Origin of the sequence: Salinimicrobium flavum, from assembly GCF_042684505.1 — a bacterium.
GTDB lineage: Bacteria > Bacteroidota > Bacteroidia > Flavobacteriales > Flavobacteriaceae > Salinimicrobium > Salinimicrobium flavum.
On the sequence record NZ_JBHULT010000009.1, the window covers coordinates 57672 to 115342 of the forward strand.

Genomic DNA, 57671 nt, shown 5'->3' on the forward strand with positions numbered 1-57671 from the left:
AAGATTAGATCCCATGGGATTTTTGCCACCCCGGTTGGGGCTTCCGGGCCCGCTCCGCTTACGCCGGGAGAAGAGTATGAATTTACCATTACTGCCAAGCATAAGGATTACCTGAATTTTGTTACCATGTATGTGCAGTCCAATGATGTTTTTATAGCTCCAATGCCTCAGGGAATTTCACTTTTTAATGATATTAGGGAACCTATCGAGGGGGACATCACAGGTTATCTCTACTATTGGGATGCCGGGACAGAGGTTAACCAGGAGCCGGGAGTAGGTTCCTATCAGGCACCGCGCCAACCTGCACCGGATACCGGAACGCCCGAAAATGGAGTTGTTCATTTATTAGATGACGGATATTATTATCCTCCTCTTGAATCAATCATCAGGGTAACTATATCTCTTGTGGAGTAATTTCAGACTTCAGCTAAAACAAATTAAAAATGGTAAGTTCTCTGGTGCTTACCATTTTTCCTTTTAATCATCATCAGTTCCTATTTTCCCAACTTCAGAAATTATCTTCTCAAGAAATAAATTAAGAAATGCTTTATATAACCTATCTATGGGGCTTCACAAATTCAGGTTTTTCCACTTTATGTCATTGCGATCTTTATGACTTATATAGGTTTCCAGGGAATACTTGATCCAGCTGGCCCTTGTTAATCAAGATACTGATTCCCTCGTGAGTATTTCCACCAACAGAACCTCTTTACAACCCGGTTTTATTATTTTCATTGTTTTCGTACTCTTTAGTTTGATCCTTTATACCATACTTAAAAGAATCACTTCTTTGGAAAATAAGATCATAAAGCAGGAAAACAAATACCGGTCTAAGATTTTGATTGGCAGAAGAAAAGACTCTTGTGCAGGAACTTACTAAGATTTAATAAGGCTTCAATAGCAAGATGTTCCCTTAATTAATGCTTACCTTTAAAAAATTCATAAAAATGATATTTTCCAGCATGCCTGAATTAATTGATGAAAATAAATCAGAAAATGATTATAAGAAAAATCAGGATCTTGAGAATTACTTCGCCAACACAATAATTCCGCAGCTTTTCATAGATAGAAATCTTATCCTGAAGAAATTCACCCCTCCTGCGATGAGGCAATTCTCTCTTACAGAAGAGGATGTAAACAGAGATATTCATGATGTGAAAGAAAATTTTCGTTTTCCCACTCTTATTGAAAATATTGAAGAAGTGATCCAAACCGGGGAGATCCTTGAGAAGGAAGTACAAACAACAGACGGGAAATGGTATCAAATGAATATTCTTCCATATAGAGTTTTTGAGGAGAACAGGAACGATGGGGTAATTATTACTTTTGTAGATATCACTAAAAGAATTAGAGCTATTGGAGAACTTGAGAAGTTAAATTCTGAATATCACACCCTAATAGACGCTCTTTCCCACGATATACGACAGCCGCTTTCGGCTATAGTACTTCTTTCTGATACTTTATTGAATGCTTATAACAAACAAAATGCGCCTCAGTTCGAAAAATATATAGCTACACTAAAGGCCAGCTCCAATGCCATGAGAGATCTGTTAATAGATTTTATAGCCGTAGGTGAAGATCAACCCGAACTTGAGGGAGAACCGGTTAGGGTAAATATTGAGAACATCGCGCAGGACGTGATTATTTCTTTAAAGTCGGAAATCTTTAATAAAGGTATTTCAATAGCTACAGATTTTCAAACTTCAGAAATTATCTTCTCAAGAAATAACTTAAGAAGTATCTTATATAACCTGCTGCGAAACTCAATTAAATATAAGAAGGCCGGGGAACTATTAAAGATCAACATTTCTACAGTTAAGCAGGATGATTACATAGTCTTACAGGTAAAGGACAACGGCATTGGAATTGCCGCGGAGCATCAGGAGGCTATCTTCCATAAATCCACCAGGGTTTCCCACAAAATTGAAGGCACAGGTATGGGTCTTTATATCATCAAACGAATGCTGGAAAATAACGGAGGAAGTATTAAGGTGGAAAGCCAACCGGGTCAAGGTTCGACCTTTTCTGTTTATTTCGCTTTAAATAAAGATATATAACTTAGGTCTGTCTATTGGGCCTCCCCTAATTCCATTTTTCTAGCTTATACCGTGAAATTCACTCAGGTGGTCATCACTTGGGATTAGTTTGTTTTAGTTTTTGTTAGTTTGCTTTTTTATTGCCCAATACATCATTTCATTTCCCCCTATACCAACCAATTAGTAAATGCCGCCACCATTTCTCTTTATAAAAGTAATGCGACACCCACAGCGGCAGCCAACCCGGATGGGACTTTAATTTCCCGAATTTTTTTGCCATTCAATTTTCTTGGGGGAATAAAGAGGTCTTATAAATAAATCCATTGTCTATTCTTTCTTCCCGAAACTTTTCTGCAGTTAAGAGCAAAAATTTTAATACTTGAGTTTAATGGACATTTGAAGATCTCTTCCATCATATAAAAATTCAGCGTCAGAAAACGAAGGAGCACTCAAGGCAGCTTTGGCATCACTGGAAAAAGCATAACCTTCCTTGGGTATACCTAACCAGTTCTTATCTAATTTTCCGTTGTAATTTTCATCATGAATCACGGCAATGGCGTATTTCCCTGGTTTGATATCTGAAAATTCAAAACTGGCATCTTTTCCTCTTATTTGTGTTATCATGATTTTGGATGCAAATTCCAGGAACTTATCGGGGAAGCCTTCGGGGGACTCAAAGATAGCACAGGCAATAACACCGGTATTGTTACCAATATTTTCAATTTTTACGTTAATAGCCGCACATTCTGCCTGGCCATAACCAGTTAATGGGAATAACATAAAACTTAGACCCAGCCAAAAGGCAGCTATAAACCGGCCGGAAATCAGAGGCTTCTGCCTACCATTTTGAGAAAACAGGGCATACATTCTTAATACATTAACTATCAGTAATTTAAGTATATCCTCAATGAAATACAAGTCCAAAAAAAAATAAATAACAGTTGATGTTTCTGCTGGTTAGTCCCAAATTATTATGCCTTTTTTCTCCGAGGATTAGTAGCAGAAAAGCAGGCATAGATAATAACTTTTGTTTAGGAAACAGAATTCGGAGAAGTTATATAAAATATGTAACTTATTAATTATTATTAAGTTAACTCTATTGATAAGCTTAATGCAGCAGAGGTAATTTATCCAGAAGCGGGAAATTATTTCAACTGGGTAAGATATCGATGATCGATAAATTATTTCTTTAATCAATAACCTTAAATTATTTAATTATGAAAAGATCAATGGTTTTAATAGTAGTATTATTTTTTCTGGGCTTAATGCCACAGGAAAACGTACAGGCACAAACAGAAGCCACTTATCAGGCACTGGAAGGCGTCAGCTCGGTAAATACTGTCTTTGATTTTAGGATCAGTGATGCAGATAAAGCTATGAGTCATCTGAACCTCATTCATGGAATGTTAGAGGATCCAAACATGATCATAAAAGGAGAACAACCGGAAGTTATTATTGTGCTTATTGGTCCCTCGGTAAATCTTGTGTCAACTGACAAGATGAAAAATGCTTCGGAGGCGAAAAATAAAATTGCCCAAAAGATATCAGACATGACTGCAGACGGCATTAGATTTGAGATTTGTATGACAGCCGCCCATGCTTACGGCGTTCCCGCCGATTCAGTTCTACCCGAGATCGTGCAGGTGAAAAACGGGTGGATATCCCTGGTTGGATACCAACAGAAAGGCTACTCAATGATTGCTGATTTTTAACAGGGAAAAATATTGCTCTGTCTTTGTGAACAAACATTTTGGGAGGGTTACTTAATTGTGCATTAACCACTAAGGCTGCGATTGCAGCGCTCCATAAGATCTCTTAGAAAACCCATCTTACCACAATCATCGTGTGGTAAAATGGGTTTTGAAGTAATTATACCGTAGAGGCTTATGCCGCATATATAGGGGGAATGAAATGATGTATTGCACAAAAAAGGGATATCATTTCAAGATGACATCAAAAAATACATGACTCCGGAAACCGGAAAAATGATCAGGAGATCTCTCTTCTCAATCAAAGACTCTTGATCTGATACTCCCCTGTGGCAAAAACCCTTATAAATCGACCAAGTAGTTTGTACTTCAGGTACTTATAATTAATCCAGGTGAATTATTTCCGGAGTTTGTCGTATCTTTTCCTCTATTATTTTCTCCCCCCCGATTTATTTATATGGATGAAAAAGATCTTCACATTTCTATTCCTGTTTTTGTGGACCGGCTTCAGCTTTGCCCAGGTAAAGGTTCCCGGCGCCGATGCGTCTGTAGATGCCACTCTTGTCTGGATGCGCGCCAATGAAACTTCAGCAGAAAATGTAGATCAATTCCACGAAATTGCCCTCAGGACCCTGAAACGCGGTCTCAAAACAGCGCCTGACAGTACAGTTGCGCAGATCCATGAATCTTTAGCCAGCTGGCATTCCTATAACGGCAAGTTCCCGACGGACTCTGTGGTGTATCATGCAGAAAAAGCGCTGGGTTATTACTTAAGATCTAATGATAAACAGAAAATCGCCGATTCCTACCGCTCACTTTCCATTGATTACCTGAATACCGGAGAATTAGAGAAAGCACAGGAGGTACTTTTTAAGGCCATTGATCTTTACGAAGAGCTTGGTGACGAGGCCGGCCTTGGTAGTGCCTACCGCACTTTAGGAGTGAAATACAGGGTGACAGAAGATTACGAAAAATCCATAGAATACACTAACCTGGCGATCCCCTTTTTGGAGGAAGCGGAAGATCACAGCTCAATAGCCATTGCCCAATTCAATTTGATCATTGGCTACGGCGAACTGGGAGAATTTGAAAAGGCCTATGAAGCCACAGAAAAATGCCTGGAGATCGTAAGAACAAAAGCCCCCGAAGAAGTCTTTGTGGCTGTGAGAGCCTACTCCTACCGGGGAGATGTGTATATCAAGGCCGGGGATCTTGAAAATGCACTCCAGGATTATATGACGGCATGGGAAATGTGCAAGCAGCAAATAGGTGAAGAACGTTGCGCCACCTATCGCACCGAGATTGGACACATTTTTCTTTTGCAGGAGAATTACGCGCAGGCTTTAGAACATCTGCTGGCGGGTGTGGACTCTTATGAGGACAAAGGGCAGGCAGGGCTCATTCAGCCCTATCTTGATCTTGCAGAAGCATACAGAAATCTGGGAGATTTCAGGAATGCCCTGATCTTCAAAGAAAGGGCCCACGCCAATTCAGAAAAGATGCTTCAGGAAAGGATCAACAGTATAGAATCTGAAATGGCAATCAAATATGAGACTGAAAAGAAGGATGAGGCTCTTGCCTCTCAGGCGGCAATACTTCTACAGAAGAACGAGACACAGACCCTCATAATCATTATCGCTTCCCTGCTGTTACTGTTTTTAATTTCCCTTCTTTATTTCTTCTACAAGAATAAAAAAGCCACCAGGATCATACGTACTAAAAATGCTGAAAAAGAACTTTTACTCAAGGAGATCCACCACCGGGTGAAAAATAACCTGGAAATGGTAAAAAGCCTTATCGCCCTTCAGGCGGCTCAAATTGAAGATCCCACCACCAAAGATGCCATGATCGCCAGTCAGAACAGGGTGCAGTCGATGGGGATCATCCATCAGAAGTTATATCAGGGCAATAACCTTGGAAGCATCGAAATGAAAGATTACTTCCTCAACCTTAGCGAAGGTATTCTCGATTCTTTTAATGCCGAAGAGCGGGTAAAAATAGAATGCGCCATGGATGACCTGGAGCTGGATGTGGATACCGCCGTTCCCATAGGTTTAATTGTGAACGAGCTGCTTACAAATGCCTTGAAATATGCTTTTCCTCAGGATCAAAGGGGAGTTATCAATATACGCCTGGAAAAGGAAAGGGAGCATTATCTAAAACTGGAAGTGAGCGATAACGGGATTGGAAAAACCGCAGGACTTGCTCCTAAGGGTACAGGTTTCGGCTCCCAATTGATAGAACTGCTCACCCGGCAACTTAACGGGCAGATGAGGGAACGCAGTGATACGGGAACTCACGTGGAATTTGATTTTGCCATTCAGAAAAGTGCATAATGGATGAAAAGATAAAGTTATTGATCGTGGAAGATGAGATGGTCATCGCTGCGAATATTTCCCTCCAGCTCACCGAAATGGGGTATGAGGTCACAGGCATTGTGCCCCGGGGTGAAGAAGCTTTGGTGCATGTGAGGGATAATCCTCCCGATATCATTTTGCTCGACATCAATCTTAAAGGCGAGCTGGATGGGATCGAAACTGCACGGGAAATGCAGAAGTTGCAGGATATCCCGGTGATCTATCTCACCGCGAACGTAGACGATGCACACTTCAACAGGGCCAGAGATACCCACCCATTTGGATTTATAGCCAAACCTTTTAAAAAGCTCGATCTGCAGCGGGCCATCGAATTAACTGTGAGTCAAATCAACTGCAGGAATGGCGGGAATACAAGTGCAGATCAACAAAAGGACGACACCTTTATCCTAAGCGACTGTATCTTTGTAAGGCATTTGAATTCAATGGTAAAGGTGAGTATTAAGGACATCCTGTACATTGAAGCCGAACGCAACTACTGCCGTATCTTCTCCAGTAGCAAGGAGTATTTAGTGGTGATGACCCTCAAGGAAATGGATAATAAACTTCCCTCAAAGCACTTTTTGAGAGTTCACCGTTCCTATATTATAAATATCTCCCAGGTAAAAGAAGTAGCCACCAGCCACCTGGTTATTGAGAGGAAAGCAATTCCCATAAGTAAATCCCTTAAGGAGGAGCTGCTCAAGCGACTACAGACCATTTAATTCCTTCGTTAATAAAATTCTCTTCTTTGGACAACATTTCGATGCTTTGGTCCCACCTTGCTTTAATTAACATCTGTTTATCAGTTACTTAGATGTGTATCCTAAAAAAATGATGTTATGAGAACGATGAGAATTATTATTACCACCCTGGTGGTAGCGATTTTTGAAACAGGTGTGCTTTCAGCACAAAATGGAGCAAGTGCAAGTGAGATCTTGACAACTACTGAAATTACCGTCAAACAGGGACATAATTCCCAGTTTATAGAAGGTGTGAAAAAATGGAAAGAATGTTACCTCAAACATAATGGTGAGGAGGAATGGACTATGTGGAGCAGGCAACAGGGAGAAGGCCAGGTGTATATAATGGCCGGCACAATTTCCACCTGGGGCGAAATGGAGAACAAAGACGATGTAGATAATGAATGTTATATAGAGCTACTGAATCATATACTGCCTCACATTGAAAAAGTAAAATCCAGAGTAGCCAGCTCTATGCCGGAAGTAAGCAGAAGCACTCCCGAAGATACAAAGTATATTTGGGTGACCTATTACAACGTACGCAATGAGAATACCTTTAAACAAGTAATTCGGGAGGTTACCAATGCTATTAAGAACAAGGAGGGATCACCTCGTGGCCTTTGGTATAACTTTCAACTTGGTGCACCCGATACTCCACACTTTATGGTGGTTGAACCCTATAAGGGATATGCCGACATTGACATTAAGAGAGATAGTCCGGCAAAGGTATATACAGATGCCGTGGGAGAAGAAAAAGCGCAGGAACTGTGGGAGGTATGGTTTGACACTCTGGAGGAGAGATGGGCTTATATCTATAAACTGAATCCCGAAATGAGCAGTTACTAAAGCCGAAGAGATCCTCATTTCTGTGTGCGCCCCCTTGGAAGCAGGGCTCCGGGTTTTCCCTTTAAAAAAGGAGACCGGAGCATGCTTTTTGTATTCGTACAGATGTTTCCCATCTTAGATTAACGAGTACGTACGAGTTACTTTTCTTGATATGAAGGATCCCTGGGGAGAAGTTTAAGCTTTTTAATCTTTGCTTAAATGAATATTTCATACCATAAAGACACTCTTGATAGCAGGTAGTTCCCGATACAAATTTCATACTGCAAGGGAAGTCTGATATTCACCCGAACTGACGCGAAGATTTATTGCTGAAATTCATTGATCTCAACTCATTTTATACTTCCTCCTGGTTCTTTTGATCTTGATCTGCAGCAGCAGGGCCATGGCGAGGAAGGTGATGACAATGATCAATATAAGGATCTTAATCTCGGGAAGTACATCTGCCATGCCCCCTCCAAAGTAAGCTACCTTTCTAAAGGCGGTAAGGAAATGCGTCACCGGTATGGATTGGGCAATGGCATTAATGAACCCGGGGATGGCAAGGCTGGGCCAGGTAAAGCCGCTAATTACAAAGGCCGGGGTAGAGATCACCATCAGCAATTCTGTTGCCTTTAACTGGTTAGGAATGGCCACCGAGAACAACATCCCCACCCCCATCGAGGCAAGGCTAAGAAGTGTGATCAATACCAGCATGGGCAGATTAAAGACTTCAGCTTCTACATTGAAGTATATAAAAAGCCGGCCCACAAAGAACCACATAAAAGGCAGGAAGATTATAAAAGGGGTGGCTTTTAAAGCTATGAGGTAAAAGGAGGATTTCTTTTTCTTCACCAGCTGCCGGAAATACCCGTCTTCAAAATCCCTGGAAAACACCAGCGCCATCGCCAAAAAGATCACCTGCTGCATAATGGCCCCTAACAGCCCCGGCAGCATAAAGCTTAGGTAATTTCCCGTAGAATTGTACAGTTTGTGGAAATTGACCTTAAAGCTTTCATAGGAAGCCATCGCGGCCGCCGGGGACATCCCCTGTTTCTTAAGGCTTTCTATCTCCATACCCGCATTCAGGGTCATAAGCACCTGCTGAATGTTCTTGCTGGCAGTATTCGCATTAAGGATGTTGGCCATATTAAGATCTACCCGCACTTCGGGATATCTTTTTTGAAGTACGTCTGCTTCAAATCCTGCCGGAATGGTGATCACAGCGGCATATTGCGCTACCGGCATCTCCTGCAGAATATTGCCGGGATCATAACGCCTGTCCTTTACCAGCAAACCTTCATTGTCTTCAAAGGCATCAATGATCTTATCTGACAGCGGACTTTTATCCTGGTCTACGATCACTACAGGTAGATCTACCACCTTTGCCTGCTGATAGACATAACCAAAGAGGAACCCGTATAATACCGGGGCGCCAAAGAAGATGGCAAGCAGCACATTGTTGGAAAAGATACGTTTGAATTCCCTTCTCAGTAAAATTTGAAATGTCTTCATCAGCTATTCTTTTATTAAAATGGTGGCGTTCTGGTAATAGGTGCTTTCCGAAGCATTAGAAGTGGGGATCACCTTGAGCTCGTATACAGATTCCGAAAGCCCGTACAGAGGTGCCGTAGTGGTGATATCGGCATACTGTGGCAGTTGTTTTATATAGGCAATCCTGCCGGTCATTTCCTCATTGGTATAGGGGTTGACCATCTTTAGTTCCATCCCCTGTTCAAAATCATAGATACGGGACTCATTGATTGTGAACCGGATATAAACACTGTGCTTCCTGTAGCCGTTAAAGAGCGTGTAGCCGGGAGTAAGCAGTTCGCCTTCCTCCAGACTTATAGTTTCGATAGTCATGTTGGCCGGGGCAAGAAGGTATTTCTCATCAGATGCTGTAAGCACCTCTTCCCGGGCACCACGTGCACGCTCCAGTTGACCCCGCGCCTGGTCCAGCTGTTCAACCCTTACACTTTTCCCTGCCTCTTCCCGCTTTGCTTCCACTGCTGCGACCTGAGCTTTGGCCATTTCAAGCTTCATCTTCACTTCATCCAGTTGTTGCCGGGAAATAAGGGAATCCCTGTACATGTTCTCCAGCCGGGAATAGGATTCTGTCGCGAAATTAAGCTCTGCTTTTGCCGCGTCCAGTTTTCCTTCAATTTGAACAAGCTGCTCTGTTGTAGCCCCGGCATTGGCCATATTGAATTGTCCGCGGGCGGCCGTCATTGCACCCTCTGCCTGTATCATCTTTGCACTGAGCTCGGGTATATCAATAAAAGCAAGGGTATCACCTTTGCGAACCTCATCGCCTTCTCCCACGTAGAGCCTCCCGATGCGCCCTGCCAGTTTACTGCTTACCGATAGGGTTTCAAATTTAACTTTTCCCCTGTAGGGGGTGATTTCCTGTTCATTGCTACAGGAAGCCAGTACCAAAATGCTTATAAGGCTGAATGCAATTTTTATAGTTCTCATCTCTGTTAATATTGTTTAGTAGTTAAGTTGACCTTTTGAATGAAGAAGCGCGGTGAGTGCCCGGCGCTGATTGTAATAGGATTCCTGAAGCTGAAAATTTGCACTTTCCAGGTCCCGCAGGGCATCCAGTACATCGGTAATGGTAGCGAGGTTATTTTTGTACTGTTTATTCACCATTTCATAGGTGGCACCGGCCAGCTCGATCTCCTTTTGAGCAATCCGTGAATTTTGCAGGGAAGCTTCATAGGTGTGTTCGGCTTTTACGATGCTCAACGCGATCATTTCTTCAGCTTCTTCGATCTGTTGCCTGAATTTTCCGGCTTCAAGTTGCGTTTTCCGGCTGTTTAAGCGCGACTGTCCGCCGTCGAACAAATTCCATTTTACCCCCACTGCCGCATACCATTGGGGATCAAAAAGGGAAAGGTCGTCTTCCAGGAATTCATAATGTCCTTTTAAAGCGATCTTCGGAATAAAGTGGCTTTTCTCCATTTTCGCCTTGTAGGCAGTAGCTTTTTCTGCTTCTTCCAGCGCCAGTATTTCATTACGTTTTGCTGGGGTGAGGTTGTCCGGAGACATTGGAGCAAGCTTTGGTTCCAGGGAACGCAGTACCTCTTTATCTTCTCCTGTTAACTGGTGCAGGCGCTCAATTAACAGCTTCCGGTTATGACTGTATTCCAGTTGCCGGGCTGCCAGTTGCTGCCGGGCCAGCGCTACCTTTTGGCGGCTGATGGGGGTTGCCAGTCCATTCTCTATAGCTTTCTTCACGTAGTGCTCCTGGTCCTCCAAAAAGGCTTCGGAAGCAGCAAGCACCTCTTCGGAAGCATTCACTAATGCCAGCTGATCATAGGTTTCAATAATGCTGAGGATGATATGATCTCTTTCAGCCATACCCGCGTAGCGCAGCGAGCTCTCCTTATGCCTGGCAGCCTTTAATGCATTGGAAGCTTCGAAGCCGCTGAAGATCACCCAGTCTACATCTACAGAAGATTTGAGGATATCCTTATTCTGAAGATTGTTGATATCCTGAAGCGGAATATGCTCCGGAAAGGCCGCGTTAAAAGGAATACCTGCCGCCTCCTTGATTAGTAGCTTTTGGGTAGCCTTTAACAGGCTTTGAGTATCATCATCAAAACTGATGTCATCATTGAGGCGGGTATAGCTTCCGGTTACGGTGAGCTTTGGAAGAAATACAGATTTTGCAAGTTTCTGGTCTACCTGCGCCTGTTCGGTTTCCAGTTGATTGATATTGAGGCTGTGGCTCTTCTCCAGTCCCTTTTCGATTAGGTGCTCCAGGACAGGATCTGTTTCCTGTGCAGAAGCAGTGAAAGGCATCAACCCGGCCAACCAGGTAAAGAATAAGATTAAAGTTAAGGAGCTTATTTTCATTGCAGCTATTTTTTTAGGACTGCAAAGGTGCTCACTAAAACAGGAGTTTCTTTTGACCTAGATCAAATAACAACGGGAAGGTCTACCAAGCGGATCTTCTGCGGAAAGGGATGCTGATCTTTAAAAAAAACAGGAAATCAGGTTTTCCTGATGCGGCTAAGGGTTTCCTGGGTCATTCCAAGGTAAGAGGCAATATAGCCCAGGGCGACCCTGTTGGCGAGTTCGGGGTATTCACTCAACATGTAGTCATAACGTTCACGGGCGGTCTGGAATTGAATGGCATTCAATTTATTGACCACCCGGGTGAGCATTTCTGTAGAAAGAAGTCTTCCCAGTTTTTCCATGTTATGGTACCGGGAGAACAAAAGGTCCAGCTTGTCGCGGGTGATACTGTAAAGAACAGCATCTTCCAGCATTTCCAGGTAGTACAAACTGGGATTTTGCTGAAAAAAACTTTCAATGCTGGACATAAAATGTCCTTCCACGAAAAACCATTGGGTAATTTCCTTACCGTCTTCTTTAAGGTAGTAGCTTCTTCCCACCCCCTGCTCCACGAAATAAAGCTTGGAGCAGATCTGGCCTTCCTTTACCAGGGGTTGATTTTTGGGTATGGTTTCTCTTTCAAAATGAGACACAATATCCTCCAGTTCTCCGGAAGGAAAAGGAACGGTTTTAACTAAATAATCGGTAAGGCTCATAAACCGGGATTTCTTGAGAATTCCAGGTGTAAAACTAAGTAAATTCTATGGTTTAAGACGGGAAATTGGGGATTGGTCCCTCCTACACTCCTCCTTCGCAGGATAAGGGAAGCTACGGAGGATGAAGGTTGGTTAATTGGGATCTTACAGTATGTCGTACGATCTCTGTCTATTTTCATCTCCCACTTTCCACATTCCTCCCGTTTAAGAGGATTATTCAATATTTTAAGATAAAAATTAGGTTTTATTTATTTTGGTCTTAAATTTGATTTCCTTACCTGACCAATATTGACCTTAACCTTCCCATTAGATGAAATACTTTCCAAGTTTAGTCCGTCCAGCCATTCTTTCTGCGAATAAAAAAATATTATTACTCATTGTTCTTGCATTTTTTGCAAATGCTCTTGGGGCACAAAACCTGCCGGCAATAACAACTAATTCAGAAGAGGATAAACCCATTGAATTAAAACGGCTGCATATCAATGTTTTTGTCATTGAAAACATTGCGACCACTACTTTCGAAATGCAGTTCTATAACAACAATGACCGGGTAATGGAAGGAGAACTGGAATTTCCGTTAAACAATGGCACTACGGTTTCAGCATTTGCCCTGGACGTAAATGGGGAAATGCGGAAAGGAGTTGTTGTAGAAAAAGAAAAAGCAACACAGGCATTTGAAGCAGTCACCCGCCGAAACATAGATCCGGGAATTGTAGAGGTAACCAGGGGGAATAACTTTAAAGCCAGAGTCTATCCCATTCCTCCACGAGGATATAAAAAAGCGGTCATCTCTTTTGAACAGGAACTTAAGGGGAATAAGGATGATTATCTCTATCAATTACCCATGAATTTCAAACAAAAACTGGAGGAGTTTTCAGTAAGGGTTGAAGTGGTGATGAACAAGCCCGAAGTTACCAAAAGCAAACACCCTGCTATTAATCTCATTTTTACTGAAGCCCGGAATTCTTATATAAGTGAATACCGGGAAAAAAATGTTAGCCTCGATACCCGGTTAGCCTTTTCTATTCCAAAACCCGATAATCTCAGGGAGGTACTCACCTATAAAGGAGAAGTCACCTCAGATAATTATTTCTATATCAATTTAAATCCAGACCGGGAATCTATCAGCAAACCAAAACCTTCCAGAATTGCCATTGTATGGGATGAATCATCTTCGGGTAAGGACCGGGACACACAAAAGGAAATAGCCCTGCTGAAAAATTACCTGAAATGGATGCAGGAGGGAGAAATTGAATTAAAGACCTTTTCGAATAAGCTTCATACAGAAAGGACCTTCAGACTGGCCGATGGTACATCTCCCCGGCTTATAAAATTCCTGGAGGCTTTATCATATGACGGGGGAACAAATTTGGGTGCGGTTGATTTCAGCAGCATTAACTGTGAGGAAATCCTTTTGTTTACCGATGGGATCTCCACCTTTGGAGAAAAATTTCAGGATACATTTACCTGTCCTGTGATCCCTGTCAACAGTTCAAATATTGCAGATCATAATCTGCTGGAGTATGTCGCTTCCGCTTCAAATGGAATTTACATCAATGCCATAAATCTCACCGGAGAAGAGATTACAGCCCTGCTGCAAAACCATCAGAAAACACTGATAAGGGCGGAATATGACCCTGAAAAGATTTCAGGTTTCTTTTATGAAAATGCTTATGCTTTGAATGGAAACTTCAGCTGTGCAGGTAAGGTGGAAGGAGCAAAAACTGAAATAAAGCTGCATTTTGGATATGGGGACAGGATTACCGAAACCCGTACCCTGACCATTGACAACACAAAACGTATACAGAATGGCCTTGGAGAAAGGATTTGGGCACAGAAGAAATTAAAGTCCCTTCTGGTCAATGGAGTACATTCAGAAGTTGTGAACCATGGAAAAAAATTCAGCCTGGTCACCCCGGGAACTTCCCTTATTGTACTGGACGAGGTACAGGATTATGTAAACTACGGGATCACTCCTCCCCCCTCCCTTCAGAAGGAATATAACCGGCTACTCGCCCTCAGAAATAAAGAAAATACAGGGACCAGAGAAAGGCGTTTAAACGAGATCTGCGAGCAGTTCAAAATAGACATTGACTGGTGGGAATCAGATCATAAAGCAGCTAATAAAAACAGCGAAATACCCCGGGATGCTCCACCGGCACTTGAGGAAGTTATAGAGGTGGCAGAAAACGTCATGGATATGGAAGATGCCGTCCTCGAGGAGGTTGTGGTCACAGGTTACAATGCCCGCTCAACCACCCCAGGAATGGCAGTAAATACTGAGGGAAGGCAGGCACTGTCTTCATCTGTAAAGATCCAAAAATGGGAAAGTAATGCGGGGTACATGAGTGAATTAAAGGCAACCGACGTAGAAAACCTATATCCAAAGTACCTGGAGCTAAAGCCTGAAAATATAGAAAATCCATCTTTCTATTTCGACGTGGCCACTTACCTGTTTGAAAAGCAGCAGCGGGAAACGGGTTTAAGAGTGCTTTCAAATCTTGCTGAATTACAATTAGAGAATACTGAACTAATGCGAACGCTGGGCCGCAAACTGGTCGAGTATGAATTTTACACCGAAGCACTAAGTATTTTTAATGAGGTGATGAACCTGCGGTCTTTTGAACCACATTCCTATATCGATCTGGGCCTCACCTATGCTGAAATGGGGAAATACCAAAAAGCCATTGATGAACTCTACAAGGTAGTTGATAAGGAATGGGACAATGACATTAGTTCCCGCTTCCCCGGCATTGAAGTCATTGTACTGCACGATATCAACAAGATCATTTATAATAACAGAAAAGATTTGGATATTTCCCGTATACGGGAATGTTTCCTGAAGCATATGCCGGTTGATATAAGGGTAGTGATCGATTGGGATGCCAATGAAACAGACATCGATCTTTGGGTTACCGACCCCCGCGGAGAAAAATGCAGCTACCAGAACAAGTATACCGCGATTGGAGGAAAAATGTCCAATGACATTACCACGGGCTACGGACCGGAAGAATTCAGGTTAAAAGAGGCCAGTGCAGGAACCTATAGGATACAGGCTAAATTTTACGGGAGCAGGAAACAGACACTGCAAGGCAATGTAACCGTTAGAGCTCTTGTCTATACAGGCTTTGGCAGCAAAGACGGACATAAGGAGATCCTCACGCTGCAACTGGAACCTGATAAGCAGGGGGATTATACCATTGGGGAAGTACTATTTGAGAAGTAAATTTCTGAAAGCTCCAGTAATTACCTGACGGATACTTAAGCAATAAACATCTATTCCTTCAACTTTAAAGAAACTAAACCTGCTTGTTCCAAATAGGTAAAGACCCGCGATATGCTTGAAGGACTAATAGCAATTTTCTTTCTATTTCTCTGGGAATTCTCTGATCATACTTACCATGAGTTATATACCAATGTACATGTAATTTCTCAATACCGTCCTCTTCCATTTTTTGAGGCCAAGACCTTCTCCTTGCTTCTTTAAATTGTTTCCCTTTGATAATTCGCCCCCCGATTCCGTCCTGACGATGAATAATTTCTCCATTCTGACCTTCTCTACCGGAAATTCCGATATAAATGAGATTCTTTATGGAAACTTCTTCAGCATAAACTAAGTAAATACCACTGCTGTGATTTGGAGCGTTACATACTTGGGAAAGCCTGTCTTTTGCATTAAACTGAAATTGATCCTTTTCTTGAAATTTTTCTAAAAACTTAAACATAATTAAAAGTAGTTTTACACCGACGTTTGGACTAAATAGGTAATCTCACAAGGCTTACATTTCCTCCACCTTTGATCTACATCACCTATGGAGAAACGACCTTCTCTTTTCTCATAAATATCGAGCCCCCGGCCAAGAATAATTTTGCAATCATTATTTGCTTTGATGTATCGATCGTGATGTTTTTCAAGAGCAAAGGTTAGGTTGATCCTCATATCCTTTACACTGGCAGCTATTTCCTCAAAACAAGTCTTACTTTGTTCCTGGAATTCCCTGGTGTTCCACGAGATCACTTTTAGACTTATTGTCCTGCCGGGTTCATTATTATTATTTCCAAGCATCACACAAAATTCTAACAGGTTCTGGAATTGGTAAGGCAATCTAATCCAGGGATCCTGTAATTCTATATAGTCAGCTCCTTTTAAAAATTCACCGAATAATTTTTCATAGGTAATGTTGGTTTGGTTGTGCACAATAATTCGCTGTTTCCGCACCACAGGATCTAATTTTGGAACTGAAGTAAAGGAAATGACTTCAGGTTTTAAAGCAGGTCGTGAGACAGATTTTTTATCGGATGAAGATTTTAGTTCCTCAGGTATGGAAAACTTTTCTACTATAAAAGGTTTGAAATCTACACCTGTACCTCCGGACAAAATATCTTTCAAATATCGATCTTGACGATCACTGGAAATAAGAATATCTGCAGCATTTTTTGATTCCCATATTCGAAAATTTTTCACAGGAGATGTAAACGTGGCGGCAGGAATTTGGAGCAACTTGATTTGATCTTCTCCATTTAATATGATGTTCCAGTCTTTCTTAAAATTTTTGAGCTTAATATTCATCCACCAGCCAACCCGGGTGGGACTGGTACTAATACTCGCAAAAGTTGTATTCTTTGTATTCAGCTTTGCAGCCCCAAATCTACTATTAATGTAACTGATTACCTGAGTTTTAGTCATTGCTTCAAATTTGAAAATTAATAACAGAGGGGAAAACAATTAGAAATTTAATCAATTTTCTGAAATTCACCTTTCAAACCTTTAAGAAAATATTTAGATTTACTGAAACCAATTCTGAAGCTCACACCTCCTTACTCCGGCTCCAGAAAATAATCTAACACCACCTCCTTAAGTATGGCATTATTTCAGGTTTCTCTTGAAAACAACTCAAGCTTCAGATTAACAGTTTAACCTTGATAACCAAATTTAGAATGATAAATAACAAACAAAAAGATCAAATTTTAAAAATCTGGAATAGCTATAGCAGCTCTGATAAACTCGTTTTAGACACTAAAGGAAATGTGCTGCCAAATATTGATGGAGAACGTGAAAAGGCTATTGAGTCCCTTCAGGAATATTTAAATGAATTCGTAAACGGGAAAATAGATATTCATGAGTTCAAAACTACTGTCGACAGTTTTAACAAGCGGAATAACCTTTGGGGGTTTACCGCAACTAAAGGGCAAATGTTTTTTAATCAATTAGTAAGAAATAGTGAAAATAAAATAGATCGCTTAGTTTCCTTGCTAAAGAAGGTTCTGGTAGAACCGAAAGATTTAGAGGAAGCATTGGAGCATATACAAACTCTGGAAAATTATTGTATTGAGAATTATAAAGATGCTAAAGACCGAAGAAAGGTTGCTAATCCAAGTTCAGTAGGATATTTTCTTTCATATTTTTGGCAAATTCAAAACCATAAGGAGTGGCCAATAATTTATACCTCCCTAACAATTTCATTTGAAGAAATAAATCTATGGAGACCATTTGAAAACCAAAAAGAAGCTTATTCCTATTTTTTTAAACTTAATGAGGAGGTAAAATTATTACTTGAAAAGGAAACAAGTAAGAAAATTTCGAACTGGCAAGTAGAACATGCTTTTTGGAAGTTTAAAGGTAACCCCAATAAGGAAAAGAAAACAGTTGTCGAAAAAAATGTGGAAAAAGAAACTTCAGAAGATTCAGAAACAAAGTTGAGCATAACAGCCAACTTTAAACTTGAAGATTATCTATTCCCCAAGGTAGCAAAGCTGATTGAAATAGGAGCGGATACAGAGCAGAGTTCTTCTAAAAAGGGCAACCAATTCGAAAACTTGGTTTCTGAAGTTTTTAAACTTATGGATTTTGATGTTCAATCGTTAGGACAGGGATATGGAAGAACTCCCGATGCAATTATTAAATTCCCAGAAGAACATACGGCTTTTCTTGTAGATGCTAAAGCCTATACAAATGGGTATAGTTTAGGATTAGATGATCGTGCGATTAAAGAATATATTTCTTATCATACACCAATCCTAAAAAAGGAAGGTTATACTAAGATTGGATTCATAATAGTTAGTAATAGTTTTAAAAGCAACTTTGAAGAATTTATAAATGACATTACTTGGAACACAGAGATCAAAAGGTTCATACTATTACAGTCTGAAGCCTTACTTTATCTGTTAGCTTACAAATCCAAAGACCGTTTGACATTACCTAATATCATTGAGACACTTATCAGTCTCAACAGTCCTATAACTTCAAAACAGATTATAGAAGAGTATGATGATGTTTAATATTGACAAAGGATACTCTTCGATTTTGTTAAGAATCTGAAGGTGATACTCTATTGGCCAAATAAATTAGAGTATATTTGGTTTGTTTGCACCCCTACTGCTAAATTCTTAAAATACTGCAGTTATATTGAACACCGAAAAATCTACTCGCCAACAATTAATTGACCAACAGCTGAAAGAAGCTGGTTGGGATGTCAATGACAGAACCCAAGTAGCCGAAGAGTTTTTTTACATCAATTCCAACGGAGTTTCAGAGTCTTCAAGCAACTACGGCAATAACAACTTTTGTGATTATATCTTGCTGGGCAAAGACGGTAAACCATTAGCTGTTGTAGAAGCAAAAAGAACATCAAAAGATGCTCAACAAGGTAGAGAACAAGCTAAACAATATTGTTACGGTATAAAAGATGAGCAGGATGTAGATCTGCCATTTTGCTTTTATACTAACGGAAATGACATCTTTTTCTGGAATTTAGAAAATTATCCTCCCAAAAAAATAATTGGCTATCCCACTAGAGATGATCTAGAACGTTACAAATATGTAAGAAAAAGAAAGAAGTCTCTAGCTACTGAATTGATTGATACTGACATTGCAGGCAGGGACTATCAAATTCAGGCGATTCGTAAGGTCATGGAATCCATCGAGAAGAAAAGAACAAAATTTCTTCTTGTCATGGCAACAGGCACAGGTAAAACTAGAACTTGTATTGCTTTGACAGACGTATTAATGAGAGCAAGCTGGGCTGAAAAAGTCTTATTCCTAGTAGACAGAATTGCTTTACGCGAGCAGGCCTTGGATGCTTTTAACGAACATTTACCCAATGAACCCACCTGGCCCAAACGAGGTGAAAAAACTATAAAAAATGACAGACGAATTTATGTTTCAACCTATCCAACGATGTTGAACATTATTCGTGATGAAAGAGAAACTTTATCTCCACACTTTTTTGATTTAATAGTAATTGACGAAAGTCATAGATCTATCTACAATACTTATCAAGAGGTACTACAATATTTCAATACAATTACCCTTGGTTTGACTGCAACTCCAACTGATGTTATTGATCATAACACGTTTCAATTGTTTGAATGTGAAGATGGGCTGCCAACCTTCGCTTATAGTTATGAAGAGGCTGTAAATAACATACCTCCCTATCTATGTGATTTTCAAGTAATGAAAATACACACCAAATTCCAATTTGAAGGGATTCACAAGGGTTCAATTAGCCTTGAGGATCAGAAAAAGCTAATCCGAGAGGGAAGAGATGTTGAGACTATCAACTATGAAGGGAAAGAAATAGAAAAATCAGTTAGAAATAAAGGCACCAATGCTCTCATCGTTAGGGAATTTATGGAAGAATCCATAAAAGATCCTAATGGTGTCCTCCCTGGAAAGAGTATCTTCTTCTGTCAGTCTATCGCTCAAGCCCGACAAATAGAAACCGTATTTGACTCCTTATATCCAGAATATAATGGGGAACTTGCAAAAGTTATGGTTTCCGATGATCCTCGTGTCTATGGTAAAGGAGGATTATTGGATCAATTTAAAACCAAGAATTTCCCTCGTGTTGCCATTAGCGTTGACATGCTAGACACTGGTATTGACGTTAGGGAATTAGTGAATTTGGTTTTTGCTAAACCTGTATTTTCCTATACCAAGTTCTGGCAAATGATCGGGCGTGGAACAAGATTGCTAGAGCCAACAAAAATTAAACCCTGGTGTACCGAAAAAGACGTTTTTCTTATTCTTGATTGCTGGGATAATTTCGAGTATTTCAAGCTTAATCCAAAAGGAAAAGAAAACAAATCACAAATTCCGTTACCGGTTAGATTTGTAGGTATCAGAATTGACAAAATTGAAGCCGCTTTAGAATTAGATGAGAAGGAAATTGCATTAAAAGAAATAAATTTTCTAAGGATGCAAATTCAGGACCTGCCAAAACAGTCAGTAGTTATTCAAGATAATAAAGCTAAAATTGAGAAGACTTTATCTACAGAGTTTTGGAAGAGTATTTCTATTAAAAACTTAGAATTCTTAAGAAATCATATTCAGCCTTTATTCAGGACAATGTCCCAAGTTGACTTCAAAAAAATGAGGTTTGAAAAAGATGCTTTAGAAACATCACTTGCATTTTTACGACAGGAAGATGAAAAATTTGCAATTCTAAAGTCGAATATACAGGAAGAGGTAGGGCTTTTACCTCTAACGGTAAACCTGGTTGAGAAACATAAAGCATACATTAAACAGGTGTTGCACGAAAAATTCTGGAGTACTGTCACTGATTCTGATTTTGACCATCTGGCAAAGACGCTGGGTCCATTAATGAAATTTATTGATAAACTGAATGGTAAATCAGAAATGGACCAGCTAAACCTTCAAGATATTGTCACCAAAAAAGAATTTGTAGAATTTGGACCTAAAAATGAAGCTGTAAGTATCTCTAAATATAGGGAGATGGTCGAATCAAAAATTTCAGAAATGATCGACCGCAACCCTATTTTAACTAAAATCAAAAATGGAGAAAATGTCACTCCCGCGGAAGCTGAAATTTTAGCGGAAGAACTTCAAAATGAAGATCCGCATATTACCGAAGCTTTACTTCAGAAAGTTTATAACAATCAAAAAGCTAAGCTGGTTCAGTTTATTAAGCATATTCTCGGCATCGAAGTATTAGAAAGCTTTGATGAAACCGTAAATAAAAAAGTAGCTGAATTTATAAAAGAACATAATACATTAACAACAAGACAAATTGAGTTTCTGAATCTTCTAAGAGATTATATTATTGAACGTGGGAATATTCAAAAACGAAATTTATTAGAAGCTCCTTTCACAGTTATACATCCAAAAGGAATAAGAGGCGTATTTTCACCAGCTGAAATAAAAGAAATAGTTACCCTAACCGAACAACTAGTTGCATAAATGAGTTTATTACAACATAACCCAAACATCAAATCAAAAATTCAGGACTTATGGAATAAGTTCTGGAGCGGCGGTATTTCCAACCCCTTAACAGCTATAGAGCAAATCACCTATTTGCTCTTTATGAAAAAGCTTGATGAAAATGACAAGGAAGCTCAATATAATGCTGAATTTACAGGCGATCCTTTTACTTCCATTTTTGATGGTTACTTTTTACTACCAGGAGATAAACCAAAGCAAAGTATTTCTAAGGAGGACCTGGAAAGATTAAAAAAAGAAAAAGGCATCGAAAAGGAGAAGTTGCGCTGGAGTGAATTTAAAAGATTGCCTTCTGAAGAAATGCTTCAGCGTGTTCAACAATATGTTTTCCCTTTTATAAAAGAAGATTTAGATAAAGAGGACTCTCCTTTCGTGAAGCATATGCGGAATGCAGTGTTTATAATTCCTAAACCTTCACTTTTAACTGAAGCAGTTAAAATTATCGACTCCATTTATGAGGAAATTGAAAAGGATGCTTCTGAAAAAGGCCAGGATTTCCAGGATATTCAGGGAGATGTTTACGAATATCTTCTTAGCGAAATAGCAAGTGCTGGTAAGAATGGACAGTTTAGGACACCAAGGCACATCATTAAATTGCTAGTAGAATTAGTTGACCCCAAGCCTGGAAATCGAATTGCCGATCCAGCCTGTGGTACCGGTGGGTTTCTGTTGGACGCTTACCAGTATATGGTAACTCAACTAGATGACAATAAGGGTAAAAAAGAAAAAGATGAAGATGGCTTCATTAGAACTAGCAAAAGTGCAAAGCTTACTTCTGAAGTAAAGGAGACTTTAGATCAAAGCCTCCAAGGTTATGATATTGACCAGACCATGGTTAGGCTTGGACTTATGAACCTAATGATGCACGGAATTAATAACCCACAGATAGACTATAAAGATACCTTAAGTAAGTCTTATGAGGAATCCTCTCAATACAATATCGTCCTGGCAAATCCTCCTTTTACAGGAAATATCGATAAAGGAGACATTAATGAAGAGCTGAAACTAGGAACTACTAAAACTGAACTTCTATTTATCGAGCGTATTTATAATATGCTTAAAATTGGAGGAACAGCAGGAATCATTATTCCTCAAGGAGTTTTATTTGGTAGCGGTAAAGCTTTTATGGAAGCAAGGAAACTAATGATTGAAAAAAGCCAATTAAAAGCGGTTATAAGTGTTCCAAGTGGAGTTTTTAAGCCTTATGCAGGAGTGAGTACTGCTCTCTTAATTTTCACCAAAGGAGGTGAAACCGATGAGGTTTGGTTCTACAATTTGGAAAGTGATGGTTATTCACTTGATGACAAACGTCAAAAAGATCCTAATAGCTATGGTGATTTGCAGGAAATAGTTACCAAATATAAAAATGCTAAGCCAGATTCGGAAAACAACAGAGAACTTAAATATTTTACAGTTCCTAAAAAGGAAATTATTGCAGAAGGATATGACTTAAGTTTTTCAAGGTATCACAAAGAAGTTCTTGAAGAAATTGAATATGAAAAACCGGAAAGAATCCTGGAAAAATTAATGGGCAAATATAATGATCAAGGAGAGTTGGAGGAAAAAGGACTAGAGCAGGAAATTAAAGAGAAATTAGAAGACCTGAAGAAATTATTTTAATGGAAAGTAAAAATTGGACTTCAGATAAACTTGAAAATCTTTGCGATATTATATTAGGAAGAACTCCTAGTCGCAATAAGAATGAATATTGGGGCAAAGGCATTGATTGGGTAAGCATTTCCGATATGAAGCAAAAGCTTATATTCTCTACCAAAGAACAAATCACGGTTATAGGTGCTGAAAAGAGTCGCTCCAGATTAATCAAAAAAGGAACTCTTCTGATGAGTTTCAAATTGAGTATTGGAAAACTAGCTTTTGCCGGAAAGGATCTGTATACTAATGAAGCAATCGCGGCTCTCCCAATTAAGGATAATAACAAAATAAATAATGAATATTTATATTATTTGCTGCAAAACATACCATTAATTGGAGGTAACCAAGCCGTAATGGGAAAGACCCTTAATAAGACGTCTCTCCAAAAGCTGCAAATTCCTTACCCAAAATCTATAGAAAAACAAAAAAGAATAGCCCAAGTACTATCTGACTGTGAAGATTTAATTGCCAAACGTAAAGAAAGTATTGCTTTACTTGATGATTTGGTAAAGAGTACTTTTTTAGAGATGTTTGGGGATCCGGTAAGAAATGTTAAAAATTTTGAATTAGTGCCACTCGCCACATTGGGAACCATTGACAGAGGAGTTTCCAAACATAGACCTAGAAATGCACCGGAGCTATTAGGAGGTGTTCATCCTTTAATACAAACTGGTGATGTCTCAAATTCAAACACTTACATTACAAGTTTTTCCAGTACCTATTCTGATCTTGGCTTAAAACAGAGTAAGAAATGGCCAATTGGAACACTTTGTATTACAATAGCAGCAAATATTGCAAAAACTAGTATTTTGAGCTTTGAAGCCTGTTTTCCTGATAGTGTCGTTGGTTTTATAGTAAATAAAGAATCAAATAATCTTTATGTACATCATCTATTTAGCTTCTTTCAAAGAATCTTAGAAACTAATGCACCTGCAGCTGCTCAGAAAAATATTAATTTAAAAATTTTAAGAAATCTAAAGGTCCCTAAACCACCAAGAAAATTACAAACAGAATTTGCTGGTAAGATATCTGAAATTGAAGAACTTAAAAATCTATACCAATTTCATCTTTTAGAGTTAAATAATTTCTACAATCGATTAAGCCAAGATGCCTTTAAAAGAGAATTGGACTTAGATAGGATAGAATTAAAAACAACTGAAATCAACACTAATTTTTCTTTTGACATTGATGAGGTTAAAATTTCAGTAGAAAAACCTTCTAAAAACAATATAAGTAAGAAAAAACTAGCTGAAATTATTTTTTCAAGTTTTGGAAAAAATGACTTTTCAATAGACACACTTCGATCATTAATCTCTGAAAAGTATGAAAAACAGTCCACGGAAGAATTGAAATCTTTGCTTAAAGATTTACTCGAATCGAATCAAATTGAGCAAACATATAATCAAAAGGAAAAACAAATAAAATTTAGGGTAGCTAATGAAGCTTAAAAAGATAAAACTTCTTTCAAAATTTCGAGGCTTACCTAAAGGCTATCAAATCGAATTCAATACCGAAAACACTTCTGAAAGAAAAATTGAACCCATTTGTTTCGTTGGTTTGAATGGTTCCGGAAAATCTAACATTTTAGAACTAATAGCGGAAATTTTCTATTACCTAGAAATTTATAGCCGAATTAATAAGAAGTCAAATGAGCTAGCCTATCCATTTGGTTTTCACATTGAATATTTTCTTCCCCGAATAATACATGACGAGAATAGTTTTCCATCAGGAAGGATTGGAAATTTAAGTATCGAAAATCTAAATGGCCACAGACTAGTCCAGATCATCAAAAAACCTAATGAACTGCCTACAGGGAAGGTTCTCATTGATGATAACATTGTAGAATTTTCTCACGAAAAGACAGTAGATTTCTTTTCAATGGTTTTACCAAAGTCTATAATTGGATATACTTCAGGTTTAAATGAATTACTTAGCAATCCTTTTATCAAAATGGATTTGGAATATTCAGACGAACTAAAGAGGAAGGCTAATGAGGCAGCAAGAGCTACCTTAGACTTAAATAGGTTGTTCTTTCTTAATTACAACTCCAGTAAAATCTTTGCAATTAGCAATTTTATATTCGATGATACCAATTTAGCACCTTTAAAGGATGAATTAGATATTAAGGATCTTCTTTCTTTTTCAATTCATTTAAAACTTGAGAAAGAGAAGCATAAGAAAGATTATTTACCCTCAGAATTGAATCAAGCTATCTATTCATTTCAGGAATTAGATCCTTTGTTTTCTGAAAAAGAAAGTTCAACAACTAAGGTAGATCGGTTAGAATATACTTTCAATTTTCAAGTCGATGGTGAGAAAAAACAAGCTTTTCAATTTAAATTCCAAACGAAATTCAATCTCCTTAGGATTTTATATAACTTTCAAATGTTGAACATCCAGCTTATTGGTTCTAAAACTAAACGTAACATAAGAAACGCTCGAGCTGGTACCCGGGATAATTTATCGGATATTATTCCTAAAAAGGAAAAGGAAAAGCTGATTTTCTCAGTTGATAGCATTTTATTTGAAAAAGAAAACGGTAATAAGGTTTATTTAAAGCAGCTTTCAGATGGAGAACACCAATTGATGCAAATAATCGGAAGTCTAATCCTTTTAGATCAACAAAGCACATTATTTCTATTTGATGAACCTACTACCCACTTCAATCCAGAATGGAGATCAAAATTTATCTACTTAATTGATAAGTCCCTTGAAGGTCACTTGAAAAGAAAACAAGAAATATTGCTCACTACACATTCACCTTTTATTATTTCAGATTCTAAAAGAGTCAACGTCGTAAGAACCTTTAATAGGAATGGAAGAAATTATGAATTCCCAGAAGAAGAAACATATGGCGCATCCATTAGGTTTTTATTGAATAGATTGTTTAACCAAAAACATAGCATTGGAGAATTCTCATTTCAAGAGCTAAAAAAATTAGAGTTAGAAATTGACAGTTTAGAAAACGAAGAGCAAGCTGAAGATATTAAAGCAAAATCTCAAGGTTTTGGAGATTCGCCCGAGAAAATAAAACTCTTCAACAAATTGGCTAACAAGTTAAATACTATTTCTAAAGAATGAGGCAATTGTATAAATTTAGAAATTCAGATTTGGATGATTTTCATGGATATATAGTTTTCTTTTTTGAGTCAATTTATTTCCAATCCCTAACTAATTATAATGATTGGAATAATTATTTTATTCATTCTGAACTGAAGCCTTTTGTAAAGGCTACTCGAAAATTAAAACCTTTACTTGAAAAAATTCATGAGGAGTTTTTAAAGGTTAATCAGTCTGAAAAAAAGTTAGTTTTTGATTCAGCCCGAAATAGCCTGGATATTCAAGGTATTTGTCATTCCGAAATTCCATTAGCCCATAAAAAGGATTTATCTAATGATTTAGGGAACGCTATTCATGCACTATTCCACTACATCTATTATCAACTTCCACAAACTAAAATTTTTACAGATAAATATGGAAAACTTATAAATCATTACGAAGAGATTAAGCGTTTGAATAATGATATCAAAAGTTGTCCCTTTTGTGGCCTTCATCCAATAAAACCACTTGAGTCAAAAACCAGACAAACTTATGACCATTATTTGCCACTAAGCCATTATCCATTTGTAGGCTTTAACACACAAAATCTGGTTCCCACATGCAAACCGTGTAATGAAGATTATAAGAAGGACAAAGAAGTCCTTCATAGTGATACTAACAGGCAAAATAGGAGAAAATTAATCTTTCCTTATGGTAATTATGCCTTTAGTCCTAAGATTAAAATTGATGTTTTAGATTACGATCCGGATACATTAAAAATCAATCGATGTTTAGTGAATATTGGGACTGAAGAAAATATATGCTTAGACGAAATGAGAACATGGTGTGAGATTTATGAAGTTGATACACGCTATAGAAATATTATTGTCAATGATTCTGATTCCTGGTTCGATGAATTTTTAGAATTTCATACCCAACAACAAATTGACCAACCTATTTTAACTAAAGAGGATAACTTTCAGACATTTATGAATTCAATTAAAATTCAGGAATCGACTAGTAATGTCATTTTAAAACGACCGTACTTCAATTCAATGAGTACCTTAACCAATGCCTTCAGTAATAATTAGTTATGGCCCTTTTTCTTAATACCAATAAACTAAACTATTGGATTCCCAAGCTTATATCAGAAGCGGAAAGTGAACTCATACTAATTGTTCCTTATATTAAAGTCTCTCAAAAAATTGTCGAAGCTTTACAACAAACAGACGAAAAAGGAGTGGATATAACGCTGGTATACAGAGAGAACAAACTTTCAGAATCTGAAAAATCAAAATTAACTTCATTTCAAAATCTTACCCTTCTCCACCACCCTAATATTCATTGTAAATGCTATTACAATGGAGATCTACTTATTTTAGGATCGATGAACCTATATGAATATTCAGAAAAAAACAATAGAGAAATGGGGGTTCTACTTCATCAAAGAAGGATGGAAGATCTTGGAGAAGCCTTTAACGGATGGGAATCTGATAGCAAAAAAATTTTTGATGATGCCATTTTAGAAATCAAAGAAATTATAAACGGTGCTCAGATTGAAAAACTCAGTGATAAAGGAAAAGCAAAAAACTTCAAAATAGAAATCATCAAAACTGATGAAGAATTGGAAATCGAAAGATGCGAGCGATTCAATAAATATTTTCTAAATAAAAAATTCAAGGCCTTTGAAGAAACCGAAAACAATTGGCTATCAAAATGTGAAAATTATTTTGATAAAGTCGATGTGCTAATAGAAAATAATAGAATTGCTATCCGATTTAATTTACCAGAAGGTGAATTAAAAGGCTTATATCAAAAATGGATGTCATCCTATCAGGAATATGAATTTCCTTCAATTAAATATTATTGGAATTACCATACATCCAGTCTTCTTATTTATAGAGATTACAAGAGTTGTAATTGGGATGAGCTAGGAATAGGAAAAGAGTATCACCAAAAATTGATTGCGGGAATTGATAATATTATATCAAAGTATAGAATATTAACTGGAAAATAAATTTATCAAAATGAAAATCAAAAGAATGAAATTAAAATTATTCATACTACTCTTAACCTTCTCAACGGTTTCCCACTCACAAATATCAGAAAATACGGGTATTTATTTCGCCAAAGAGTTCAGTAAAGATCAGGCATTATATAAGGCTAAAGAATTTTTAATTACTGAACTAATCAATGTAGATTCAACTCCTACTAAATTTGAAGTAGATCCTTTAGCGGCAGCCTCTTCAGGTGAGTTAACTTCTCTAATGTACTCCTGTGAGGAACAGAATATGAGTGGTCTAATTTTTGGTTTTTTTGGTAATAGATGGAATGAAAATGGAGTGAATTATCAAGCTTATGCATTCAGAAATCTAAATAAATCGGACGCTCTTGAAATTCTTTCTAAACTTGAAAAAATAATTGATGAAAACTCAAAATACATTAGATCAGATTCGGACACAAACAACATTTCTTTTACTTATCAAGACATAAAATTTCTGATCTATAGAGATGGAGGAGAAAAAATTAGAGTGTTTTGGAATGGATTTGATGCTGAATGGGAAGAAACGGCATTTAATAGAACCAGAAGAAGATTTGAAAGAAGAATAGATTAACATGTCTATGGAAATTTCCTTACAAAATGTTTTCTGGAAATCGACTAACTAGTTTTTGTTGTACATTTTATAAACCCAGCTTCTATAGATGCTATAAATACTAGGCAAAAGCTTAATCAAAATTAAAATCAGGTAAAGTTGCAGGATCAGTCTTTTCAGAGATAGGTTCCGGTTTTACGTTTTCTCTCTCCGGCACTACAATTTCCACCAAGTCGGTGGGAAGTTCATTTAGAAAATATAAGCTCAATTCCTGTTTTCCAACTTCAACAAATTTTTGATTAAAGTCTGCCCTTGGTATAACTTCTGTTCTTTTATTTTTCTTATTAAAAACCGTCACACTCTCGTTCTGCGAATTGATCACCAGCACTTCCTGTTCATCGGGAGTTTTTGATTTATAAGTGCCACGGAGGTGGATTGCTTCTTCATTCTTATTAAATTGGGTGTGCAAGCTCCTAACATTCCTATACAGTTTTAGATGGTCCTTAGCTCTTGTCATCGCAACATATAAACACCTCCGTTCTTCTTCTACCGCGTCTTCACCTTCTTTTATAGTACGCGTTGAAGGATAAGTATAAGGATTTACATTTGTTATGTGGACTATCTTTGACTCCAATCCTTTGGCAGAATGAATAGTAGAAAGGGTCACTACATCTTTATCTATTTCTTTACCTATTTTTAACGTAGTATCGGCTCGGGGATCGAGAACATACTCTGTAATAAATTCTGAAATACTTCCGGTAGATTTAGCCACTTCCTCTAAAACCTCAAAATCAGTAATTCTATAGGTCCATTCCTCTTTATATCTTTTTGAAAGGAGGTCGTTCATGGAGTCAACAGCCTCCCGAATAGCATTAGCCGGGCTATTGATATGTTCATGTATAACTTCAAGTATATCGGGGACAGAATGAATCAGAGTTCTGTATTTTGAGTGTCTCAAATATCGCAGTATTTCGACAAAGGAGGATAAAGTGAGAATATCAGAAATAATTTTCGTTGCAGAAACCTCCCCTATCCCATCCCAAAGTTGTAAAAAGCGGATCCAGGCAATTTCATCATAATTATTAGCAACTACTCTCATCCCCGATGCTACATCACGAACATGAGCTGATTGCATTAACTGAGTTCCTCCAAGTTTTATATATGGAATTTTCTTTTGCAAACATGCTCCTTCCACTCTTGATAATGCCCAACTAGATCTCCCCAATACCATGGAGTCTGAGTAGCTACAGTCATTTTCATTAACACTTCTAATTATGTCGTCGGTAATGATATTAGCCTCTTCCCAATCATTTTCAGTGTGAATAATTTTTGGTTTATTCCCTTGGCCTCTGGAAGCTTCAAGCTTTTTATCGTAAGTAAGTGGGGATTGCTCCAGTAACCAGTTAGACAAATCCAAAATTTCTTGGGTGCTTCTATAATTAAGAATCAATTTTTGCGCTTCTGAATCTGGAACATTGGCAGTAAAAGAATGTATAGTTTTAAAATCTGCACCTCGAAAAGCATATATGCTTTGAGCATCATCTCCCACACAGAACAGCTTAGAATGTTCAATAAAGGACTGTAAAAGTTTATACTGCAATGGGTTTGTATCCTGCATCTCATCAACCAGAATGTGCTCCCATCTTTTTGTCACTGCCTTCCTTATCACTTCATTTTTTTGAAGAGCATCAGCAACTATGTTGAGCATATCATCATAATCTACATAACGCCTGGTAACCTTATAGTCGATGTACTTTTGAATTACAGGTCCTATTAGAGCCCTATCATTTTCAATAATTATTTTTAGCTCTTCATCCCCCTTGTCGGAATTACAATACCTTAAATGTTTTATAGCTTCAGATAATTTGCACAAAGTATTTACAGCGTAGGAATAGATAGCAACAACAGTTGCTGCTTTTAATTTTTCTCCCTGACTATCTTTAAATTGTTTTCCAACAGCCAACCCCATAGCACTTATTCGATCATCTTCGTCTAATAAAGTGTATTTACTTTGGGGAAAATAATCAGGATAGGTATGCATGATTTCATTGCACCAGGAATGAAAAGTCCGGCCTGATATAGCCCCGGCATTAAATGGTCCAGAAACAGAAGATTTGACTCTTTCCACAATCTCCTGCGCAGACTTTCGGGTAAAAGACAAGACTGCAATTTTTTTAGGCTGGACTCCCGATTTGATTAAAAACTCAGCACGAACAATAATAGTTTTTGTTTTTCCGGTACCCGCTCCTGCCAACACCAAAAGGTGTTTCCCTTGGAATTCGGCTGCCTTTTTTTGATAATCGTTAAGTGTGATCATGGAATTCTAGTCTATTTAGATCGTAACTGATCATTCAAAAATAGATTTTCGCCCAGTCGAACTTCCGGAGTAAAAAACCAGGACTGAAAAATACAGTATTCTATTCGGTTTAAAATACTTTTATATTATACTGTAACAATTTACGTGGAAGGTTATCGTCTAAATTTGAAATGTCGTCATCATTTAGTTCGATCAGATTTAGATCGTACTTCTGATATATTTCCAACTTCTTCTTTTTCCTCTCTAGATATTTGGGATCATTTTCCATTCCCCAATATTCCACATAAACATTTTCTGAAGGAATAAAGAAATCACAATACAACTCTTCTTCAATAGGTACTTTTCGCTCATAAGCATGAACTACTCCGTAATAATAAAGAGCATCGTCAATCATCACCTCTCCTCTTGATCTTACATTATGCCCGTCCTTAGTTCGATATTTGGGAGGAAAAGCATCTCTGAAATTATTTTTTTCTTCAGAAAAACTATTCGCGCTTTCTGCTTTTCCAGTTGTCTCATCTTCCTCCTCCTCAAAAACTGACTTTAGACTCTTATTGTTCAAGATAGCATCAGGCCAAAGGACGTATTTGTTGCCAGATTGATAATGTTCTTTTTGGAGTCCGCCAATTCTTTTTCCCTGTTTAGTCACAGCCCACCCCGCAATATCCTTCTTCACCCAACCAAGCTCAGATAAAATGAGGTTCATTTTTTGGGAAGAAGTATTGAAATGTTTGGCAATCTTTGTTGCACTTAGAAAAGATCCATTAGATTTTTCTGAAGATGACTCTCCTGATTTTGTGCCATTTTTAGGCCACACAATGTATTCTCCGTACTTTGGGTTATTCTTGGTTTTACCTCCTTTTTCAATTCCAAGGTCGGTAAGAACCCATTGTTCCCCTTTCCTTTGAATTAACCCTTTTTCCTGAAATGTTTGAAATAAGTCACTGGACTTCACATTCAACTCCTTGGCTAGAGCAGAAGTAGATAAATAACTCATAAATTAGTTTTTGATTCTATTTTATTTGAGCGGTAGGGGCGCACAACATCAGGTTTTGATGCATTAGTAAATATAGAGAAATCTTTGAAAAGCTAAGAGGTTATTCCTTGAATTGCTCTTGTTTACCTGGAAGGTATAATATCTTTAGGATATTCACCCATTACATCAGCTCCAATTCCAGCGTAAACGATTTTACCTTCAAATGTAAACCTACTGTTCATGTGCAGTTTTGCAGCTTCTAAACGTAAAGGAAGGTCTAGTTTTTACATGAATTTGCGTACACAAGAAACGAATTGTCGATTAAGTTATCGTTTTAAAGGTAGTTAAAATGTCATTTTTGGGAGGCTCGTCCGCTATTTGCTTCGTTAACCGTTGTTACCTAAATTTGCGAATATCTTTCTTTATTAAATTAAATCCTTTCATGATTTTTCATAGACTATTTCACTAGCTATGTTATGGACAATATCATATCCAGGTCCTTTATTGAAATTTGAGAAAATTGGCTTGTAGCCTTTTTTGTTCCCCGTAATTCTATTTAAGGTCCTTGATAATTTCTTTGATGTAGGGATATTCGACTAAAATGGTTTCCATAAAATCGTGGAAATCTTTTGGAATATCTTCATCACTTGTCAATAATCCAATATAGACATCAATTAACTCATCTTCATTAAAAGTAACTCCTGAGCTGTAATTCCAGTGGGATTTACTCCCTTGTCCTGAGCCATATTTCCAATGCGACTCACTTCCTGCCCCCGACCCATATTTCCAGTGAGATTTACTCCCAATTCCTGATCCGTATTCCCAATGCGATTTACTACCAATACCTGAACCATAATCCCAATGAGACTTACTTCCTAATCCGGACCCATAATTCCAATGTGATTTACTTCCTTTTCCGGATCCATAATTCCAATGCGATTTACTTCCGTAACCCGAACCGTAATTCCAGTGTGACTTGCTTCCTAAGCCAGATCCATAGTTCCAATGGGATTTACTGCCCATTCCAGAACCATAATTCCAATGAGATTCACTAAGTGGTTTGTAATCTGATTCACTTGTGTTAACACTTAGGATAAAAACCAGAACAAATATCAAACTTTTCATAGTCAATAATAATTACGTATAACGGTCCCGGTAAACGCAAGTAGCCGTCTAGAGAAACACGTTTTTCGGTTAAGTTATATTTTTAAAAACTTGGTGATTTTCATTGTTGTGCAAAGTTTAATCTTCCGTCATTGCCATATCAACTTTTATTGCAATTTCTTTAAACTCCTCATTCAACACTCTTAATTCTGAAATATGATTTTCTACATCTTTGACAAATTGAACGACTTCCTTTCGTCTCGCACCTCTTTTATCCGGAGAAAGCTTGTAGACTCTAAATCGATTATTTTCAGGTTGTGGATTGTCCGATAATTCAATTACATCTGCTCCTATTAGATATCGAGAATGAAGGAGATCATTTCGAACACTTACTTGTTTAGAAAATTTATTTCTAAAATTAGAGATCTCTTTTACCAATCCTTTTGAGTTTTCCTGGTTCTTTAGAATTTCGTTACATAAGCTTTCGTAACAATTTATAAGAGGATCCGCTGTGAATTGCTTTTGACTAAATGTTATTTCTGCTAATTTCCAGTTTTTCAATCCACGAGTTTGAAAAATTGCGCAGCTCCAAAACCTAATGTTGTGTACTATTTCTTCGAATTCTGCAACGTATTGACCAATAGAAGCATAATGTTTTGTCCAATCCACTGCATTTCCATTATGTTCGTACATACTTTTTATTTTTTAGAATTTTGCACAACTCGTTACATCAAAACGAATGTAAGAATTTAAAAGCTATAGCTACAGGATAACAGCAGGAAAGGGAACTAACTGGTGAAGTTATTACTGAAAATTTTAGGAAATATTCATAGCTAAATACCCTGTCAATTTGATTTACCTTCTTGTACCTTCGTTTGTCAAACCTCATGTACTGGAGAAAGTAAAAGATGTATCTTCACTGAAAGAGAAACTTATTGAAAAATATACTCCGATGTCGGGAGCTGGTTTTGTGGTCTTATAAATTCAAGGAGAATGTACAATTCGGATAATTTTCACAACCGTAAAATTCACCATATTTCCCTTTTCTTAAAATCAAGTCATTCCCGCATTTTGGACAAATTTTCTGACGTTCCATCTTCTTTCGAGTCCGTACACTTTCCTTTATATATTTTATGTGCTTCTTATTCGCTTTTTTTTCAATTATTTTGTGCTGTTCTAATATATCAGAAATCAATTTTACTTGATCAAATGATAAATTTTCTCGTTCATTCATTTTTTTGATAGTCCTCAAAAGTTGGTTTCTGTAAATAACTGGAATTCTTGAAGTCACATTTTTTAATTCTGCATTTCCTGAAAACACTATTATCGGAAAATACCTGATATGGCCAAACTCGGAAAGTAATTTTTTTATTGCGAAAACATGGACCCAATTTTGTTTTATTGGATTACGAAATTTCTTTCGATAATTATAAATGGTTTGCATCCAATATTCAGAGTTTTGATGCCCATGGATCCAGCCTTTATAGTTTTTTGTTTCAATTACAAAAATACCGCCTTGACAAACGACTATATGGTCAATTTGAGTAGTTGAATTGCCTTTCTTTAATAAAATATTGTTGAATACTATATATTCCTTCTTATTGAGACGTCTAAGTTTGGTGGTGACTTTGTTTTCACCTAAAGCGCCTTTAATTTTAGGAAGGATATTTTTTTTAAAATAGAATAAAATTCCAGATAAAACGAAAAAAATAATAAATAGAAATAGTATTTCCATTTCTGATGCCCACATCTTATATCGTAATAAAAATATGAATTTAGAAGCTATGGCTACAGGATAAAAACAAAATAGTGAATTAGAGGCGAAATTATCTTCAAAAAAATCTCAAGAACACACAGCTAATTCCCCTGCCAATTTAATGTACCTTCTTGTACCTTCGTTTGTCACACCGCATGTATAGGGATAAGTAAAACGATGTATTGGGGGAAGTAAGGATTGGTTAGTGGTATTTTACTTTTCCCTCTTCCAGAGATTATTATCCTTCACCGCATCTGGGATATGATGAAACTCAAGATGAATTTGTTTCACAGGTTGAGAGCCGGGAATGGAATGGGTGTATATGGAACTGTTTTTCCAAACCTCAGGATTTATTTCTTCTTTAAGAAGTTCATCGTTCTCATAGGTAGTGACGATGGTAAAAACCATAGGCCTTCCCCCTAGATTTTCAATTTCTGCAGTACGATCTTCTACATCGTTAATTCCCAGGTCGATATAACCCCAGTCAAAATACCAGGCATTCCAAAACCAGGTGAGGTCCTTTCCCGTTTCCCTGTTAAAGGTGAACATAAGATCGTAAGGTGTGGGGTGCTTGTGCTTCCATTCGTTCATAAAGGCATGCATCCCCCGGTTAAAAAGTTCATCTCCCAGTAATTCATAAAGAGAGAGATACGCGGCTCCACCTACCAGGTATGCATTTATGCCGCTATTGTCATGTTCATCTGAAGGCACCATGGGAGGCACGACGCTTAATGAGCCGAGGTAACTAAAATCCATATCATCTATTGGCATCCATTGCTCAATAAAAGCACTGGATATTTCGGCAAAGCCTTCGTCCATCCAGGCGTATTTTTTTTCATTAATACCCATCATGAAAGGAAAATACATATGAGCCATTTCATGCAGGGTGAGGTTGAGATTCGCCAGGAATGCCTCTTTATCATTTAAATCTAACCCAAGGTACTGCCTGAAATCTTCTTTTTTGGCGTAACCATTATTTGCCATTCCCGGGAACTCCATTCCACCCAGACTTTTCTGACCGTTAAATACGGTGAAGTAATGGTAAGGAAAGGGATATTTCGGAAATTCCCCATGCAAGCTTTCCAGTGAAGTAGTAAGGCTTGGCAGGATCTCTCCAAAGCCGGGGTTTGCATGTGAATAGGCTGTCTGAAGAAAATATTCTCCCTCTTCATTAGTATAGGTAGCGGCCTCCCACAAGAAATGATCACTAAAAGCAAAAGCAAAATCAGGAAAATCCTTAGCCGTGAACTTCCAGGTTTTCATCCCTCCGGTTCCGGGCCGTAAATCTTCTTTGGTTAAGATCTGGATTGCGCTGCTGCTTTTCCGGGCCTGCTCCAATCGGTTCTGAACTTCTTCAGAATAAACCTCTTCCGGATTATCGGGAGGCACAGAGGCCCAAACTGTGAACTCTTCAGGAAGACTTAGTGCTATTTTATAATCTGAAAAATCGTGGTAGAATTCCGTAGCAGCATCAAAAGTCTTGGTATCCCATCCAAAAATATCATCCCTTACGGCCATTTCAGGATACCAGTATCCCACGATCATCGAAGTACTGTCAAATGCCCCACTGCGACTCTGCCTTTCATCAGGAATTTGATAGTTCCATTTTATGCTGAGCTCAAGCTGCTCTTTTGGAGGAAGTGGCTCTGCAAGTATTACACGGTAATTCGTGCCGCGGTATATTACCCGTTCAGGGTTTGTGATCTCCACAGTATCACCTGCCACTACAAGATGCTCTATCAAGGTGCCCTTATGATCTTCGGCCCGGGAATTTAAAGGATCGAAGACTTGCCTGCTGGTATAAGGTTTCAGGTAATCGTGGTAAGTGTGAAAGACCACAGACCGTAGTGTATCGGGGCTGTTGTTGTAATAAATTATCGCCGCGGTACCGCTTAAGATCCTGGTAGGTACATCCACACTGACCTCAATATCATATTCCGCACGGTTTTGCCAATAGCCATGGGGAACTGTGCCGTCCTGGCTACGGGTACCATTTTCATAAGCTTTTTTAAACTCCAGCGGGAGATAAAGCTTTTCCTGGCCATATAAAGAAGAAAAGAAAATAAGGGTCATTAGTGATAGAAACTGTTTCATACTGCAGATTTATTTAAACGATAATTCCAGGCAGGGGGAAAACAACTTGTGTTTCTGCGAAAAAGAGGGAAAACGCAGTGGGTTCTAATTTCAGCAGGAAGCATTCACCCGAAGGATGGGGCGCTTCCTGTTAATCTGATTACAAGATAATAAATTCATCTTCAGCCAGTTGCTGAAAATTCATTTTTTTGTTTGGTAAGTAAGTGATGAAGCTTCCGAAATAATGGATTTGGTCACTAATTTTAATAATGGAAGATGAAAAATATTTTCAGGATGATTTAGTTATGGATTTGTCCTGACCCCATTCAACAATTCCCGATTAAGTTCCGCTGTGTCGTCAGATGTATGTAAGACCGAAATATCTCCAGTCGATTCTAAAACTACGGCTCTGACCTGACTGTAATCAATTACATTGGCTTCCCTTAATTTTGCTATCAATTGTTTTTTTTCAATCCTCGCATAATTTAGGTTTTCATCCAATATTTCACTGCCATCCATTAATAATAGTGGCTTATTCGAAATTAATGAGCTTACTTTTTTGAAAGCCTTCTGAAGAAATGAAAAAATAAATGTCAATAAAAGAAGACTTACTATTGCGACAGATCCATGGGCAATACTAGTGCTTGAAGTCAGAGTTGATGATATTATACTTCCGATGGCTATCGTAAAAGCAAAATCATAGGCTGTGAATTTTGCAAAAGACCTAAGCCCTACAATTCTTGTTATCAAAACTATTACAATAAAGATTAGGAAGCTACCTGCTGCGGTTTCCCAAAGAGGGTCGTTGATATCATATATCCATTCCATATAAGCCTTTTTATCTTGTCTACCTTATTAGATTAAACCAATATAGGCATTTATCACATTTGGATACAGGATATCAATAGGTTACCGGCTATTCTTCCGGTTCTGCTGATTGAACTTTGGGTGGAGACAAAAGATCTCCGGCGCAGCCCTTTCATGGATTTTTCTCTGGCTCAGGGATTTTATCCTTAAAGTTACCTTATGGCCTTATCACGATCTTTCCCGTAGTGTGCAGGGTCTGGATCTGTTCTAAGGCTTCTGCAACTTCTTCAAGGCTGAAAACCGAGCTTACCTGCACCTTCACTTTCCCATCCCCGACCAGCTGTCGCAGGTGATCCAGCTGAAGTGCATTTGGTTCCACGAATACAAACTGAAAATCGATCTTCGGGAAATCATCTCCCTGGTTAAGAATGGATACGACTTTTCCTGAATCCCTGAGAGACCCAAGACTTTGCCGGAGGGTATCTCCACTCGTGCAGTCAAAGATCAAATCGACTCCTTCAGGATAGATCTCCTTTACGGCTTTCCCGACATCACTGTCCTTATATTCAATGGTGTGATCTGCACCTAAGGACTTCATATAATCATGGTTTTTACTACTAGCCACCCCAATGACCTCTGCGCCTTTTGCCTTTGCTAATTGAATTCCGAAACTGCCTACTCCGCCTGAAGCTCCCAGGATGAGAAGCTTCTGTCCTTCGGAAAGTTTCCCGTACTGGTAAAGAGATTGATAGGCAGTGAGTCCGGCAAGCGGAATGGCCGAAGCGGCTTCCACCGATATGTTTTCCGGACGTTTTGCGACATAGCATTCGGGGATAACAATATACTCGGCAAAGGTGCCCCATTTAACCTCGGGTCGTCGCGCGTAGGCAAAGACTTCATCACCTACCTTGAAGCGTCGCGCCGCATGGCCTTGTTCTTCTATTACTCCGGCGAAATCCCACCCGGGAATGATGGGAAATGAATGCGGCATCATATCCTTGTAATATCCATTAGTTATGACAGCATCCACAGGATTCACTCCAGCAGCCTTTATTTTTACCAGGATTTCCCCTTCTTTTAACTCCGGCACCTCCAGTGTACCTACCTCTACCCCCTTGGGGCCTTTGAACTCATCATATTTTGCAGCTCTCATCTCTCTCTTCATAATTCTTTTTCCCTTAAGTTCAGAATTAAGTGGGGCTAAGGCAAAAAAAATCTACTAAAGCTTTGCCAATGTTTGGATGCCAACCATGCATTTTTTAAAGAAAAGAGGAGGATATATCGGGATGTTGCTATAAGCAGTAATTTATCACGCAGGTAGCATTATCATTTTCGAATTGTTTCTTCAGTTCTAAAAGCAGTGCATATTTACCCCCATTAGCAACCCGTTAAACCAAATAGAACTTTTCAATATTCCCGGGCTCCATGGTATAAGCTGCAGAACCCGGGTATTTTAATACGCCGGGTTGAAGTGCTATTGTTGGGAAAGTTCCGGTAATTCATACTTCTGTCCCAACATAATTTTCATGGCGCTAAGGAAAAGGTGCTTCATTGGGTAATTGGACCCATTGGCAACAAAAGCTGCTGTGATCTTCCCTTCAGGGAAATGAACGGCTATAGAGGAAAACCCATCTATCCCTCCGCCGTGGCCATACACTTCAATTCCCTCCAGGGGTAACTTCATCATACCTATTCCCATCCCGTCTTTTTCGGTTTTCATCTCGTCCAGGGAGGCCGTGGTAACGAGATTTCCCTCAAATAAATTCCAATAAAATTTGTTTAGGTCTTGAGGTGTGGAAACAAGGGCACCTGCTCCCATGGGTACGCTCATATCTGTTTCGGGCATGAGTTCCCAGCCGGCATCACTATAAACGTAGGACCTGGCCTGGTTGTTTTCAGGAACAATTTTTCCGCCGTAAAAGGTGTTTTCCAAACCGAGCTTATCAATGATCCTTTGCTTCACAATTTCAGCATAAGGTTTATCCTCAATCTCTTCAGCTATATAAGAAAGCAGCAAATAGTTGGTATTGGAATATTCGGATTTTTCCGCAGGTAAAAAAAGTGTTCCGTTCTTCACCATACGCTTCAGCATTGCCTCCCTGGATTGCGGCGATAACATCCACTTCCTGAAATCTTCATCATCTGTAATATTGAAAAGTCCGCTTTGGTGCCTCAGCAAATGTTCAATGCTAATTTTATCTGAATTTGGCACCTGCGGGAAGTATTCCTCAAGCCGGGTCTCTGCTTCAAGCTTTCCTTCTTCTATAAGCTGCATCATCACCACCGCCGTAAAGGTTTTTGTAACAGATCCAATTCTATAGGCAGTCGTGTTGTTTGCCGGGGTTTGGTTGGCTACGTCGAGATAGCCGATGCTGCGCGTGTATGCCTCCTTTCCATTCGAGAAGATGGAGATACTTCCCATTGCCAGGTCATTGGCGTGGATGCTGTCAAACAAACTGTCCAGCTTCCTGATTTGTTCCTGTGTTTGCGCCTGGAGAAGTGTTCCTGAAACCAGGAGTAGTAGTGTGATGAAGTTTTTCATAATAGATAGATTAGATTGGTTAGCGTGTATGGAATCATTGTCGTCCTGGAAAAAGACTAAAATCCCGGAGGTTGGAAAGGAGTCAATTAACCACTGCTGCAAAACCTGAAAATTCCCTTAATTAATCGACATTCTAACCCACCTCTGAACATGGTTGAATTGTCCTCTAACTATATATAGAAAGACTTAAGGAAGATTTCAAGCTTTAATTGGACAACAATGGTATGGTATTAAATCCTGAAAGTTTACCGGGCACTACCTCATTGGCCTCACCCAGTTGAGCACAATGGTAGAAAAGCGGGTACACAGGAAAACAAAAGCGCCAAAGAGCGTGGGCAGCATGGTCATCTTAAGACCATCGGCAAAATCCCGCGGGGTGGTATCTTCAAAGGAACTAAGATAGTCCAGGGTCTCAATGAGCTTTATCAATTGCCCGAACACTCCCAGCACCAGGGCGAAAAGTCCGACGGAATTGAGCAGAAGGATAATTCTGGCAATCTTAGGATCCTTCTTACCTGCAAAATAAATTCCCTTTACCAGGAGAAAGAGCCCCAGGATCAAAACAATAAGGATGAGCATCATTATAAAAAATCCGCCTTCCTCAAACCGGGCTGCGAGCACTTCAAAAATTCCTCTTTGTGCCTGCTGTTGTAGTGCTATCATAATTTTGTGGTTTTTCAATTGTCTATAGCCAAATCTACTGCTTATTCCCGGTGAGAATCCTTTAAAGATACCAATTACCGGTTTCGGTCCTTTTTCAGCAGCTTCTGTGCTCCTTTTGGTGGTAACTTCAGGCAGCAGGGTTAAATGGGGCAAAAAACCTGTTATTCATCGCAAGTGGCTCAACCTTTCTGAAATTAATTGGATATTGTAGGTTCTATGACCACCGGGACACTTGTATATTTTTTATGGAGGAAGATTGCGCTGCACAGCCTTTTCTGGTTCCTGGTGCTTGGCTTTTTCTCATATTTCCTGGGCGCGGCAACCAGGGACCTCATGTATTCGGGCTCCTTTGCGGTCTTCCTCCTGCCGGTAACCATGGCCACCACCTACACCACCATCTATTACCTCCTCCCCGGTTTTCTCCTGAAAAAGAAGTACCTGCTGTTTAGCCTCTATAGTTTTTATACGCTGGTACTCTCTGCTTTTGCCATTGTGATCTCTATTTTCTACGGACTCATTTTTATCCTGAATATGGATTACCACGGAATGCCTGCACCCGGCCGAAGCCTCCTGTCTATGATGGTGCTGGTATATCTCGTAGTGGTACTTGTGAGCGCTTTAACCCTCCTGAAGCAGAATTATTCTTCTATAGCTGAAAACCGGGCCCTGGAGAACAAGTTCCTGGAGGCGCAGTTAAAGCTGAAGGAGCAGGAGCTGCATTACCTGAAGTTGCAGGTACACCCCCACTTCCTGTTCAATACCCTCAACACCCTCTATGGCCACGCCCTCAAAAAAAGTGAAGAAACGCCCGATATGATCCTGAAGCTTTCCAACCTGCTCGATTACCTGTTGTACCAGGCAGATAAGCCCCTGGTAAGTCTTAACAGTGAAATTGAACATATCAAAGATTATATTGCCCTGGAGCAAATGAGATTTCGCGATAACCTGCTTGTAGAACTTGACCTCCCCCCTGCTACTGAAAATATTGAGCTCCCGCCTATGCTGCTGCTTCCGTTTGTGGAGAACAGCTTTAAACACGGGCAGCTGGTAGACGGGAAACTGAAGATATCCATAAGCCTGCAGGCAGATGATGCACAACTTCAGTTTACCATAAAGAATTCGGTTAAAAATGAAAAGGAGCGGGAAACCCAAAACGGACTCGGCCTGCAAAATCTAAAAAAGCGACTGCAGTTGTTGTATCCTGACCGGTATAACTTTTCCGCAGAAAAAACCGGAAATACCTTTGAAGCCCGGCTCTCTTTAATCCATTCTAAAGTATACCGGCATGGCTAAAAAAATATCCTGTATCATAGTAGATGATGAGCCCACGGCAAGGGAGATCATTGCCGCGCATTTGGCAAGGATCAACCACGTGGAAGTCATAGGTTCCTGTGAAAATGCCGGGGAAGCTTTTGGTTTGATTAATGCAAATAAGGTGGACCTGATCTTCCTGGACATCAATATGCCGGAGATCTCCGGATTATCTTTTGCCCGTTCTATCAATCCGGAGATCAAAATTATTTTCACCACTGCCTACCGGGAATATGCCGTAGACGGTTTTGATCTGCAGGCGGTAGATTACCTGCTGAAACCCATCTCTTTTGAACGTTTGTTAAGAGCTGTAAACACTTATTCCAGGATTCATTTAAATAAAGAAGAGCAGCAATCTTCCAGAGGAAATGAAGTCCCGCAGGATTTTATGTTTGTGCGGGCAGACAGGAAAATGATCAGGATCAATTTTGAAGACATTTATTATATAGAAAGTTTAAGCGATTACCTGAAGATCCACACCCGCAGCGGCTCGATAGTCATACGGGAAACCATGAGCAACATAGAAAAAGAACTTCCCGGGCCGGGTTTTATCAGGATCCACCGGTCATTTATTGTCTCTCTTGCCGCCCTGGATTCCTATACCAGTGAATACCTGGAAGTAGCCTCGAAGGCTTTACCCATAAGCAGAAGCTATAAATCTGCCGTATTAGCGAAGCTGGAGCGATGGGCGATGGAATAGCGCATTGGCAAAACTTTCCTCAATTCAATTCTCCAATTTGCTGAAAAATCTGTTTGTTCAAAAATAAGCAGTAGTTGAGATAGGAAGGGAGGTACTTTGTGAAGTTGTGGGTACTCCATTATTGATTTAGAAATGATAATTAAATTCCGGATTTTAAATTGAACCCGGAATCCCCCACAACCAGGTCGGCATGCCCGAATTTGAAAGCTATCTATAGAGATCTGCTGAAAAACAAGAGCGGAGATTTAGTTTCTGAAAAAATATCTCAACCCGATTTTTCCTTCCAGGATACCTGTTACTTCCAGATCGGGGCGGCTCTGGTATTGAAAGTGTCCCACCAGTCCGAGCCTGGGAAAGGGCCAGAAGATCCCGGTTATCCGTCCAAGCCAGCCGAAATAGGTCCTGGTTTCTGATTGATCGCCTTGCTTTTTCCAGATATTGGAAACACTGCTTCCAATCCCAAATTCAATTTTGTCGTCTTTTAAAAAGAAGTAGTCGGCTCCCAAAGCCAGTTTCTGGTAATTTGCTGCTTCAAATCTTCCGTAGAGCAGGTAAACGGCAAAATCATTTTCAATGAATCCCGTTTCTATATCAAAGTGAAGCCCCCGGTGATCCTGTTCAGTCCGCGGATTATCGATAATCCCAAAGGCTTTATTAGGATCTATTGCGATCCCGGTATAGAACTGCCCATAACAGCAAAAGCTACAAAAAAAGAAGAATAAAATTAACCGGTACATCTTCATAAACCATGAATTCCTACCTGAATTTAATGCTATTTAGAGGAAAAAATAAGTCAATTGTGCAAAGCTTAACTTGCTGATATGCAGCAAGGTTGAAATTCCATGCCTTGGATATTGCAAGAGATGCTCTGCCTTCGGGAGATTGCGCGATACTGAGGCAGGTGTTGCAACATTTATCGAATGCGGAAATTAAAAGTGTGATAGAAAAATTATACGATTTTAAATACATAACTCTAACCGGGCACTTACCGGAAGAAGATTTCGAACACAATTTAGATATTATCTCCGGTCAGGGAATCAGGTTAAAAAAACAAAGTGGTGTAGAGCTTTCCGCACCACCATTTAACTTTAAGGCCAAAGAAGAAAAACACTTATTAACTGTTCCGGCTCCCGGGTTTAAAGGGGTGTTGGTGACTACCTTGTACCAGGTGAAATAAAACTGACAGATTTTACCCCCGCTCCGCCACATCTTTCGCTGCGCAGGACTGTGACCTCGCGCCTGCTGCAAAAATGAATGAACCCTGAGGCTATATGTACCTGTGGATACTTACTCACAATCCAGGGAATAGGATGCCTTTTCATCTTTACTCCACATCATGCGTGGGTTACCTGCAGCCAACCTGTCCAGGTGCACCTGCGCCACCTGGATGCATTCAAGATCCGGGTTCTGTGCTGCTGTAAAATAGTATAAGCCTTCATTATTTGACACATCTAAACCGGTAAGGAAATTATCAAAAACCTCCAGCATCTCTAAAGAACTTAGGGTAGATACATCAACGGCGGTGAGTTTATTATTAGACAGGATAAGCTCTTTTAAATTTGGAAAATGGCTTGCATCAATTGCTGCAAAATCTTTATTGTCACTAATATTTAAATGCCACAGTACAGGGTGCTCCCCGGCAATCAACTCTTTAAAGCCCCCTCCCTCAACAGTGAGCATTTCCAGTTTATTGTTCTTACTGATATTCAGTGATGGCAGCGGCATGAGCTGTAGTTCTACCGCTCTCAGTTCTGTATTCCGGGAAAGGTCCAGCTCCTGGATCTGTGCAAATTCGAAATAAAGCGACCTCAGTTTTGTATTATGGGTGAGATCAAGGCTGGTCATTACCGGGGATCCCAAAAATAACCTTTCCAGATTAACATTCCCCGAAAGATCGATTTCGGGCAAACTCCGCGCCTGTACGTCCAGATCTGCCAGGGCTGTGAAATCCTGTAGTCCTGTTAGGGTTTCCAATTCCTCATCCAAGGGATAATTGGAATCACTTATATAGAATCTCTCAATGGTATTAATGTTTTTAGTAAGAACATAATCGTCCAGGATATCATCATAACCCATTCGGATCAATTCTTTTTCAAAAATGTCATCGGGTACATAGGTTTTTTCTCCACATTGTACGTATTGGGAGTAAGCATCCATATCAGATTCAGAAGCAGGTTCGAAAATTCTAACCTGAGTTCCTGCAGTAGTTTGTATTTCCTCCTGAAGCTTTCCATTTTCCAAAGGTGTATAGGAATAAATGACAGGAGATCCTTCCTCTAATATAAACTTCAGCAGATGGTTATAATTGGCGATCATCACCGAAGTGAGGTTTTCCTGCTCATTGCTTGTCTTCTCTTTACATTTCTGATCTGTAAAAAAGCTATTCCTGACGAAGAATTCTTCCAGGCTTCGGTTTTTAAACTCTAAAAAGGCTACCGAGCCTTCATCTGTGGAAGACCAGAAAGAGTTGTCCATACAAAAGAGGAAGGAATAACAGTCGCCCGGAACGTATTCCTCATCCCTTCCGGCTGAACCCGTACCGGAACAAATGTCTGTAAGGGTTGCTCTGAAGAAAAGACCATAAGCATGAAAACTAATTTCTCCAATAGACCCTGCCTTCCCAAGGCTGATCAAATTTTCCCCTTCCACTTTATATTCCCCGGTAATGGTACCTTCCTGGTGAGTGATGATAAAACTGCCGTCTGCATTGAAGATCAGAGAGAAAATATTGCACTGCGGCGCAGATTGTTTTTGCCGGGACTTATTCTCTGTCTCCTTGCTTTCCACATCCCACTTTCCAAGGATCTTTTCCTCAAGTTCGTAGGCCTTCGGAGGCGGGATCTCCTCCCCGTCATCATTGGAGGCTGAACAGGCAAGAAGCAAAGCGGCGGCAAACAGAGCCGTGAAAAAGGAATATTTCATTACTTAATTTTTTAGGTACAGAATCAGACATGCCTATTGTTGGCTAAGGTTTGTTACCTCGCCGCTCTCTTTTGCATCTTCTTTACAGATTTTGCAATATCCTTTAGATCTGAATCCTTTAGATTATACGACATGGGTTTGTACCGGTTAAAGACGATCTCTCCGGTTGTGCTATGATAAACGGTAAAATACTTTTCTGATGAACTTCTGGTGAACACGAGGTAATAAAAATCCTCACCTGCAGTAATCGAATCACTTATCTGGGAGGCGCTTTTGAATTCGTAGGGATAGGGATAATTCTTCATCAGCCTTTCAGGATCATGTGAACCGGATACAAGACCATACATTTTGCTCTTTTTTTCAAGAACGTATTCCGGAACATAAAGAGTTTTACCGGCCATGCCCGAAATGGCGGGAACTTCATCTTTACCTTCGTAAAGACCTTTACCCTCCCCTCTTTCCAGAAGGTCATTTATATTCCTGAAATAATTTCGTAAAAAGCCGGGAGTCCAGTTATTTATTTCGGCATTGCCATACAGATAATCAAATATTTCACCTTCATCCTTCAAGGACATCTCCTTCATTGCTTCTTCAGTAGGGAAAAGATCAAGCCTCGCATAAGTTTGCTTAAAATCCTTTCCTTTTTTATCTGTAAGATCCATATATAAATGTAAAAATACATAGGAGTTATCAACGGTAGTGTACTGAGTGGTAACCGTTCTTAATCCCTCGATAATAAAAAAGGATTTTCCTCTAAGATCTGTTTTGCCGGCTTCAGCATAAGGGATAAGTATAAGCTCGGAGATGGTCCAGACATCTTCAAGAGCCCGGCGTAATTCAGCAAGATCATCATCTGCACGATAGAAGAAGACAGTCTGGGAATTCCTCAATTTGTCTACGGCTTCTTCGCTTAGGTCTTCCGGGTGAAGTTCTTTTTTCTCCACAGGTTTTACCCTGAACTGACTAAAAGCCGGAAGAGAGAACCATACTACGGTAATACTTAAAAGAATGAATTTTTTCAATTTCCGGAAGGTTTAAATGGATAGTACTTTCAATATAGATGAAAAAATGACCGGTTTTCACTTTTTTAAGCAGATATTCGACTAAGTGTCAGAAAAATAGATAAAGATTTAAAAAATCAACAGCGGGGACTGGTTAATCGGTGATTGTTAATTGGGGAGTGGTTAATTAGGGATTGGTTAGGCAGCCTCTTTTTCCCTCTACAGTTCTTCCCGTCAATCTTTAAATTTCCACATCTAATGAAATCATCGGAGGATTTCTTGAATTTCACACAAAGGTCACAGAGACAAAATTAAGATCACCGGGAGATTTGGTTCCTCCTGAAATATTGATCATTTCTAATTGCTGATTAATTATTGAAAAATTCCCTCAGTTGAAATTTAATCTTCAAATTAACCAATTTTTCAAATCATTCATGATCATTGTTAATTGTTAATTGATCATTGAAATATCTTCCGCTAATCCCGCAGATTTTCGCAGATCCTCTCTGTATTTCCTTATCTTCTTCAAAATAAGCGATCAACTTTTCAAAGAAAATGGTTAACTTAAGACAGTATCCAAAGAAAGCGCCTTATGAGAAAGCCCTTTGTAATATGCCTGCTTCTACTGGTCTCCCTCCGGGGGGTTTCGCAGATAAACGACAGTCTCCCTGAGCCTCTTATCCCTGCTGAAAAGATCGGGCTTTTGAAGAACATCAATATCACCTTTGATATGCGTATGGAGTTCCAGGCCTATACCTTTAGGGGCGGGGATCACTATTACAACGGCATACAGTTTTCTAATGGGTTTACCGCCCTTGGAATTGCGGGAAAGCTTCACGACAGGGTGAATTTTCAATTCAGGAACCGTTTTAATAAAGACAGCGATGTGCAAACCCTGGACCGGCTGGGCAGCGATATCGAGTTGGCTTATCTTGATGTGGAGCTCACTCCCAACATTAATCTTCTTATGGGAAAAATGTTCGCGTTCTACGGCGGTTATGAATACGAATTCAGCGCTATGGATGTGCTGGAATTCAATGATATCTACAACAATGCCCTGGCCTATGTTACCGGGGCCGGAATTACCTACCAGGCCCTGCCCAATCATAAGTTCGGGTTGCAGGTGCTTAACTCCCGAACCATGCATTACGACGATCTTTATGGTGATGTGGTGGCGGAAAATATAAGGGAACCCGACTGGCCGGTGGCCGTTGTGGGGAACTGGCGTGGCAGTTTTTTCGATAAAAAGATCCAGACCATTTACAGCCTGAGTTATTCCAACCAGGTAAGAAGCAGGGGCACCTACTTTTTTACCCTGGGGCATAAATACCAGCACCGGGACCTCACCCTCATGTATGACTTTGGTTACAGCTTTGAAGAGGTGGATACAAAAGGCATCATGACCGAAATTCTCGGCAACGACCAGATCGCCGAGGAGGTTACCTATGCCGAAAACTGGTTAAGGGCAGAATACCGTTTCAGCCCGAGATTTAAAGGATTGCTCACCCTCATGACCAGCAGTGCCTTAGGGGAAATGCAGGGAGACAGGGACCACTTCAGAACGAGCTATGGGATGATCCCCACCATTTATTACAGTCCGTTCAAAGAGATCGACCTCCGGTTTTTCCTTGCCTACATAGGCAGGTATTATGATTATTCAGATTATGCCATCGAAAACCTGGGGCAATCCAATTACAACAAAAATGAGGTGCGGATTGGTTTCATTGCGCCGTTGGTGCTGCTGTGAGATGGTTAATTCGTGAGTGGTTAATTGGTTAATTGGGGATTGGTTAATCGGTGATGGGTTAATTGGGGATTGGGTATTTGGGGATTGGTTAATCGGGGATTGGTTAATTAGTCCTTGATCCCTTAAAAGTCTCTCCCGTTAAATTTTCAAATTTCCACAACTCAAATCATCATGATATTTGATTATTGATCATTGATAATTGTGCACGCAGATCTACGCAGAATTTCTCCGTATTCTCCTTTTAAACTTACTTTGCTCTGTTTGATATCATCGGCGGATTTCCTGAATTCTCACACAAGGACCACAGAGATTAAATTAAAATTTAGAGCATAGAGAAATTCAGGTAACGATCCTGTGAATCTTCAGGTTCTTTTCACGCAAAGGGCGCAAATTTTTCGCAAAGGCCGCAGAGAATTTGTAAATTGAAGAATGACAGAAAATGAACTTTCTTATAAAATTATTGGCTGTGCTTTAGAATTGCATCGTAAAATAGGGCCGGGGCTAATGGAGTCAGCGTACGAAAATGCTTTGGCTTATGATCTACGTAATTATGGATTTGATGTCCGGCAGCAGGTTCTTATGCCATTCGTTTATAAGGAGATCAAAATGGAGGTGGGTTATCGGATAGACCTCCTGGTGAATCGAAAAGTAATCGTTGAAGTAAAATCTATTGAGAATCTTGCTCCTGTTCATTTTTCACAGGTCCTCACTTATTTAAAACTTGCAGATAAAAAGCTGGGACTGCTAATTAATTTTAATAACAAATCCCTTAAAGAAGGGATTCATAGATTAGCTAATAATCTATAACTGTTTTGCGTCTTTTGCGCTTTAAGCTTTGCGCCCTCTGCGTGAAATAACAGCTAATTTTTCTAACTCCGGTTCTATATACCCATACCTCTTACAAAAAGGAGCATTTGGATTTTTCTGGTAGTAATCCCGAATAGATTCCCGGGAAGGTTTAAATTCCCTGTACGGCAGCACTTCGGAAATCAGTTTCTTCTCAAAATCCTGCTGCAGTAAGACCTGTCGCCTAAGTGTAGAGAACTATTTCAAGGGAGTAGCATAGTTTACCCTTAAAGATTTAATCGCTTGAAGACTTCTTTTTTATACTTGTCTCCAATGGGTATCCTTACCTCTCCTACCAGTATTTTGGTTTTCTGTATGGCGGTTATAAAATCAATATTTACCACGAAAGATCTGTGTACCCTTAAAAATTTGGAGGGCGGAAGTTTTTCAAGAATTTCTTTAAAACTGGATAAGGTTAATACAGCCTTCCCTTGTGGTTTCAAATGGAACTTCAAGTAATCCTTTAGACCTTCAATGTAGGCCAGTTCATTTAAATTAACCCTCACCCGGTCATATTCTGCTTTTATGAACAGGAAATCCGGTTCAGAAACCACAGTTTCATCTAAATGAACCCTTCTTGAACGTAACTCAAGTTCATGATTGTTTTTAGCCCTTGCGATAGCCTTTAAGAACCTGGGAAAGGGAATAGGTTTGATCAAATAATCTGTCACATTCAATTCATAACCATCTAAAGCGTATTGAGAGTATGCAGTAGTAATTATAATCTGGGGCAGGTTTTCAATATTTTTAGCCAGTTCCAAACCGTTGAAATTTGGCATTTCTATGTCTAAAAAAATAAGATCAACCTTTCTTTTATTCAGGATCTTTATAGCATCAAGAGGATTGGTACAGGTTGCCAAAAGCTCCATACCGTCAACCTGGGCCAAATAGGATTCGATAACTTCTATTGCTAAGGGTTCATCATCTATAATTACAACGGTCATCACTAATCCAGAATAAGGGTTAATTTTACAGTATAATTATCTTCTTCCTGTCTCACCTCAAAAATATGAGCGCCAGGATATAAAAGATCCAGTCGTTTCTTGCTGTTTTTTAATCCAATCCCCGAAAATTCTTTCTCATTGGGCTGTTTCTTTAAAAAATTTGAGCAGGAAAAGATCAATTGATTCTCGTTTACATGAATTTTTATATTTACAATTGAGTTCCCCTTTTCATCTGTTCCATGTTTGAAAGCATTTTCAATAAAAGAAATTAAGATAAGAGGTTTAATCTTTTGATTAGTAACGCTACCTGAAACTTCGAGATTCACCATGGTCGAGTTCAACAATCGTAAACGTTGCAATTGGATAAATCTACGAATGTAATTTACCTCTTTTTCCAATAAAACCGTCGTATGGTTGGTCTCATAAAGCATATATCTCATTAATTCTGAAAGTGCTATAACAGCCTCAGGAGCATCAGGACTTTTTTTGTGGGTTAAAGAGTATATACTATTTAAAGAGTTAAACAGGAAATGAGGGTTTAACTGGTTTTTCAGAAATTTCAATTCTGCATTGATTTTTTGACGTTCCAGTTCCTTCTCCTGTATTCTGTTCTTCATCCATTCCTTGTACAACCTCACTGTCGTCCCTGTGATTAAAAAAGCCAGATTTATTACGAGGATACGCATTAGCGTAAGGGTCTTAAATAAAGGCGAAATCTCAAGAGTGGAAAATGATTCTTTTAAGGCGTGTAAGGGTGATGTCAATGGCTCCATCATATATCCTAACATAACAGACAATGTGAGCAGTAAAACTGCAGAGGCCACGTAATAAGAGATACGCTGCTTTAGTAAAAGCCGGGGAACCAGAATTGAATAATTCAAATAAAAAAGCAGAACATATCCTACATATGTCAAGGGAAAGCCATAGGTGTAATCTCCCAGGATGAGATAATCAGGCAAATAATTTATGACTCCTAAAGTAAGCCAGATCAATAGATGCAGAAGAATTATTTTCCCTCTGTGCCATTGAAAAATTTCAAACATCTTTTCCTTATTCAGCACAATTAAATGAAATTTTCAATTCTCTTAATTCTGAAAGAGAGATCGCAGGATTTGATCCTTGTCGTATCTTTTGTACTACATAAGAAGCTATCCTATCAGCTTCTTCCCGGTCACAAAAAGGCCGTTTATCTTCTAAAGCAGGTATAAAATTCTGCTGAATTAATATTTCTTCTTCTGAAAAAATTCTATAGCCATAACCGGTTCCGTACTCGTACACCTCTATTTGAAGATCAGTCTTTTTTGCTTTATTCTTTATGAGCACATAATTCATTCCAAAAAGAACTGCACCCAATGAAACAAGCACCCCGGCGATTAAAAAACTATAATTAAAAGTTCTTGTGAAAATTCCCATGCTCAAAAAATAAACCTAAAGTCTTCTACACCGTAAAAGTGGAGGATTACAGGAGAAAACTTTAGGTTCCTGCTAAACAAAAAATAAATAAACCAACAACTAATCTTCATCGTCATATTCCTGTTGAGGGAATAATTCATATATATCATCCAGGTAAATCGTTCCTGATCTTCCCATTGCAACAAACGCCCTGTCCCCCGTACTGAAGCTTACAGCATCCTGTCTCATTACTCCTTCAAAGGGAGTGATTTCTTCCCACTCATCATTTTGGGGATCATATTCCCAAATACTTGAGAGGGCACCGCCCTTATAACCTGTCGAAATATATCCCAGCCCATGTTGATTAAACCCAACTGCCCTTGATCGCATTATTGAGTAATCATCATCATCATCCAAATCCTTTTTCCTGGTAAATATTTCAGTTTCCGGATTAAATTCCCAGAAATCATCTTTATACAGGCCATTACTTTCCCCCGTACCTATATAAACCATACCATCGATTATAAAATAGGCGCCAGATCTTCTTTTTTCCCCGCCAAATCCAAATAATTCTTCCCATTTATCCTCTGCCGGATCATAGGTATAAAAATCCTTGCGGTCATTACTTCCGTCATATCCCGTACCAATATATCCGCGGTTTGCAGCACCAAAACCAATAGCCTCCCTGCGAATTCCCCCTGCAAAATCTTCTTTACGACTCCAGGTGTTAGTCCCGCTATCGTATTCCCAGAAATCCATCAGTTCAACATCACCGTCATAACCTGTGCCTAAATATCCTTTATCTCCAATTGCAAAAGCCACCGCTGCACTTCTGGGTTTCCCCGGAAAATCTGCTTTTTGCACCCAGTAGTTTCCATCTATGTCATATTCCCAAAAATCATTCAAATAATCATCTCCATCGTAACCCGTTCCCATATAACCCTTTCTTTCAATGGTAAAAGAGACTGCATTCGTTCGAGGCATTCCGTCAAATACAGATCGCCTTATCCAGTTCCCTCTTTCGAAATCGTCATCTGTACTACAACTTACACTTATAAGACCCAGAAGTAATGCCGCCACTACTAATTTCTTCTTTATCATTTCTTTCTATTTTATTTTTAGTTAAACATTAATTTGATCCCGGAGGAAAGAAAGGGAGAGGGTTCCAGCTTAAAGGTTGACAGTGTTTCCTCATTTTCATTCCTTAAAGAAAAATTATTCTTTAAAAGGTAACCTGCACCAAATTCAAATGACCATAACTCATTTAACACATAAGAATAATCCATGGTTAAGGAGGTCCACTCCCACTTTAATTTTTCGGTTGAACCATTTTCTTCAAGGTATAAGGGAGAACTTAAATTTACATACTTACCTTCGTATTGAAGCCCCGCACTTAAAGTACCGGAAGGCATCAAACTGTAGGTGATTTTAGATTCAGGGAATCCCAGTTTTACAGACAATTTTTCTGAAATCCTGGTTGAGAAGGTCACCACTGGAAGTAATTCTGGTTCTCCCAGGTATCTGGAATAAGCTATTCCCAATTGTAAATGATAGGGCCGGGAATTTAATTCCCCTGTCAATAAAGCAAAGGCCTCTCCAAATAAATAGAGATCTTCAGAAGAGATAGCCTTCCCGAGATTGCTGGTAAGGGTAGGTTCGACCTCTAAATGAAGTTCCATAAAATCTGAAACCCCGTAGCTTAAATCAACAGCATAGCTGAAATCATATACGTTCAAAGTACTACTCCCGTTTATTGAATATTCTATAGGTAATTCGAGTTGATCAACTTCGAGCCGGAGAGTATGTGCTAAATTCAGGTGAAAAAGCCGGTTGTTGAAATTGGTATATAATTTTGATTTACTAATAGTAGTATATTCTTTTCCGGAAAGATAGAGACTGTACTGATACCCTATATTATCACTATAGGTTTGTGCAAAACCTTTAGTTCCCAGACCTAAAACCAGCATCAACACCAATCTGTTTTCCATCTTCATTATTGAATTTTGATCAAAAATATCTTTGTATCCTCTGCGGAAAAAACAAATTAGATCAATAGGAAGAAAAGGTCGTCCAACCGGCAGATTTTCAAGACGAAGTTCCGCAGAGCGTTTTCATAGACAAAATATGCGGCCTGGAATGGAAAATTTACCGTTCTGTCTAAAATCCTTTATTTACGGTATCTCCCTGAATATGTTTGCCTGAAATTAAACAGCAGGCAGAATGAATTGGCGCAGTTTCACCTATATACTTTTAATCATTACAGCAGTTGGCTGTAGCCAGGAAGATCAGGAATCTTCAGTAGGAGACAGATGGATAAACAGTAGTACCAGAATTCTTTTATTTGATACCCTTACGTTGAAGTCATCAACACTTAAACTCGATTCCCTGATTGTTTCAGGATCTAATCGCCTGCTGATAGGACAATATACCGACCCCGTTTTTGGTAAAATAAAAAGTAAGTCCTATTTCCAATTTTTACCCACTCATTATTCAATTGATTCTGAAGCAGAATACGATTCTATTGCTTTTATTCTAAGGTATGACGGTTACAGTTCAAACGACACCCTGTTTCGCCAGAAGTTCCTGATTTCTGAAGTGACCCAGGAACTCAAACCTCATGATCAATTCTATTATAATACCAGTAACTATACTACTTCCACAGATATACTTTCTGAACACGAATTTAGTCCAAGACCGGGATCAAAGGATTCTATCCATATTACGCTGGATAAACAGTTTGGGGAAGAAATTTTCAAAAATTTACAGAGTAAGGAAATTACCAATTCTGATAACTTTTTAAACAGATATCAGGGCTTACTGGTGGAGCCGGGAGATTCGGGCACGGCAATACTTGGCTTCTCTAAAAATAGCTTCCTAAGGCTATATTATACCAATAAGGAAGAATTAGTTGATCTGGAAGAGACACTTGATCTTGCAGTAATACAGGGAAATACTTTTCACAATACTTCTGCCTCATTAACTACAGACATTCTGCCAGACTTACCTCCTCAGCTGGAAAGCCTTCCCAGCAGTGAGACAGATAACAGGAGTTTTATCCAGGGTGGAACCGGTATTGCCACAAAAATTGAAATACCCCATTTAAAAAGCCTTGAAGATATTGAAGGAACAGGAAGTATGATAGAAGCCCAACTGAAGTTTTATTTGAATACCTCAAGAGATGAAGCCATTCGTCCCGTCAAAGATTCTCTTCGTCTTTTTATCATTAACCAAAGAAATGAGGTATTAGGTGATGTTGTGGGTTACCACAACCAGCCAACAGTCGCAAAAATCGTAGAAAAGGAAGATGAGTTCAACTCTGTCCGATATTCAGTCTCTTTAAAAAAGTTTATTGATGATAAAATTAATGAATACGATGGGGATAACTGGTCTCTCTTAATTTATGCTCCGGATTTGACCACCTCTGTAGATGCTTTTGAGCTGTTCTCAGAGGGTGCTGAAAAGGAGAAAAAGATGAAAATTGAAATAACCTATGCCATTTACAATGAATAAATTTCACTTTTCAATTCTATTCCTCCTGTTTTACACCATCCAGACCCTGTCTCAGAATAATGAGCTTTCCAGTTCCCCCTATTCTTACTACGGTTTAGGATTGACCAATAAACTGGGGGCGGGAAAAACAAATGCCCTGGGAAAAGCTGGTATTGCTCTTTCCTCAAATGAGGGGATAAACCTCTTAAACCCCGCGTCCTTTGCTGCAATTCCTTTAAAAAACTTCTTTTATGACGTGGGTTTCAGATATCAGGAATCCTATTTAACCCAGGCCGGGGAGACCGAATCTCGAAGTAGTGGTAACTTTTCAAGCATCGCGATTGCATTTCCGCTTTCAGAAAAATCGGGCATGGGGGTAAGCCTCCTTCCCTATACTAACGTAGGATATTCTATCTACGGAATTGAAACCGACATTGAAGGCACAGAAAGGCAGTTTTTTAGCACAATAGAAGGTTCAGGAGGACTCAACGATTTTAAGGTCAATTATGGCACCTCCCTTTCTGAAAGATTAAGACTCGGAATTGCCGGATCGGTTATTTTCGGAAAAATAACAGAAGAGGAAATGAACCTCGTTGGTACCAGCGCAGTTGTGGTGAATGAAATTAATAATTACGTAGGGGGCCGGGTAGGATTAGGGGTGCAGTATGACTGGAAAGAAAATTTCACGACCGGCCTGGTGATCAATTCACCCTCAGAACTTTTTGGAGGACAGGTGCAGGGAATTTCACAGGTATATGAAGGACAAAATCTGGAAGCATCTCATGACATTGATATTAAAAGCTTTTTTCTGCCCCTTGAAATTGGAATGGGAATAGAAACCGGGTTAGGTGAAAAAATGACGGCTTTCCTTGATTATAAAAGAAATTTCTGGACGGCAACCAATCAATCTGACAATCTGGGAGAATATGTGGACCAGGATTTATTCGGAATTGGCCTGGAATTCTCTTCGGGAGGGAGGTCGTTAAAATACTTTGATCTTATAGAATTCCGCGGAGGCATTGAATATGATACCGGTAATCTTGAAATAGGTGGCGAAAGAGTTGAAAACTACGCTTTCAACCTGGGAGTGGGGCTTCCCATTAACAGAAGGACCAAATCAATGTTGAACCTGCACTATTCCTACGGGAAAGAAGGACAGCTTTCCACCACGCTAATACAGGAAAAATTCCATCTCTTTTCCATAAATATTAGCCTGCAGGACCTGTGGTTCATTAAACCAAAATATGACTGATTTCAGAATTTAACATTTGCCAATTTTATGGAACTGGAATATTTATTATATTTGTCAACCATATGGTTAAATTGTTTGGTTAAACAATATAGTTAAACTTGAAAATAAAAAATATGAAAGACGATAAAACAGAAGACCAGATCTTAGATGCCGCAGAAAAAATTTTCCAGCGCAAAGGGATGGATGGGGCCAGGATGCAGGAGATCGCCAATGAAGCCGGGATCAATAAAGCCATGCTCCATTATTACTACAGGACTAAACGCTTTTTATTTGAAGCCGTTTTTTCGAAGGCCTTTTCCCTGATCGCGCCAGAGATCAACAGGGTGGTGAATGATGACACCGAACTTTTTGAAAAGATTAGGAAATTCACCCACAGCTATATAGATTTTATCCAGAAGCACCCCTACCTGCCCAATTTTATCATCCAGGAACTGAACAGAGATTCTGATTTTATAAAGATCCTGCAGGAGAAAAAAGGCTTCCCCGACTTCAGGAACTTCCGGGCCCAGGTCGAAAAAGAAGTCCGCGACGGTAATATCAGACCTATAAAAGCAGAACAGCTTTTTATCCACCTCCTGTCGCTCAACATATTTCCCTTTTTAGCTGCCCCCCTTTTTAAAGGTTTTCTGAAACTGGATGATAAGACCTACAAGGCAATGATGGAAGAAAGGAAAGAAGAAATCTCTGATCTATTAATCAAGTACTTAAAAAATGAATAAGATAATTGTATTGATATTGCTTTTTGTCACTTTCCCGGCCTCCTCCCAGGAAATCCTGACCCTTGGGGAGTGCTATGACCTCGCAGAAGAAAATTATCCTTTAGCCAGTCAGATCTCACTTCTGGAAGACAAGACTGCCCGTGAACTGGAGGTAATCCAGAAAGATTACCTGCCAAAAATAGATTTAAATGCGAAAGCAAGTTATCAGTCAGATGTTACAGAGATCCCCCTGGATTTTGGGGAACAAAGTCTTGAAACAGTTGACAAAGACCAGTACCGGGCTACCCTGGATGTTGAACAGTTGATCTTCAATGGCGGCAAGATAAATACCCGGAGTAAACTTAAAGAGTTAGAGTACAG

General features: G+C 39.1%; 49 protein-coding genes (2 of these 49 cut by a window edge). 24 read left to right on the forward strand and 25 right to left on the reverse strand.

Features of this window, described 5'->3' with window-relative positions:
• Both ACFSTG_RS10055 and ACFSTG_RS10060 read left to right on the forward strand, forming a co-directional pair.
• Positions 1-414, forward strand: the 3' portion of a protein-coding gene (locus tag ACFSTG_RS10055) for a spondin domain-containing protein (protein WP_380751970.1). It extends 336 nt beyond the left edge of the window; only the last 414 of its 750 coding nucleotides appear in the window; its start codon lies beyond the left edge, outside the window; its stop codon occupies positions 412-414.
• Between the two features lie 533 nt (positions 415-947).
• Positions 948-2057 (forward strand): sensor histidine kinase, encoded by a 1110-nt coding sequence (locus ACFSTG_RS10060; protein WP_380751973.1) that lies wholly within the window; start codon positions 948-950, stop codon positions 2055-2057.
• Between the two features lie 351 nt (positions 2058-2408).
• On the opposite strand, the gene ACFSTG_RS10065 is transcribed toward ACFSTG_RS10060, so the two are convergent.
• Positions 2409-2816: a DUF2141 domain-containing protein gene (locus ACFSTG_RS10065; RefSeq protein WP_380751976.1), complete on the reverse strand. Its 408-nt coding sequence runs from the start codon at positions 2814-2816 to the stop codon at positions 2409-2411.
• A gap of 437 nt (positions 2817-3253) precedes the next feature.
• On the opposite strand from ACFSTG_RS10065, the gene ACFSTG_RS10070 reads away from it, so the two are divergent.
• From ACFSTG_RS10070 to ACFSTG_RS10085, 4 genes are all read left to right on the forward strand, one after another.
• Positions 3254-3748, forward strand: coding sequence for a DsrE family protein (locus ACFSTG_RS10070; RefSeq protein ID WP_380751979.1), 495 nt, complete (start codon positions 3254-3256; stop codon positions 3746-3748).
• 458 nt (positions 3749-4206) lie between these two features.
• Positions 4207-6081, forward strand: a complete 1875-nt coding sequence (locus ACFSTG_RS10075) for a sensor histidine kinase (protein ID WP_380751982.1) — start codon at positions 4207-4209, stop codon at positions 6079-6081.
• Entirely contained in the window at positions 6081-6824 is a 744-nt protein-coding gene (locus ACFSTG_RS10080) for a LytR/AlgR family response regulator transcription factor (protein WP_380751985.1), read from the forward strand. The genes ACFSTG_RS10075 and ACFSTG_RS10080 overlap by 1 nt, the downstream gene beginning before the upstream one ends.
• Before the next feature lie 117 nt (positions 6825-6941).
• The gene (locus ACFSTG_RS10085; protein WP_380751988.1) at positions 6942-7688 is read left to right on the forward strand and encodes a hypothetical protein; all 747 of its coding nucleotides are present in this window, start codon (positions 6942-6944) and stop codon (positions 7686-7688) included.
• A gap of 324 nt (positions 7689-8012) precedes the next feature.
• Here the strand turns inward: ACFSTG_RS10085 and ACFSTG_RS10090 are convergent, their stop codons facing one another.
• The 4 genes from ACFSTG_RS10090 to ACFSTG_RS10105 form a co-directional block, all read right to left on the reverse strand.
• On the reverse strand, positions 8013-9179 hold the full coding sequence (locus ACFSTG_RS10090) for an ABC transporter permease (RefSeq protein WP_380751991.1): 1167 nt from the start codon (positions 9177-9179) through the stop codon (positions 8013-8015).
• Positions 9180-9182: 3 nt separating this feature from the next.
• The gene (locus tag ACFSTG_RS10095) at positions 9183-10142 is read right to left on the reverse strand and encodes an HlyD family secretion protein (RefSeq protein WP_380751994.1); all 960 of its coding nucleotides are present in this window, start codon (positions 10140-10142) and stop codon (positions 9183-9185) included.
• Positions 10143-10157: 15 nt separating this feature from the next.
• Positions 10158-11528: a TolC family protein gene (locus tag ACFSTG_RS10100; RefSeq protein WP_380751997.1), complete on the reverse strand. Its 1371-nt coding sequence runs from the start codon at positions 11526-11528 to the stop codon at positions 10158-10160.
• Between the two features lie 137 nt (positions 11529-11665).
• Positions 11666-12226 carry a Crp/Fnr family transcriptional regulator gene (locus ACFSTG_RS10105; protein WP_380752000.1) on the reverse strand — a complete coding sequence of 187 codons (561 nt, stop codon included), beginning with the start codon at positions 12224-12226 and terminating at the stop codon, positions 11666-11668.
• 310 nt (positions 12227-12536) lie between these two features.
• Here ACFSTG_RS10105 and ACFSTG_RS10110 point away from each other — a divergent pair, with 310 nt between their 5' ends.
• On the forward strand, positions 12537-15452 hold the full coding sequence (locus ACFSTG_RS10110; RefSeq protein WP_380752003.1) for a VIT domain-containing protein: 2916 nt from the start codon (positions 12537-12539) through the stop codon (positions 15450-15452).
• 73 nt (positions 15453-15525) lie between these two features.
• Here the strand turns inward: ACFSTG_RS10110 and ACFSTG_RS10115 are convergent, their stop codons facing one another.
• On the reverse strand, positions 15526-15951 hold the full coding sequence (locus tag ACFSTG_RS10115; protein WP_380752006.1) for a hypothetical protein: 426 nt from the start codon (positions 15949-15951) through the stop codon (positions 15526-15528).
• A gap of 14 nt (positions 15952-15965) precedes the next feature.
• Entirely contained in the window at positions 15966-16913 is a 948-nt protein-coding gene (locus ACFSTG_RS10120; protein ID WP_380752009.1) for an MIT C-terminal domain-containing protein, read from the reverse strand.
• Between the two features lie 251 nt (positions 16914-17164).
• Here ACFSTG_RS10120 and ACFSTG_RS10125 point away from each other — a divergent pair, with 251 nt between their 5' ends.
• From ACFSTG_RS10125 to ACFSTG_RS10160, 8 genes are all read left to right on the forward strand, one after another.
• On the forward strand, positions 17165-18505 hold the full coding sequence (locus ACFSTG_RS10125; protein WP_380752012.1) for a restriction endonuclease FokI C-terminal domain-containing protein: 1341 nt from the start codon (positions 17165-17167) through the stop codon (positions 18503-18505).
• A gap of 127 nt (positions 18506-18632) precedes the next feature.
• Positions 18633-21425: a type I restriction endonuclease subunit R gene (locus ACFSTG_RS10130; RefSeq protein WP_380752015.1), complete on the forward strand. Its 2793-nt coding sequence runs from the start codon at positions 18633-18635 to the stop codon at positions 21423-21425.
• Positions 21426-23084, forward strand: coding sequence for a class I SAM-dependent DNA methyltransferase (locus ACFSTG_RS10135; RefSeq protein ID WP_380752018.1), 1659 nt, complete (start codon positions 21426-21428; stop codon positions 23082-23084).
• On the forward strand, positions 23084-24565 hold the full coding sequence (locus tag ACFSTG_RS10140) for a restriction endonuclease subunit S (RefSeq protein WP_380752021.1): 1482 nt from the start codon (positions 23084-23086) through the stop codon (positions 24563-24565). The genes ACFSTG_RS10135 and ACFSTG_RS10140 overlap by 1 nt, the downstream gene beginning before the upstream one ends.
• A complete protein-coding gene (locus ACFSTG_RS10145) occupies positions 24555-26198 on the forward strand; it encodes a restriction system-associated AAA family ATPase (protein WP_380752023.1) in 1644 nt (547 codons plus the stop codon). Before ACFSTG_RS10140 ends, ACFSTG_RS10145 begins: the two co-directional genes overlap by 11 nt.
• A complete protein-coding gene (locus tag ACFSTG_RS10150; protein WP_380752026.1) occupies positions 26195-27247 on the forward strand; it encodes an HNH endonuclease in 1053 nt (350 codons plus the stop codon). Before ACFSTG_RS10145 ends, ACFSTG_RS10150 begins: the two co-directional genes overlap by 4 nt.
• Positions 27248-27249: 2 nt before the next feature.
• Positions 27250-28173 (forward strand): phospholipase D family protein, encoded by a 924-nt coding sequence (locus tag ACFSTG_RS10155; protein WP_380752029.1) that lies wholly within the window; start codon positions 27250-27252, stop codon positions 28171-28173.
• A gap of 10 nt (positions 28174-28183) precedes the next feature.
• Positions 28184-28771 carry a hypothetical protein gene (locus ACFSTG_RS10160; RefSeq protein ID WP_380752032.1) on the forward strand — a complete coding sequence of 196 codons (588 nt, stop codon included), beginning with the start codon at positions 28184-28186 and terminating at the stop codon, positions 28769-28771.
• 112 nt (positions 28772-28883) lie between these two features.
• Here the strand turns inward: ACFSTG_RS10160 and ACFSTG_RS10165 are convergent, their stop codons facing one another.
• From ACFSTG_RS10165 to ACFSTG_RS10210, 10 genes are all read right to left on the reverse strand, one after another.
• On the reverse strand, positions 28884-31067 hold the full coding sequence (locus tag ACFSTG_RS10165) for an ATP-dependent helicase (protein ID WP_380752035.1): 2184 nt from the start codon (positions 31065-31067) through the stop codon (positions 28884-28886).
• Positions 31068-31176: 109 nt separating this feature from the next.
• Entirely contained in the window at positions 31177-32064 is an 888-nt protein-coding gene (locus tag ACFSTG_RS10170) for a hypothetical protein (protein ID WP_380752038.1), read from the reverse strand.
• A gap of 531 nt (positions 32065-32595) precedes the next feature.
• Positions 32596-33168, reverse strand: a complete 573-nt coding sequence (locus ACFSTG_RS10175) for a hypothetical protein (RefSeq protein WP_380752041.1) — start codon at positions 33166-33168, stop codon at positions 32596-32598.
• Between the two features lie 117 nt (positions 33169-33285).
• Entirely contained in the window at positions 33286-33840 is a 555-nt protein-coding gene (locus ACFSTG_RS10180; protein WP_380752044.1) for a hypothetical protein, read from the reverse strand.
• Between the two features lie 283 nt (positions 33841-34123).
• On the reverse strand, positions 34124-34897 hold the full coding sequence (locus ACFSTG_RS10185; RefSeq protein ID WP_380752047.1) for an NERD domain-containing protein: 774 nt from the start codon (positions 34895-34897) through the stop codon (positions 34124-34126).
• Positions 34898-35116: 219 nt separating this feature from the next.
• Positions 35117-36997, reverse strand: coding sequence for a M1 family metallopeptidase (locus ACFSTG_RS10190; protein WP_380752050.1), 1881 nt, complete (start codon positions 36995-36997; stop codon positions 35117-35119).
• 282 nt (positions 36998-37279) lie between these two features.
• Complete coding sequence (locus tag ACFSTG_RS10195) at positions 37280-37804, reverse strand: DUF421 domain-containing protein (protein WP_380752053.1); 525 nt, start codon at positions 37802-37804, stop codon at positions 37280-37282.
• 196 nt (positions 37805-38000) lie between these two features.
• Positions 38001-38948 carry an NADP-dependent oxidoreductase gene (locus ACFSTG_RS10200; RefSeq protein ID WP_380752056.1) on the reverse strand — a complete coding sequence of 316 codons (948 nt, stop codon included), beginning with the start codon at positions 38946-38948 and terminating at the stop codon, positions 38001-38003.
• 309 nt (positions 38949-39257) lie between these two features.
• Positions 39258-40325: a serine hydrolase domain-containing protein gene (locus ACFSTG_RS10205; RefSeq protein WP_380752059.1), complete on the reverse strand. Its 1068-nt coding sequence runs from the start codon at positions 40323-40325 to the stop codon at positions 39258-39260.
• 255 nt (positions 40326-40580) lie between these two features.
• Entirely contained in the window at positions 40581-40988 is a 408-nt protein-coding gene (locus ACFSTG_RS10210) for a MotA/TolQ/ExbB proton channel family protein (RefSeq protein ID WP_380752062.1), read from the reverse strand.
• 216 nt (positions 40989-41204) lie between these two features.
• Between ACFSTG_RS10210 and ACFSTG_RS10215 the strand changes: the two genes are divergently transcribed.
• A complete protein-coding gene (locus ACFSTG_RS10215) occupies positions 41205-42281 on the forward strand; it encodes a sensor histidine kinase (protein ID WP_380752065.1) in 1077 nt (358 codons plus the stop codon).
• On the forward strand, positions 42274-42999 hold the full coding sequence (locus tag ACFSTG_RS10220) for a LytR/AlgR family response regulator transcription factor (protein ID WP_380752068.1): 726 nt from the start codon (positions 42274-42276) through the stop codon (positions 42997-42999). The genes ACFSTG_RS10215 and ACFSTG_RS10220 overlap by 8 nt, the downstream gene beginning before the upstream one ends.
• A gap of 245 nt (positions 43000-43244) precedes the next feature.
• Here the strand turns inward: ACFSTG_RS10220 and ACFSTG_RS10225 are convergent, their stop codons facing one another.
• The gene (locus tag ACFSTG_RS10225) at positions 43245-43742 is read right to left on the reverse strand and encodes a hypothetical protein (RefSeq protein WP_380752071.1); all 498 of its coding nucleotides are present in this window, start codon (positions 43740-43742) and stop codon (positions 43245-43247) included.
• 104 nt (positions 43743-43846) lie between these two features.
• Between ACFSTG_RS10225 and ACFSTG_RS10230 the strand changes: the two genes are divergently transcribed.
• Positions 43847-44176 (forward strand): hypothetical protein, encoded by a 330-nt coding sequence (locus tag ACFSTG_RS10230; protein WP_380752074.1) that lies wholly within the window; start codon positions 43847-43849, stop codon positions 44174-44176.
• Positions 44177-44286: 110 nt separating this feature from the next.
• Here ACFSTG_RS10230 and ACFSTG_RS10235 read toward each other — a convergent pair whose 3' ends face one another.
• Both ACFSTG_RS10235 and ACFSTG_RS10240 read right to left on the reverse strand, forming a co-directional pair.
• Positions 44287-45921, reverse strand: a complete 1635-nt coding sequence (locus ACFSTG_RS10235) for a hypothetical protein (protein WP_380752077.1) — start codon at positions 45919-45921, stop codon at positions 44287-44289.
• A 53-nt stretch (positions 45922-45974) separates the two neighbouring features.
• Positions 45975-46943, reverse strand: a complete 969-nt coding sequence (locus tag ACFSTG_RS10240) for a hypothetical protein (RefSeq protein WP_380752080.1) — start codon at positions 46941-46943, stop codon at positions 45975-45977.
• Between the two features lie 571 nt (positions 46944-47514).
• Between ACFSTG_RS10240 and ACFSTG_RS10245 the strand changes: the two genes are divergently transcribed.
• Both ACFSTG_RS10245 and ACFSTG_RS10250 read left to right on the forward strand, forming a co-directional pair.
• Positions 47515-48669: a porin gene (locus tag ACFSTG_RS10245; protein WP_380752083.1), complete on the forward strand. Its 1155-nt coding sequence runs from the start codon at positions 47515-47517 to the stop codon at positions 48667-48669.
• Between the two features lie 429 nt (positions 48670-49098).
• Entirely contained in the window at positions 49099-49476 is a 378-nt protein-coding gene (locus ACFSTG_RS10250) for a GxxExxY protein (RefSeq protein ID WP_380752086.1), read from the forward strand.
• Between the two features lie 266 nt (positions 49477-49742).
• On the opposite strand, the gene ACFSTG_RS10255 is transcribed toward ACFSTG_RS10250, so the two are convergent.
• From ACFSTG_RS10255 to ACFSTG_RS10275, 5 genes are all read right to left on the reverse strand, one after another.
• The gene (locus tag ACFSTG_RS10255; protein WP_380752432.1) at positions 49743-50459 is read right to left on the reverse strand and encodes a LytR/AlgR family response regulator transcription factor; all 717 of its coding nucleotides are present in this window, start codon (positions 50457-50459) and stop codon (positions 49743-49745) included.
• A gap of 2 nt (positions 50460-50461) precedes the next feature.
• Positions 50462-51502 carry a sensor histidine kinase gene (locus tag ACFSTG_RS10260; RefSeq protein WP_380752089.1) on the reverse strand — a complete coding sequence of 347 codons (1041 nt, stop codon included), beginning with the start codon at positions 51500-51502 and terminating at the stop codon, positions 50462-50464.
• A gap of 7 nt (positions 51503-51509) precedes the next feature.
• On the reverse strand, positions 51510-51872 hold the full coding sequence (locus ACFSTG_RS10265) for a DUF4907 domain-containing protein (protein WP_380752092.1): 363 nt from the start codon (positions 51870-51872) through the stop codon (positions 51510-51512).
• Positions 51873-51971: 99 nt separating this feature from the next.
• Positions 51972-52952: a Kelch repeat-containing protein gene (locus ACFSTG_RS10270; protein WP_380752095.1), complete on the reverse strand. Its 981-nt coding sequence runs from the start codon at positions 52950-52952 to the stop codon at positions 51972-51974.
• 17 nt (positions 52953-52969) lie between these two features.
• Positions 52970-53845 carry a DUF6268 family outer membrane beta-barrel protein gene (locus ACFSTG_RS10275; protein WP_380752098.1) on the reverse strand — a complete coding sequence of 292 codons (876 nt, stop codon included), beginning with the start codon at positions 53843-53845 and terminating at the stop codon, positions 52970-52972.
• Positions 53846-54071: 226 nt separating this feature from the next.
• Between ACFSTG_RS10275 and ACFSTG_RS10280 the strand changes: the two genes are divergently transcribed.
• From ACFSTG_RS10280 to ACFSTG_RS10295, 4 genes are all read left to right on the forward strand, one after another.
• Complete coding sequence (locus ACFSTG_RS10280; RefSeq protein WP_380752101.1) at positions 54072-55361, forward strand: DUF4270 family protein; 1290 nt, start codon at positions 54072-54074, stop codon at positions 55359-55361.
• Positions 55354-56592 carry a hypothetical protein gene (locus tag ACFSTG_RS10285; protein WP_380752104.1) on the forward strand — a complete coding sequence of 413 codons (1239 nt, stop codon included), beginning with the start codon at positions 55354-55356 and terminating at the stop codon, positions 56590-56592. Before ACFSTG_RS10280 ends, ACFSTG_RS10285 begins: the two co-directional genes overlap by 8 nt.
• Positions 56593-56705: 113 nt before the next feature.
• Positions 56706-57311: a TetR/AcrR family transcriptional regulator gene (locus ACFSTG_RS10290; protein ID WP_380752107.1), complete on the forward strand. Its 606-nt coding sequence runs from the start codon at positions 56706-56708 to the stop codon at positions 57309-57311.
• Positions 57304-57671: the beginning of a TolC family protein gene (locus ACFSTG_RS10295; protein WP_380752110.1), read on the forward strand. It continues 898 nt past the right edge of the window; 368 of the gene's 1266 nt are visible here — the first part of the coding sequence; its start codon is at positions 57304-57306; its stop codon lies beyond the right edge, outside the window. The genes ACFSTG_RS10290 and ACFSTG_RS10295 overlap by 8 nt, the downstream gene beginning before the upstream one ends.

Bases quoted from the DNA above. Each gene is read 5' to 3' on its own strand.
- ACFSTG_RS10135 (WP_380752018.1), top strand. From the start codon at position 21,426: ATGAGTTTATTACAACATAACCCAAACATCAAATCAAAAATTCAGGAC.
- ACFSTG_RS10070 (WP_380751979.1), top strand. From the start codon at position 3,254: ATGAAAAGATCAATGGTTTTAATAGTAGTATTATTTTTTCTGGGCTTA.
- ACFSTG_RS10265 (WP_380752092.1), bottom strand. From the start codon at position 51,872: ATGGGAATTTTCACAAGAACTTTTAATTATAGTTTTTTAATCGCCGGG.
- ACFSTG_RS10065 (WP_380751976.1), bottom strand. From the start codon at position 2,816: ATGTTATTCCCATTAACTGGTTATGGCCAGGCAGAATGTGCGGCTATT.
- ACFSTG_RS10255 (WP_380752432.1), bottom strand. From the start codon at position 50,459: ATGACCGTTGTAATTATAGATGATGAACCCTTAGCAATAGAAGTTATC.
- ACFSTG_RS10140 (WP_380752021.1), top strand. From the start codon at position 23,084: ATGGAAAGTAAAAATTGGACTTCAGATAAACTTGAAAATCTTTGCGAT.
- ACFSTG_RS10275 (WP_380752098.1), bottom strand. From the start codon at position 53,845: ATGAAGATGGAAAACAGATTGGTGTTGATGCTGGTTTTAGGTCTGGGA.
- ACFSTG_RS10150 (WP_380752026.1), top strand. From the start codon at position 26,195: ATGAGGCAATTGTATAAATTTAGAAATTCAGATTTGGATGATTTTCAT.
- ACFSTG_RS10250 (WP_380752086.1), top strand. From the start codon at position 49,099: ATGACAGAAAATGAACTTTCTTATAAAATTATTGGCTGTGCTTTAGAA.
- ACFSTG_RS10125 (WP_380752012.1), top strand. From the start codon at position 17,165: ATGATAAATAACAAACAAAAAGATCAAATTTTAAAAATCTGGAATAGC.
- ACFSTG_RS10245 (WP_380752083.1), top strand. From the start codon at position 47,515: ATGAGAAAGCCCTTTGTAATATGCCTGCTTCTACTGGTCTCCCTCCGG.
- ACFSTG_RS10270 (WP_380752095.1), bottom strand. From the start codon at position 52,952: ATGATAAAGAAGAAATTAGTAGTGGCGGCATTACTTCTGGGTCTTATA.
- ACFSTG_RS10210 (WP_380752062.1), bottom strand. From the start codon at position 40,988: ATGATAGCACTACAACAGCAGGCACAAAGAGGAATTTTTGAAGTGCTC.
- ACFSTG_RS10160 (WP_380752032.1), top strand. From the start codon at position 28,184: ATGAAAATCAAAAGAATGAAATTAAAATTATTCATACTACTCTTAACC.
- ACFSTG_RS10175 (WP_380752041.1), bottom strand. From the start codon at position 33,168: ATGAAAAGTTTGATATTTGTTCTGGTTTTTATCCTAAGTGTTAACACA.
- ACFSTG_RS10090 (WP_380751991.1), bottom strand. From the start codon at position 9,179: ATGAAGACATTTCAAATTTTACTGAGAAGGGAATTCAAACGTATCTTT.
- ACFSTG_RS10075 (WP_380751982.1), top strand. From the start codon at position 4,207: ATGAAAAAGATCTTCACATTTCTATTCCTGTTTTTGTGGACCGGCTTC.
- ACFSTG_RS10155 (WP_380752029.1), top strand. From the start codon at position 27,250: ATGGCCCTTTTTCTTAATACCAATAAACTAAACTATTGGATTCCCAAG.
- ACFSTG_RS10170 (WP_380752038.1), bottom strand. From the start codon at position 32,064: ATGAGTTATTTATCTACTTCTGCTCTAGCCAAGGAGTTGAATGTGAAG.
- ACFSTG_RS10060 (WP_380751973.1), top strand. From the start codon at position 948: ATGATATTTTCCAGCATGCCTGAATTAATTGATGAAAATAAATCAGAA.
- ACFSTG_RS10290 (WP_380752107.1), top strand. From the start codon at position 56,706: ATGAAAGACGATAAAACAGAAGACCAGATCTTAGATGCCGCAGAAAAA.
- ACFSTG_RS10085 (WP_380751988.1), top strand. From the start codon at position 6,942: ATGAGAACGATGAGAATTATTATTACCACCCTGGTGGTAGCGATTTTT.
- ACFSTG_RS10180 (WP_380752044.1), bottom strand. From the start codon at position 33,840: ATGTACGAACATAATGGAAATGCAGTGGATTGGACAAAACATTATGCT.
- ACFSTG_RS10280 (WP_380752101.1), top strand. From the start codon at position 54,072: ATGAATTGGCGCAGTTTCACCTATATACTTTTAATCATTACAGCAGTT.
- ACFSTG_RS10220 (WP_380752068.1), top strand. From the start codon at position 42,274: ATGGCTAAAAAAATATCCTGTATCATAGTAGATGATGAGCCCACGGCA.
- ACFSTG_RS10285 (WP_380752104.1), top strand. From the start codon at position 55,354: ATGAATAAATTTCACTTTTCAATTCTATTCCTCCTGTTTTACACCATC.
- ACFSTG_RS10095 (WP_380751994.1), bottom strand. From the start codon at position 10,142: ATGAGAACTATAAAAATTGCATTCAGCCTTATAAGCATTTTGGTACTG.
- ACFSTG_RS10205 (WP_380752059.1), bottom strand. From the start codon at position 40,325: ATGAAAAACTTCATCACACTACTACTCCTGGTTTCAGGAACACTTCTC.
- ACFSTG_RS10105 (WP_380752000.1), bottom strand. From the start codon at position 12,226: ATGAGCCTTACCGATTATTTAGTTAAAACCGTTCCTTTTCCTTCCGGA.
- ACFSTG_RS10115 (WP_380752006.1), bottom strand. From the start codon at position 15,951: ATGTTTAAGTTTTTAGAAAAATTTCAAGAAAAGGATCAATTTCAGTTT.
- ACFSTG_RS10185 (WP_380752047.1), bottom strand. From the start codon at position 34,897: ATGTGGGCATCAGAAATGGAAATACTATTTCTATTTATTATTTTTTTC.
- ACFSTG_RS10225 (WP_380752071.1), bottom strand. From the start codon at position 43,742: ATGAAGATGTACCGGTTAATTTTATTCTTCTTTTTTTGTAGCTTTTGC.
- ACFSTG_RS10200 (WP_380752056.1), bottom strand. From the start codon at position 38,948: ATGAAGAGAGAGATGAGAGCTGCAAAATATGATGAGTTCAAAGGCCCC.
- ACFSTG_RS10080 (WP_380751985.1), top strand. From the start codon at position 6,081: ATGGATGAAAAGATAAAGTTATTGATCGTGGAAGATGAGATGGTCATC.
- ACFSTG_RS10215 (WP_380752065.1), top strand. From the start codon at position 41,205: ATGACCACCGGGACACTTGTATATTTTTTATGGAGGAAGATTGCGCTG.
- ACFSTG_RS10235 (WP_380752077.1), bottom strand. From the start codon at position 45,921: ATGAAATATTCCTTTTTCACGGCTCTGTTTGCCGCCGCTTTGCTTCTT.
- ACFSTG_RS10190 (WP_380752050.1), bottom strand. From the start codon at position 36,997: ATGAAACAGTTTCTATCACTAATGACCCTTATTTTCTTTTCTTCTTTA.
- ACFSTG_RS10145 (WP_380752023.1), top strand. From the start codon at position 24,555: ATGAAGCTTAAAAAGATAAAACTTCTTTCAAAATTTCGAGGCTTACCT.
- ACFSTG_RS10195 (WP_380752053.1), bottom strand. From the start codon at position 37,804: ATGGAATGGATATATGATATCAACGACCCTCTTTGGGAAACCGCAGCA.
- ACFSTG_RS10260 (WP_380752089.1), bottom strand. From the start codon at position 51,502: ATGTTTGAAATTTTTCAATGGCACAGAGGGAAAATAATTCTTCTGCAT.
- ACFSTG_RS10100 (WP_380751997.1), bottom strand. From the start codon at position 11,528: ATGAAAATAAGCTCCTTAACTTTAATCTTATTCTTTACCTGGTTGGCC.
- ACFSTG_RS10120 (WP_380752009.1), bottom strand. From the start codon at position 16,913: ATGACTAAAACTCAGGTAATCAGTTACATTAATAGTAGATTTGGGGCT.
- ACFSTG_RS10165 (WP_380752035.1), bottom strand. From the start codon at position 31,067: ATGATCACACTTAACGATTATCAAAAAAAGGCAGCCGAATTCCAAGGG.
- ACFSTG_RS10110 (WP_380752003.1), top strand. From the start codon at position 12,537: ATGAAATACTTTCCAAGTTTAGTCCGTCCAGCCATTCTTTCTGCGAAT.